The organism is Serpens gallinarum (assembly GCF_014836765.1).
In the GTDB taxonomy this organism is placed as follows: Bacteria; Pseudomonadota; Gammaproteobacteria; order Pseudomonadales; family Pseudomonadaceae; genus Serpens; species Serpens gallinarum.
In genome coordinates, this window is sequence record NZ_JACSQG010000012.1 from 57,672 (window position 1) to 100,930 (window position 43,259).

Below are 43,259 nucleotides of genomic sequence, written 5' to 3' on the forward strand. Positions count from 1 at the left end.
ACGTGCTCGGCTTGGGGCAGGGCTTTCCGGGCGCCCGGCGTTTCCGCCAACTGCTGTCGGTGGACGTGCACAAGGCGCCTGAGCCGCTGGCGGTGCTCGACCAGGCCATTGAGATGCTGGCCGGGCGCTAATGGATTGCGGCTCCGGCGGAAAACAGCGGCGGTAATCTCCGCGTAGCAACTTGCTGATATGCTCCAAGGGCTTGTGCCCTTCGCTACGGCGAAAAAACGGGAGCGATGAGAATCTCTCATCCATTACCGTGTCAGGGAATGACTCTTTCGATCTGCATATCAGGTACCGCCCATGTCTTCCAAGCTGGAACAGCTCAAAGCCATCACTACCGTTGTCGCCGACTCGGGCGATCTGGAGGCGATTGCTCGCCTTAAACCCGTGGATGCCACCACCAATCCGTCGCTGCTGCTCAAGGCCGCCGCCATGCCGGGTTATGCCGCGTTGCTCGATCAATCGATCGCAGCCAGCGGCGGCGACTTGACCCTGGCCTGCGACCGCTTCGCCGTAGCCGTGGGGCAGGAAATCCTCAAGATCATTCCCGGACGGATTTCCACCGAGGTGGATGCCCGACTGTCTTTTGATACCCAGGCGACCCTGCGTCGTGCCGAACGACTCATCGATCTGTATAAGCAGGCGGGCATCGGCCGTGAGCGGGTGCTGATCAAGGTTGCCGCCACCTGGGAAGGCATTCGTGCCGCCGAGCTACTGGAAAAGGCCGGCATCCAGACCAACCTGACACTGCTGTTCTCATTTGCCCAGGCCGTGGCCTGTGCGGACGCCGGTGTATTTCTGATTTCACCTTTCGTGGGGCGCATCTACGACTGGTACAAAAAAGCCGATGGGCGAGATTTTACCGGCGCAGAAGACCCTGGCGTGCGTTCGGTGACGCGTATCTACAACTATTACAAAGCCAACGGCTACGCGACCGTGGTCATGGGCGCGAGCTTTCGCAACCTGGGCCAGATCGAACAACTGGCAGGCTGCGACCGCCTGACCATCAGCCCCGAGTTGCTGCAGCAGCTGTCTGAGGATACACAGACGCTGGAGCGTCGCCTGCAACCAGGTGCCTCCGCCGAGCCGCGCCAGTCTCTGGATGAAGCCGCGTTCCGCTGGGCCTTGAACGAAGACGCCATGGCGACGGAAAAATTGGCTGAAGGGATTCGCCAGTTCGCCCGGGACCAGGAAAAGCTTGAGGCGTTGCTCAAGGCTCGCGCCGAGCGCTGAAAACGGTGCAGGATGGACAACAACGGTTGTCCATCCTGCACGCTGGCTGTTTCGTTGAGAGAAAAGACGGTAGCCGCGACGCCATCGAAAGGGCACACGCGGCGCCGGTTTATTCCAGTGGCATTTGCAAGGTCGGGATCGCACACTAGCGCCCCTTTTCTGGTCGGTGAGGTTTGAAGTGTCCAAAGGCGTAGTGCTTTCGGTCATGGCTTCGGTGCTGTTTGCCGCTCTGTATTACCTGTCGACCCTGTTGGTTCCGCTGAGCGGGACCGAGATTTTCGGCTGGCGGGTCATCCTCACGTTGCCTTGCTTGATGCTGTTCATCAGCCTGACCGGGGGATGGTCCGCGGTGGCCGAGTTGACGCGGCGCGTTCGCGCCGCGCCCTGGTTGGTGCCTGGCATGGTGCTGTGCGCCTTCCTGTTTGGCGTGCAACTCTGGCTGTTCCTCTGGGCTCCCCTGCAGGGGCGCGGCCTGAATGTCTCGCTGGGTTATTTTCTTTTGCCGCTGAGCATGATCCTGGTGGGCCGCTTACTGTTCAACGAGCGACTGAGCCGGCTGCAGCAGCTGGCAACGCTACTGGCGGTATGCGGCGTAGCCAATCAGATACTGGTGGTTGGCGGCCTGGCCTGGGAGACCTGGTTGGTAGCGCTGGGCTATCCCGGCTATTTTGCCTTGCGCCGCAAGATGGGCACCGATGGATTGGGCGGCATGTGGTTCGAAATGATCCTGATGGTGCCGGTGGCGCTCTGGTTTGCCTGGGCGGGTGGCGAAATGGTGGTGCATTTCAGCGAGCAACCCCGTCTGTTCGGCCTGGTGCCCTTGATGGGCATGATCAGCGCCTGGGCCTTGATCAGCTATCTGATGGCCAGTCGCCTATTGCCACTGGGCTTGTTCGGGTTGCTGGGTTATGTCGAGCCAGTGCTGCTGGTGCTGGTTTCGCTGTTGATCGGTGAGCGGATTCAGAGCAACGAATGGCTTACATATATCCCCATCTGGGCGGCCGTGCTGGTGCTGGTGCTGGAAGGCGCGCGGCATGTCTGGCGCCGGCACGGGGCTGCGCCCAGCACGCAAGCACAGCGTGAGCCAAGGCCCACCCGGCATTAGCCGCGGTAATAGCGTTGCGGCACGAACGGCATCTTGGCCACCGTAACCGCCACACGTTTGTCGCGCACCCGTGCCCAGAGCTGAGTTCCCAGCGTTGCCTGGTCGCTGTCCACATACCCCATAGCCACCGGAGCACCCAGGCTGGGCGCAAAACCACCGCTGGTAACCTGGCCGATCACTGTGTCGTTGGCGTCCAGTAGGTCGGCGCCTTCTCGAACCGGGATGCGCTCCTGGGGTAGCAAACCAACGCGTTTGCGGGCCACGCCGTCGCGCTGCTGGGCGAAAATGCGCTCGGCACCGGGAAAGCCACCTGCCCGGTCACCCTCGGCACGGCGTACTTTGGAAATGGCCCAGAGCAGGCCGGCTTCGGCCGGCGTGGTGCTGGGGTTCATGTCGTGGCCGTACAGACACAGCCCGGCTTCCAGGCGCAGCGAGTCGCGGGCGCCAAGGCCGATGGGTTGGACTTCTTTTTCGCTGAGCAGGTGGCGGGCAAGGGCGTCGGCATGGCTGGCGGGCACGGAGATTTCGAACCCGTCCTCGCCGGTATAGCCGGAACGGCTGGCCAGGCACTCGCAACCGAGCAGTTCGACGGGCGCGATCTGCATAAACGTCATTTGTTCCACCTGGGGGGCCAGACGGGCGAGCACGGCGGCGGCCTGCGGCCCCTGCAAGGCAAGCAGTGCGCGCTCTTCGAACAGCGGCTCGATTCCACACTGCGTGCCGAGATGCTGCTGCAGGTGCTTCAGGTCGTGCGTCTTGCAGGCGGCGTTGACCACCAGTAACAGCCGGTCTTCAGCGAGCTTGGCAACCATCAGGTCGTCGAGGATGCCTCCCTGTTCGTCAGTGAACAGGGCATAGCGCTGCTGGCCTACAGGCAAGTCGATAATGTCCACCGGCACCAGGCTTTCCAAGGCGCTCGCCGCCGCCCTGCCATGCAACAGAATCTGGCCCATGTGCGAGACATCAAACAGGCCAGCCTGCTCACGGGTGTGCAGGTGCTCCTTGAGAATGCCCAGCGAGTAGTGCAGCGGCATCTCGTAGCCTGCGAATGGCACCAGGCGGGCACCACGTTCTTGGTGCAGGGCGTGTAACGGGGTTTTTGCCAAGGCTTCGGTGGTCATAGGGTTCTCCTTCGGTAGCTAGAAGCTGCAAGCGCCAAGCCGCAAACAGAGGCAGCGAACAGTGGGTGATTTGGACAAGTGGATTTAGCTGTCGCTGAAGCTTGCCTCTGCTTTCAGCATTCGATGATGTTCACCGCCAGTCCGCCGCGAGAGGTTTCCTTGTATTTGCTTTTCATGTCGGCACCGGTCTGGCGCATGGTGCGAATCACCTTGTCCAGCGAGATGGAATGCTGGCCGTCGCCCCGCAAGGCCATGCGCGCGGCGTTGATCGCCTTGACCGCGCCCATGGCGTTGCGCTCGATGCACGGAATCTGTACCAGCCCACCGACCGGGTCGCAGGTCAGGCCCAGGTTGTGCTCCATGCCGATTTCGGCGGCGTTCTCCACTTGCTGTACGGTGCCACCGAGCACTTCGCAGAGCGCGCCGGCGGCCATCGAGCAGGCCACGCCAACTTCGCCCTGACATCCGACTTCGGCGCCGGATATCGACGCGTTTTCCTTGTAAAGAATGCCGATGGCGGCGGCCGTGAGCAGAAAGCGCACCACGCCGTCTTCATCGGCGCCGGGAATGAAGCGTCGGTAGTAATGCAACACCGCCGGAATGATCCCGGCGGCGCCATTGGTGGGCGCGGTGACCACCCGCCCGCCGCTGGCATTTTCTTCATTGACCGCCAGCGCGTAGAGGTTCACCCAGTCGAGCACATTGAGGCTGTCGCGCAGGTTGGCTTCGGGATTTTCACTCAGCTGGCGATACAGCCCAGCGGCGCGGCGACGCACCTTGAGGCCGCCGGGCATGATGCCTTCATGGCGACAACCGGCGGACACGCAGTCCTGCATGACCTGCCAGATCTCCAGCAGCGCGCGGCGGGTGTCGGCCTCCTCGCGCCAGGCGCCTTCGTTGGCGAGCATCAGCTCGCTGATGGACAGCTCATGCTCAACGCACAGGGCGAGCAGTTCCTGGCCGCTGTGGAAGGGGTAGGGCAAAAGCGTTTGGTCTTCGACGATTCGGTTAGCGCCGGCTGCCTGCTCGTCCACCACGAAACCGCCGCCGACCGAATAATATTCCTGGCTGCACAGTTGCATGCCGAACAGGTCGAAGGCCCGGAAGATCATCCCGTTGGGGTGGTACGGCAGCGGTTTGCGGATAAATGCCAGGTGGTCCTTTTCGACAAAGGGGATGCTTTTCTGGCCCGCCAATCGCAGTTCGCCGCGCTCGCGAATGGTCGCCAGTCGAGCTGGCAGGCTGGCAATGTCCACGTGTTCCGGCTGCTCTCCCTCCAGCCCGAGTAAGACCGCCTTGTCGCTGCCATGCCCCTTGCCCGTTGCACCCAGTGAACCGTACAGCTCGACCTTGATGCTGGCGGTGGCGTCCAGCAGGGCCGTGCGTCTAAGTCCCTCGGCAAAGCGTGCGGCGGCTCGCATCGGCCCCACGGTATGAGAGCTGGAGGGGCCGATACCGATCTTGAACAGATCGAGAACGCTGAGGGACATGTGACACTCCGAAGATAACGTTCAATGTAAATCTCAGCTCAGTACAGTTGGCCAGGCCGGGGAATGCCAGCTTTCCCTGGACGCTTGCCGAGCTCAGAGTTTTAGTCCTCATAAGCCTCCATAGGCGGACAGGCGCACACCAGGTTGCGATCGCCGTAGGCGTTGTCAATGCGCCCGACCGGCGGCCAGTACTTGTTGTTTACGAGGCTGGTTACGGGGTACACGGCCTGTTCTCGGCTGTAGAAGTGCGTCCAGTCACCGACCAGTTCAGCAGCGGTGTGCGGGGCGTTTTTCAGGGGGTTGTCCTCGGGGTCCAGGTCGCCTTTTTCCACCGCCTTGATTTCCTGGCGGATGTGGATCATGGCAGCGCAGAAACGGTCCAGCTCTTCCTTGGATTCGCTTTCGGTGGGTTCGATCATCAGTGTGCCGGCCACGGGGAAGGACATGGTGGGCGCGTGGAAGCCGAAGTCGACCAGCCGCTTGGCTACATCATCGACGCTGATGCCACTGCTGTCCTTGAGAGGGCGCAGGTCGAGAATGCACTCGTGGGCAACCAGTCCGTGGCTGCCGCTGTAGAGAATCGGATAGTGCGCTTCCAGGCGTCGGGCAATGTAGTTGGCATTCAGGATCGCCAACTGCGAGGCCCGCGTGAGGCCAGCGCCGCCCATCATTTTCAGGTACATCCAGGAGATCGGCAGAATGCTGGCGCTGCCGTAGGGCGCCGCGCTGACCGCGCCTTCCTGGCGCTCCAAATGAGCGTGTCCGGGCAGGAACGGCGCCAGGTGCGACTTGACGGCGACCGGCCCGACACCCGGGCCGCCGCCGCCGTGGGGAATACAGAAGGTCTTGTGCAGGTTGAGGTGCGAGACATCGCCGCCGAAGCGCCCCGGCGCGCAGAGGCCGACCATGGCGTTCAGGTTGGCGCCGTCGATATACACCTGGCCGCCATGCTCGTGAATGATCCGGCAGATTTCGCCGATGCCTTCCTCGAATACGCCGTGGGTAGACGGGTAGGTAATCATCAGTGCCGCCAGTTGGTCTGGATGGGCTTCGGCCTTGGCGCGCAGGTCCTCGATGTCCACATTGCCCTGGGCATCGCAGGCCACCACCATCACGCGCATGCCGGCCATGCTGGCGGTGGCCGGGTTGGTGCCGTGGGCCGACGCGGGAATCAGGCACAGGTCGCGCTGTCCTTCGCCGCGGCTGCGATGGTAGGCGCGGATGGCCAGCAGTCCGGCGTATTCGCCTTGCGAGCCGGCGTTGGGCTGCAGAGAGACCGCGTCATAACCGGTGACCGCGCACAGCATGGCTTCCAGTTCGTCGGTGAGCTGCCGGTAACCCTGACTCTGCTCGGACGGCGCGAAGGGGTGCAGCTGGGAAAATTCCGGCCAGCTGATGGGCAGCATTTCGCTGGCGGCATTGAGTTTCATGGTGCAGGAACCGAGCGGGATCATGCTGCGGTCCAGCGCCAGATCCCTATCGGCCAGCCGCCGGAGGTAGCGCATCAGCTCGGTTTCCGAGTGGTAGCGGTTGAATACGGGATGTTCGAGAAAGCGAGAGGTGCGCAGCAATTCGCTCGGCAACGCATCAGGCGTGGCTGTAGCCAGGGAGGCGAAATTGGGCAGCGTTTTCTGGTCTTCGGCAAATATTGCCCATAGGCGCTCGACCAAACTCTGCGTACTGGTTTCATCCAGGGACAGTCCGATCTGGTCGTCATTGATTTCGCGCAAGTTGATACTGGCCGCGCGAGCTCTGGCATGCAGCTCACGGGTGCGAGCGCCGCTGGCCAGGGTCAGGGTGTCGAAGGCGTATTCCTGTTGTACGTCCAGGCCCAGCTGGCGCAAGCCGGCGGCGAGGATGGCTGTCAGGCGATGCACGCGAAGGGCAATGCGGGTCAGGCCTTGGGGGCCGTGGTAGACGGCATACATGCTGGCGATATTGGCCAGCAGCACCTGGGCCGTACAAATGTTGCTGGTGGCCTTCTCGCGGCGGATGTGCTGCTCGCGGGTCTGCATGGCCAGGCGCAAAGCCGGCTGGCCGTGACGATCCACCGAAACGCCGACCAGGCGACCGGGCATATCGCGTTTGAAGGCCTCGCGCGTGGCGAAATAGGCGGCGTGGGGGCCACCGAACCCCAGCGGTACGCCAAAGCGCTGGGCGCTGCCGATGGCCACGTCGGCGCCGAACTCTCCGGGTGGGGTGAGCAAGGTCAGGGCCAGCAGGTCGGCGGCGACCACCACCAACGCCTGGGCGGCGTGCAGGCGCTCTACCAGGGCGCGGTAGTCGAACAGTTCGCCCGTACTGGCCGGGTATTGCAGCAGGGCCCCGAAATAGCGTCCCGGATCGTCGAGTTGCTGCTCATCGCCAATCACCACTTCAATACCCAGGGGCTCGGCGCGGGTGCGCAGCACATCGAGGGTTTGTGGGTGACAGTGTTGTGAGGCGAAGAACGCCTGGCTCGCCTTATTCTTTGAGAGGCGCCGGCAGAAGGCCATGGCTTCGGCGGCGGCGGTGGCTTCGTCGAGCAGTGAGGCGTTGGCGATAGGCAGGGCGGTGAGGTCGATGATCAGCGTCTGGAAATTCAGCAGCGCTTCGAGGCGACCCTGGGAGATCTCCGGCTGGTAGGGCGTGTAGGCGGTGTACCAGGCCGGGTTTTCCAGTAGGTTGCGCAGGATCGGTGTGGGGGTGTGGGTGGCGTAATACCCCTGGCCGATGCAGCTGGTGAAGAGTTGATTGCGCGCGGCGATGGCCTTGAGCTCGCTGAGGGCTTCGGCCTCACCCAGGCCTTCTGGCAGTTCGAGCCCTAGGGTGTCCTTGATGCTGGTGGGAATGACGCGGTCCGTCAGGGCATCCAGGGAGTCGAAACCGAGCGAATCGAGCATGACCGCGATATCGGCTTCGCGCGGGCCGAGGTGGCGATCGATGAATTCGTTACGGGTGTACAAGTCATGCAAGGTGGTCATCGGGCGGTTCCTTTGAGCGGCGGTCTGGCTGCCATGCCGCTCAAGTGTTGACCCCGACGGTGATGCCGTCCAGTAGCCGCGTTGTTCAGCCCACCCGGCGCAGGCTGAGCATGACGATACCGCTGAGAACGATGGCACCACCGACCATTTGTAGCCCACCGAGCATCTGGCCAAGAATCAGCCAGCCCAGCATCAGGCTGGCAATGGGTTCGATGTTCATCACGGGTGTGTTCTGCGCCATGTTCAGGCGGGGGAACAGGATGAACAGCAGCGAAAAGGGCGTGCCATACAGCACCGCCAGCGCGGCCAACCCCAACCAGCCGCTGGTACTGGCTGGCAGGCTCAGCGCGCCGGGCATGAGGTCGCTGACCCCGACTAGCAACATGCTGGTGAACACCACGGACATGGTCAGCATGCTGCGCAGCGCCCCTCGCACGTCGGCCAGCTTGTGATCGGTGACCCAGAGTGCTCCAGCAAACGCACTGGCCGCGCAGAACGCCAGCAGCACCCCAAGCAGCCAGTCACTGCTCGGTGATGCTTCGGCGCTCAAGCGGGCTGGCACATCCAGCGCCAGGACCAGGCCGAACAGAATCAGCGCCATTAGCAGGCTGGTGCGCCGTCCCGGTGCGCTGCCGCCCAGTGCCCAGGTAAGCAGCGCCAGCAGAATGGGGAACACGTTGGCCACCAGCAACGCCAACGCAACCGGGATGCGGGCGACTGCCGAGTACAGGGTCAGGCTCTGGGTCGCAATCAGCAGGCCGAGCAGCAACTGCCAGCCGCGCGTCCCGCCAGGCAGCTGCAGGCGTTGGCGCTGCCAGCACAGAATGCCGATCAGCACCAGCAGGGTCAGTCCTGACCGGCACAGGACAGCTAGCAAGACACCCGCACCATCATCGAAGGCGATGCGTGCGGCGATGTGGTTGGCGGCGAATGAACAGGCCAGGCAGGCCAGTATCAGAACCGCGACGGGACGTGAGAAAGGCGTCGCAACAGCAAGAGAACTACGACTGGACATGAACGGAAGAGCGCCTGGGGCAAGAGGGCTGAAAAGCTTTCGAGCATACTCTTTTCTGCCGCTTGGGTGTGCGGACCGGGCGTGGTAGAGCAGCCGCAAAGTGCTCGTCAGCAAGGATTGCCCGCACAGACGAGGCGCTGTCAATTGCCTGTGAAGCGGCCGTTCGTCTGCTTTTGCCAAGGAGGCTCTGTGGTACACTTCGCGCCTTTCGTATGCCGCGCGCAGACGGCTTTTGGGGCCGATTTTCGACGTGCCCGAGCCTGAGAAAAACACACGCGTCCACCGAAGGAAACCCATGACGTTCAAGGGGTCGAACAATTTTGCCCGGCTAGCGTTACGCGCTCGTACGCTACGCCGTTTCGTAAACCCGCTGGGTACCTGCGGCCGCCCTTGTTCCGCGCGGAGCGTCGGGGTTGTGCCGGTTGGCGGAGTGCGTCCATGCGCCTGAAGAGCATCAAGCTGGCGGGCTTCAAGTCCTTCGTCGACCCCACCACCGTGAGCTTCCCAAGCAACATGGCGGCGGTGGTCGGGCCCAATGGTTGCGGCAAGTCGAACATCATTGATGCGGTGCGCTGGGTGATGGGCGAAAGCTCGGCAAAAAACCTGCGTGGGGAGTCGATGACCGACGTCATCTTCAACGGCTCCAATACCCGCAAGCCGGTGACCCAGGCATCGATCGAACTGATCTTCGACAATTCCGACGGCACCCTGACCGGCGAATACGCGGCGTTCGCGGAAATTTCCATCCGCCGCCGGGTGACCCGCGACAGCCAGAACACCTATTTCCTCAATGGCGTGAAGTGCCGTCGCCGCGATATCACCGATATCTTCCTGGGCACCGGTTTGGGGCCACGCAGCTACTCGATCATCGAGCAGGGCATGATCTCCAAGCTGATCGAGGCCAAGCCTGAGGATCTGCGCAATTTCATCGAGGAAGCCGCCGGCATCTCCAAGTACAAGGAGCGCCGCCGCGAGACCGAGAACCGCATTCGCCGCACCCACGAGAACCTGGAGCGTCTGACCGATCTGCGCGAGGAGCTGGAGCGTCAGCTCGACCGTTTGCACCGCCAGGCCCAGGCGGCCGAGAAGTATCAGGAGTACAAGGCCGAAGAGCGCCAGCTCAAAGCCCAACTGGCCGCCTTGCGTTGGCAGGCGCTCAACGAACAGGCCGGCCAGCGGGAACGAATCATCGGCGACCAGGAAGTCGCCTTCGAGGCGCTGGTGGCCGAACAGCGCAGTGCCGATGCGAGCATCGAACGCCTGCGCGACGGCCATCATGAGCTGTCGGAATCGTTTAACCAGGTGCAGGGGCGTTTCTATTCAGTAGGCGGCGATATCGCCCGCGTCGAGCAGAACATTCAGCACGGCCAGCAGCGGCTGCGCCAAATGCAGGACGACTTGCGTGAAGCGGAGCGCCAGCGCGAGGAAACCGAGTCCCATCTGGGGCACGACCGCACGTTGCTCGCCACCCTGGATGAAGAACTGGCCATGCTCGAACCCGAGCAGGAGGGCAGCATCGCCGCGGCTGAAGAGGCCGCCGCCGCGCTGGAAGAGACCGAAGCCGGCATGCATGCCTGGCAGGAACAGTGGGATGCGTTCAGTCAGCGCAGCGCCGAGCCGCGCCGCGCCGCCGAAGTGCAGCAATCGCGCATTGTGCAGTTGGAACAAAGCCTGGAGCGGTTGGCCGAACGCGAACGGCGCCTGCGCGATGAGCATGCGTTGCTTGCCGCCGATCCCGAGGATGCGGCGATCCTCGAGCTCAACGAGCAACTGGCCGTCAGCGAGCTGCAACTGGAAGAGCTGCAGCTGGAAGAACACAGCCTGGGCGAGCAACTCGATCGACTGCGCAGTGAGTTGCAGCAGGCGACCCAGGCCCAGCAACAGGCCCAGGGCGACCTGCAGCGACTAAATGGCCGGATCGCCTCGCTGGAGGCCTTGCAGCAGGCGGCGCTCGATCCCGGCAAGGGTGCAGTCGAGTGGTTGCGTGGCCAGCAACTGGAGCAGCGTCCGCGCCTGGCCGAAGGCCTGCGTGTCGAGTCCGGTTGGGAGTTGGCGGTAGAAACCGTACTCGGTGCAGATTTGCAGGCGGTGCTGCTGGATGATTTCGCCGGGCTTGATCTGGCGGGCTTTGCCCAGGGCGAGTTGCGGCTATTGACGCCGTCATCGGGCGCAGCGCGTGTGCCGGGCAGCCTGCTGGACAAAATCGAATCGCGCAGCGATCTGGCGCCCTGGTTGGGTCAGGTGCGGCCGGTGGAAACGCTGGAGGAGGCGTTGGCGCGCCGCGGCCAGCTAGGCGACGGAGAAAGCCTGATCAGCCGCGACGGCTATTGGGTTGGTCGACATTTCCTGCGTGTGCGTCGTGCCGGCGAAGCCGAATCCGGAGTATTGGCTCGTGGCCAGGAGCTAGAGCGTTTGCACGCCGAGCGCGAAGAGCGCGAAGCAACGCTTGAAACCCTGGAAGAGCGGCTGCAGCAGCTGCGCGATAGTCAGCTCCAGCAGGAGGAACGGCGCGAACAGCTGCGTCGTCAGCAACAGCATGAAGCCCGCTGCCTGGGCGAGTTGAAGGCTCAGTTGTCCGCTCAGCAGGCCAAGGTGGAGCAGCTGATCCTGCGTCGTCAGCGCCTCGATGAAGAGTTGAGTGAAGCTGCCGAGCAACAAGCTCTGGAGCAGGAGCAATTGGGCGAGGCGCGCTTGCATCTGCATTCGGCGTTGGAGTCGATGGAGCAGGACAACGTCCAGCGCGAAAAACTGTTGAGCGGCCGCGACCAGTTGCGGGAGAGCGTCGAACGCAGTCGCCAGGAGGCTCGTCAGCACAAGGACCAGGCCCATCAGTTGGCGGTGCGTATCGGCTCGCTCAAGGCGCAGCACGACTCCACCCGCCAGGCGCTGGAGCGGCTGGAGCTGCAGTTTGAGCGGGCGCTGGAGCGCCGAGAGCAACTGTCGCTGAACCTGGAAGAGGGTGCCGCGCCGCTCGAAGAACTGCGCATGAAGCTAGAAGAGCTGCTCGAGCTACGCATGGGCGTGGAGGAAGAACTTCAGCGAGCCCGGCTGGCCCTGGAAGACGCCGACCGCGAGCTGCGCGATGCCGAAAAGCGCCGCACCCAGGCCGAGCAGCAGGCGCAACTGCTGCGTGGCCAATTGGAACAGCAGCGTCTCGACTGGCAGACCCTCGACGTGCGCCGCAAGGCGCTGCAGGAGCAGTTGGTGGAGGACGGCTACGACTTGCACGGCGTACTTGCCACCTTGACCGCCGAGGCCTCGGAGGCCGCCTGGGAAGAGGAGCTCGAACGTCTGGCCGGACGTATTCAGCGCCTGGGGGCGATCAACCTGGCGGCCATTGATGAATACCAGCAGCAATCCGAGCGCAAGCGCTACCTGGATGCCCAGGATGCCGATCTGGTGGAAGCGCTGGATACCCTGGAAAACGTGATCCGCAAGATCGACAAGGAAACCCGCAACCGTTTCAAGGAAACCTTCGACCAGATTAACGCCGGTCTGCAGGCCCTGTTTCCTAAGGTATTCGGTGGCGGCACTGCGTACCTGGAACTTACCGGCGAGGATTTACTCGATACAGGGGTGGCGATCATGGCGCGCCCGCCGGGCAAGAAAAACAGCACCATCCATTTGCTCTCCGGCGGTGAGAAGGCGCTGACCGCGCTGGCGTTGGTATTTGCCATCTTCCAGCTCAATCCGGCACCTTTCTGCATGCTTGACGAAGTCGATGCGCCATTGGACGACGCCAACGTTGGCCGCTATGCGCGGTTGGTCAAGGAAATGTCGGAGAAGGTGCAGTTCATCTATATCACCCACAACAAGATTGCCATGGAGATGGCCGACCAACTGATGGGTGTGACCATGCACGAGCCCGGCTGCTCGCGGTTGGTGGCGGTGGACGTCGAAGAGGCGGTAGCGTTGGCGGAGGCGTAGGCACGCCGGCTTTCGCAATTACGGCGAAAGAACGTAAGAGTGGAACGGGGGCGGTACAAAACAGCGGGACAGCGTGTTAATTTATCGGGCCTTTCCAGCTCTCGGAAAGACTTGCAAGAGCTTTCAGCTAACGTCACGACCATTTTTTCGCAGGCCGGATGTGCCTGTTTTTCATCACATTTTCAGGGGTCAAGGATTTCATGGGTATCGGTCTGCGGGAGTGGCTGATCGTCATCGGCATTATTGTGATCGCCGGCATTCTGTTCGATGGCTGGCGCCGTATGCGTGGCGGCAAGGGAACACTTAAATTCAAACTCGACCGGAAGCTTGCCAGCACATTCGCTGATAATCCCGAAGATGAGACGCTCGGTCCCGTGCGCATCGTTGAGCCTGGGACTGCGCGTGGCGATGAAAAGAGCCGGCCCGCCGCGGGCAAGCCTGGCGTTGGGAAGAAGCGGCTCGAGCCGGAGATCCGCCAGCGCAACCTCGACCTTGCGATTGATGAGCCGGTACCGACCTTGCTAAATCCACTGGATGAAGGCGACTCGGAAACTCAGGCGGCGGAAGGGAGCGAAAGCCCCGTCGAAGAAGTGTTGGTGATCAACGTGGAATGCCGCAATCCGGAAGGCTTCAAGGGGCCCGCACTGTTGCAAAGCATCCTGGAAAGCGGTTTGCGGTTCGGCGAGATGGATATCTTTCACCGCCATGAAAGCATGACTGGTCACGGCGAAGTGTTGTTTTCCATGGCCAACGGGGTGAAGCCTGGCACGTTCGATCTGGACGATATCGATCTGTTCACCACCCGTGCGGTGAGCTTTTTCCTCGGGCTGCCGGGGCCGCGTTATCCGAAACAGGCGTTTGACGTGATGATTGCCGCTGCCCGCAAGCTTTCCCAGGAACTTGATGGCGAGCTGAAGGACGATCAGCGCAGCGTGATGACCGCGCAGACCATTGAGCACTATCGTCAACGTATCATGGAGTTTGAGCGTCGGCAGATGACGCAAAAACGCTAAATCCCCATGACAAGGCCTCAAGCTGCAAGCCGCGCGCTTGGCTTGAGGCTTTGTCATGTCTGCAACACACCCGCTTGCTTCAGCTACGAACTGCGCATTGAACCTCGGTTTTTGGTCAAATAGCAGGGACGTCGCCCGGTAAGCGGATAATCATCTGTACGAGAATTTGCAATGACCGATGCTCAATCCGCCGCCGAACGCATAGCCGCGCTGCGCAGTGAAATAGATGCGCATAACTATCGCTATTACGTGCTCGACGAGCCCAGCGTTCCGGATGCCGAATACGACCGGTTATTCAGCGAACTCAAGCGCCTGGAAAACGAGCATCCCGAGCTGGTGACACCGGAGTCGCCGACGCAGCGAGTAGGCGGCGAAGCACTGGCGGCGTTTGGCCAGGTGAAGCATGAAGTGCCGATGCTCAGCCTCGGCAATGCCTTTGAAGAACAGGACCTGGTGGATTTTGATCGCCGCGTGCGCGAGGGGCTGGACCTGCCGGCTGGCGATCTCTTCGGCGGCGGTGCTGAGGTGGAATACAGCTGCGAGCCGAAGCTCGATGGCCTGGCGGTCAGCCTGTTGTATGAGAACGGTCAACTGGTGCGCGGTGCGACCCGCGGTGACGGCAGCACCGGCGAGGACATCAGTGCGAATGTGCGTACGGTGCGCAATATTCCCCTCAAGCTGCAAGGCTCCGGCTGGCCTGTGGTGCTGGAGGTACGCGGGGAGATTTTCATGCCCAAGACGGGGTTTGAAGCCCTCAACGCCCGCCAGTTGGAAAATGGTGGCAAGCCGTTCGCCAATCCGCGTAATGCTGCCGCCGGCAGCCTGCGCCAGCTCGATCCGAAGATTACCGCCGGGCGTCCACTGGAATTGTGCGCTTATGGCGTGGGACGCAGCGACGGAGAGCTGCCGGATACCCATATAGGCATTCTCCAGGCGCTTAAGGGCTGGGGCCTGCCCATTAGCCGGGAATTGAAACGGGCCCATGGGGTGGCGGAGTGCCGTGCCTATTTCGACGATATAGGCACCCGGCGTGATGCCTTGGCCTATGAAATCGATGGCGTGGTATTCAAAGTCAACACGATGGCCCAGCAGCGTGCGCTGGGCTTTCGTGCCCGTGAACCGCGCTGGGCCATTGCCCGTAAATTTCCGGCCCGCGAAGAAATCACCGAGCTGCTCGGCGTGGAGTTCCAAGTCGGGCGCACCGGGGCGATCACACCGGTGGCGCGTCTCAAGCCGGTACAGGTGGCGGGGGTGACGGTATCCAACGCCACCTTGCACAACATGGATGAAGTTGCGCGCCTCGGCGTGATGGTCGGCGACACGGTCATCGTCCGTCGCGCTGGCGATGTGATTCCGCAGATTCTCGGTGTGATTGCCGAGCGCCGCCCGGCCGATGCACGTGCGGTACAGATTCCGCAACAGTGCCCGGTATGCGGCTCGGCGGTGGAGCGCACCCAGTTGATCAAACGCAGCAAGGGCAAGGAGTCGATCAGCGAAGGTGCGGCGTATCGGTGCATCGGGCGCTTGAGCTGCCAGGCGCAACTCAAGCAGGCCATCATCCATTTTGTCTCGCGGCGCGCCATGGACATCGATGGTCTGGGCGACAAGATCGTCGAGCAACTGGTGGACAAGGGGCTGGTCAGTTCGCCGGCGGATCTCTATACCCTGACATTCGAGCAAATTGTCGAGCTGGACGGCTTCGCCGAGCTGTCGACACGTAACCTGCTGGCGGCCATCGAGCACAGCCGCCGGCCGACTCTGGCCCGGTTTATCTATGCCTTGGGCATTCCCGATGTGGGCGAAGAAACTGCCAAGTTGCTGGCACGCGCCCTGGGCACGCTGGCGCGCATCCAGGTGGCCTTGCCAGAGCTGCTGTCCTGGCTGCCCGAAGTGGGGCTGGAGGTCGCCCATGAAATTCACAGTTTTTTCCAGGATACGCACAACCTTGAAGTCATCGAGCAACTGCTTGCGCGCGGAATTGAATTGCAAGAGGAAGGCGAGCTGCATCCCGACTTCGCCGGCTGCGTCAGCCTGGCCGGTTTTATCGACAAGCTGAACATTCCGTTTATCGCCGCCACGGGGGCGCAGCGCCTGGCGGACAGATTCGGCAGCCTGGAAAGCCTGATCGATGCAGACTGGCTGGATTTGCGACAGATCGAACGGCTTACCGAAAAAGCTGCGCGCTCGTTGCGTGATTTCTTCGATCAGCCGGAAAACGCAGAGCGCGCCCGCTCCATTGAAGCGCAGCTGCGTGAGTTCGGCATGCATTGGCACAGCGAAAAGCAGCAGGTTGAGGGGCTGCCGCTGGCCGGGCAGACCTGGGTGCTTACCGGCAGCCTGGAAAGCATGAGTCGCGATGTTGGCAAGGCTCGCCTGGAAGAATTAGGTGCCAAGGTGGCAGGCTCTGTATCGGCCAAGACCAACGCGGTGGTCGCAGGTCCGGGAGCCGGCTCGAAGCTGGCCAAAGCCACTGAGCTGGGCATCAAGGTACTGGACGAGGCGGCATTCGTGGCGCTGCTGGCGGAGCTGAATGGCTGATTGCAGGCTACGCAGGTTACCAGACAGTTGGCTAAGCCTACTGCTCGCTGATCGGCACCAAGGACCGGTGGAAGGTGGATTTTCCCCGTGTTTTTCGTCAGACTCCGCGCCGTTTTCAACGGTCGCGATGGCTGACGGGAGTTCATTATGAATGCGGTAATTGCAGCAGTCGGCATCATGCTGGTGCTCAGCTTGTGCCGGGTACACGTAGTGGTGGCGTTGATTGTCGGCGCGCTGTCCGGTGGCCTGCTGGGCGGCCTGGGTATCGAAGGTTCGCTGACTGCCTTTAATAAAGGGCTGGGGGGCGGCGCCACGGTGGCTTTGTCCTATGCCTTGCTGGGTGCTTTTGCGGTGGCCATCGCCAAGTCCGGTGTGGCGCATGTGCTTGCTGACAAGGCGCTGGCTATGGTGGGCCGGCAGGGCGACCGCGGTAGCGCCCGCACCTTGAAATGGATGATGATCGGCCTGCTGCTGGCAGTGGCGGTTTCTTCGCAAAACATCCTGCCCATTCATATCGCCTTCATTCCCCTGCTGGTGCCGCCACTGCTTTACGTGCTGACCAAGCTGCAGATTGATCGCCGGCTGATCGCCTGCACGCTGACGTTTGGCTTGATCACGCCCTATATGTTTCTGCCGGTCGGCTTCGGCAATATCTTCCTCAACGAGATTCTCCTCGCCAACGTGGCGCGTAGTGGTGTGGATGTAACGGGCATCCATATCACCGAAGCCATGCTGATTCCGGCGCTAGGCATGGTGGTCGGGTTGTTGATCGCGATGTACAGCTACCGCAAGCCGCGAGTCTACGATCTGGAACGCATCGAGCAGGCCGAGCAGGTGGATGTGCGTTATAACGCGCGCAGCCTGCTGGTAGCCCTGGTGGCGATTGCCGCCGCCTTTATCGTCCAGTTGTGGGTGGGCTCGATGATCATTGGCGCACTGGTAGGATTCGTGATCTTCTCGGTATCGGGGATCGTGCGTTGGCGGGAGGCCGACGACCTGTTCACCGAGGGCATGAAGATGATGGCGATGATCGGCTTCATCATGATCGCTGCGTCCGGCTTTGCCGAGGTCATGCGGGAGACAGGCGAGATCAAAGGCCTGGTAGATGCCTCGGTTGCCTGGATCGGCGACAGTAAGGCGGTGGGCGCGCTGATGATGCTGCTGGTTGGCCTGGTAGTCACCATGGGCATTGGTTCGTCCTTCTCTACCGTGCCGATCATCGCCGCGATCTTCGTTCCCCTGTGCATACAGCTGGGCTTCAGCCCGCTGGCCATCGTCAGCATCATCGGCAGCGCCGGCGCCCTCGGCGATGCCGGCTCACCCGCCTCGGACTCGACGCTCGGCCCTACCGCGGGGCTCAACGTCGATGGCCAGCACAACCACATCTGGGACACGGTGGTGCCGACGTTCTTGCATTACAACCTGCCCGTGCTGGTGTTCGGCTGGGTTGCTGCGATGGTCCTGTAATCTCGTTGCCTGATGCAAAAAATCCCCGGTAGAAGAAATCTTCCCGGGGATTTTTTTGTTTGTAGGGGCTGCACGGCTGGCTTCAGACGGTGCGATCCCGCGAACGAACGCAGCAGGTTAGACCGGCATGCTCCAATCATTCAGAGCGAAGCCTTCTGCGCTGAGCTCCTGGCGGGCCTTGTGTAGGACTTTGGCCAGGTGTTCGCTGTCACTGTAATCCTTCATCGAAACCTTGGAGCGGCTGACCACGCTGGAATTGGTACGGTCGATTACGCTCAGGCTCAGTTCGCCTGTGTAATCGGCCGCCCAGGCAATGCATTGAAACGGTTGAAAGGCGCGGTCGGCGATGAGAAGTGCTTCGTTAACACGGAGCGGGGCGGTCATGGGGTAATTCTCCAAAAAAGTGCCCAAGGTGTGAGTGCCGGAGCGTTGGCTACGGCTGGGTTACAAACTGATAGATGGTCGAACATTAGCCAAAAGTCACATGGTGTCGTTCGGTTCATTTTTTTGTCGTGTTTTTATAAGCTCGTTTAAACGAGCAAGGCACGTATGGTTTGCTGAAACTCACACAAGGTTGGGTAGCAGACAGGCGGTAGAAGTTCCCGGAAAAACCTTGCTAACGTTTAGCTGCTACGGGCAACACCCTGTTTTTCTTAATTTTTATAACCAAGGAACGGTTATGCATGACTCTGTTCCAGTCGTCCGCCACCTGTTGATGGTTGATCCCTGCGTGGCCTGTCATGGTTTGTCACCCAGCCTTCAGGCCGCGGGCTGGGAAGTTCGCAGTTGTGTCCTGGAAAACGCCTTGTCTCAATCCTGTCACGTCGGAATGATCCGGCTACAGCATGCCCATTTGACCAACCTGGAACCTCTGCGTCATATGCTGAGCCGTAGCACCAGCGAATGGATTGCGGTGCTGACAGCAGATTTTCTGCAGCAGCAGAATGTGCGGGATTTTATTTGCGAATGGTTTTTCGATTTTCACACCTTGCCGTTTGACGAGGCCCGCGTACAGGTAGCTATTGGACGTGCTTATGGCATGTCGCGTCTGCGCTCCAGAGTGGAGGTGCAACGCTCGGGTAAGCTGGACGAACTGGTAGGTGATAGCCGTCCCATGAATGAAGTGCGCAAGTTGGTCGGCAAGTTTGCTCCCACGGATACGCCCGTCATGATTCGCGGTGAAAGCGGCACCGGTAAGGAAGTGGTTGCGCGGGCCTTACACCGCATGTCGCACCGCGCGGAAAAGCCCTTCATTGCCATTAATTGCGGCGCCATGCCGAAAAATCTTATTCAATCTGAATTATTTGGCCATGAAAAAGGAGCATTCACCGGAGCTCACCAACGTAAGGTCGGCCGTATTGAAGCGGCAGATGGCGGTACTCTGTTTCTGGACGAAATCGGCGATCTGCCCTTGGAGCTGCAAGCCAATCTGCTGCGTTTTTTGCAAGAAAAACATATCGAACGAGTCGGTAGCAGTGTGTCCTTATCGATGGATGTGCGTGTGCTATCAGCCACCCATATCGATCTTGAAAACGCGGTGCGCGAGGGGAGCTTTCGGGAGGACCTGTATTACCGGCTGAATGTGCTGCAAATTCGCATGGCGCCATTGAGGGAGCGGCTCTCTGACGTGCCCCTGCTCGCCACTCGTTTCGCTCGGTTGTACAGCGGAGAGACCGGGCGACGACCGCGTAGCTTCAGCGAAACGGCGATGCAGGCGATGAGTGAGCACCCCTGGCCAGGCAATATTCGCGAGCTTTCCAATCGCGTTCGGCGCGGCTTGGTATTGGCGGAAGGGCGTCAGATCGAGGCGCGGGATTTGGGTCTGGAGATAGTCACGAGTGGGGGCGGAGCAGTGTGCACGCTGGAGCATTACAAGTTGGCTGCGGAGCGGCAAGCACTGAGCGAGGTCATGAAGCGCTATTCCAACAATTTGAGTGAGGCCGCGCGAGTCCTGGGGATCTCGCGTCCCACCTTTTATCGTTTGCTGCACAAGCACGACATCATTTGATCCAGATTTACCTGCAACGGGGTTCAGAAGTAATAGGGGAATTTTAAGCTGAAGGTAAAGTCGGGAGCGTCCGGAGTCAGGCCCAGGGAGAGATTCGGGACAATCGCCAGATTGTTGTTCACCGAATAAGTCATGCCCAAGTTGAGAAAAGCGGAATTGGCATCGCTGCCCACGACCGTGTACCAGCCACTGCCGTCCTGTTTGATGCGGCTTTTCTGACTGATCAATTGTGAATACGACATCGACAAACTCATTTTTTCATTGAGTGCAAACGCCAGCCCCAGGCCATATTGGAACCAGTTGCCCAGCCTTATTGATCCCCCCAGTTTGGTGCCTTGGTTTGCACTGATATCGCTGAAGCTTTCCTCGAAATTATAGGTGTAGGAGAGATTGCCAAAAATCACCGCAGGATCCACGGTTTTCACGAGGGAAATGCCAGGGCTGACGGACCAGACACCGTTACCCGTCGGTATATCTTCGGGCACAGTCAGGCTGTCATTGCCGGCGACCTGTATCAGTTTGATCCCATAGGGGTGAGTACCCGTGGGCGCTTTGACGCGAAGGCTCAATACCGTATCGGGTGTATTGCCATCCTGATCAAGGATTTTGAAGGAAACGCCTGCACTTACATCACCCAGTTCCGGGCCGGTAGTGACATCACTGCCTGACACCTGCACAGATGCATTGCCCGCCCCACCTGATTCATAGGTGACGTTGCGATACAGCATGGGGACGTTCAGATCCACCTGCCAATTGTTGTTCATGTTGTAGCGGCCAGTAACATCCAGGGTGAAGTTATCTGCGCTGATCTGATCAATGTTGATATTGCCCAGAAATATCGAGTCCAGTGCCAGAAATCCGTTAAGGATCAGTTGGCGCGTTTCGTAATGGCTGTAGGTGATCCCGGTTTCGAGGCTGTAGGTACCACCGCCGAAAAAGCCCGACGCTTCGTCATACAGGTTTTCCACGCTGCGTACGGGGGCGGCGTCGTCCTGTAGATCGGCGCCATACCCTTCGCTTTGCGGAACCTTCAGCGTGCGGCTGGGCGGATACTGGCGAGCCACGGTGATTGTGTCTTGGTTCTGCGTCTGTCCAGCTGCGGGCTGTGGCTGTATGGGCGGCGCAGGTGGGGAAGACGGAGGCGCCTGTACAACGGGTGTCGGATGCCTAACAGGTGGAGCGCTGGCTAGCGAAGCGGAGCGGGGTTGCGCCGCAACGGGTGTAACCGGTGCGATTGCGGCTGCGGGAGGTGTCTGCGCAGGCTCGGGCTGGGCTTGGGCAGCGGGTTTGGGTTGAGGGCGGCGCACTGGTGGTGGGTCGCTAGCAGCAGGCGGCTCGACTGATTCCGTCACGAGTTTGATGTCTTGTTCAAGGACCGCCATTTCTTTTTTATAGGAATCGTACTGCTGACGTAATACTTGGATTTCCTTTTCAAGGATGTCGATTTCAGCTTGGGTGCTGGCCTGTAGTATCGAGGCAGGTAGCAAGGCGCTGAGGCAGATTGCGCCACGTAGCGGTAGCGGACGAAACATGTCTGGCATCCATGTCTGACTAAGTGGGATCAAGCGTAGATCAATATCCGATGGGGCGAAGACCGCGCAGTTGATCCAGATTGCAGTTGAGAGCGTCCAAAGACGTGCGGTTTGCCTGTAGCACTACATCAAGATGGGTCAGGTTGTGCACCTTGTTATTAGAGCTGACAATATCGGCGCTCTGCCTCAGACCACCGCCACCCAGTTGTTGCAGACTGGTGCCTTGCCCATTGGCCTGGATGGCAACCTGCAAGCCACCATTAGGCGTGGTTTGTATCGTGGCGTTGCCCAGGTTGGTGTGCGCCGAGAATTCGCCATTCAACGGCGTACCAGATCTATCCAATGCCGGTGCCTGACCATTGCGGTTGATATTGATGCTGAGGTCATTGCGGGCCGTGTTGAGGTCGCCCGCGGTACGTACGCTCTGGCTGATGCCATCTACATTGTTCAAGCCTTGGCCACCGATGATGGTGCCGGAGCCTGCAGCGGGAGCAGGGCCCTGGCCATTACCGTTCGCGGTGACGGTGATTAGAGGGCGAGCCATGCCCTGCTGTGCCTGCAAGCTGACCGAGGCGTCTAGACGCTGGCCGGAGTTTTCCCAGGCGCTGGTCATGGTAATGCCGAAATGTACGACATGCCCCGGCAAGACATAGCGGCCACGCAGCTGCGCCAGCTCATGATCACTGAGCTCCACGGGATTGAAAGCGGGAGCTGCGTGCAAGGTGAAACTGGCCAGTAGGCAGCAGCCAAGCAAGGCACGTGAAATGTTCATCGTGATCTCCAGGTCTTTCTTGTCCGCGGCAGCATCAGAAGAAGTCGCTCTGAATAAAGCCGAACTCCATCAGCTCGGCATCCTGGACGGGGCGAAATTGGTTGATGCGATGTTTGGCGGTAAGCGGTTCTGGGGGATCGAGCAGCGCATTTTCGCGGTCATAGCCTGGTCCGATCACGGCAAAAATAATGCCGTTCCAGCCGGATACGAACTCGTCCATGGTGTAGCGCTTATGGCCTAAAACCGGGTCGCCGATATAGACCCGATCAGCCTCGCTGCGCATCAGCACAACGAAATGTTTGTAGCCACGTACTTCCTGCAGGACCACCACAGGGACTTTCAGCTGCTGTAGGCCCGCTGGGTCAAGACGGTAACCTCGGGCACGCATCCCCAGGTTTTCGGCATAACGTTTCATGTCCAGCATGGAGAAGCCTTGGGAGCGCACCAGCTCCTGGTCGGCTCCTACCAGCATGCCTTCAATCACCGTCTGTTCATCGAGATCAAGGTTGTAAGCCTCGCGCAGTACCGTCGCTAAAGAGGCGGCACCGCAGCTGAAATCGGTTTTCTGTTCAACGATATTGCTGAAACGTTGCTCGCGAATGCTTGTGACGTCCAGGAAGGCTACGCCCCCGCCCGGTAGAACCGGGAAAGGCAAGCGGGTGGCTTGAGCTTCTAGGCAGATGAACAGCAACAGCGATACGACAAGCAGGCGCATAGAAAAATCCTGTCGCGAATAAAGGGGCTCCGAAGACCGGAGCCCTGTTCAGCGGGGATTACATGGCGGTTATTGCGCAGGGCAAGACATGCAGCCCGCGGCAATCGCCAGCGAATTGGCTTGCTGGTTGCCGGCACCCGCTGCAACGTTGAGACCGACGTTGCCCGACGCGCCGTTGAGCGAGCCGCTGACGGTAGCGTTGTTGACGACCGCTTGCTGGAGCGAAACCAGCGGAATGCTGCCAGTGACGGACCCACCAAGAACAAGCTCGCCTACTTCATCGAACAGCAAGGCCCCGCCGTTACCCAGCTCGTCTTCAGCGCCGAGTACTTCATCGTCGAGATCGATGTGACCGAACTGAGGTTCTAGACCGCCATCATGGTTGCCGGGGGTCCAGACTTCAGGATACTGATTGCCACGCTGGTCAGAAATTCCCGTGTAGGTGCCTGTGACGTTGCCGGTGTCGAAGTCGATCGTCGCGGTAGCCTCGGTTTCCAGCACTGCAAAGTTATTGGTTGCATTGCCGATGGAGGTTTGCGTAGTGGTATTGGTGGCCGTCGCGACGAAGCCGCCCGAAACTGCTGTGGCGAGGTCGTTCTTCTGCTGGTTGAACACGCCGGAGGCGACGTTGATGCCGACATTGCCCGAGGCATTGTTAGCCGAGCCGTCAACGGTTGCAGTGTTGCCGGTTGAAAAGTTGTTGACCAGGTTCGGGCCGGGCTGCTCCTGGGTCAGGGTCACTGATGCGGTGGCGGCACCGAAGATGAAGCTTTCATCCGCGGTTGCCAGCGCGGCGGCATTGGCCTGCTGGTTGTGATCGCCAGCCGCGATATTGACCCCTATATTACCGGCAGCGCCGTTGAGAGAACCTTCCGAATCATTGCCGGAGCCTGTCAGGCCGCCGATATTCTGAGTGCCTTCGTTATACACTACGTTGCCGACACTGAGTTGGGTGTCGTCCACAGTGGCTTCAGCAGCGGAGTCCGGATTGAGGGGAGGGGGAACTTCCTGTGCCTGTGCTGAGAACGCCAGCCCTGCCGCAATGGCAAATGCCAGGGGTTTGATTGTCCACGTCGCTTTCATGGTGTCTCTCCTGCGGATGCGTGTTTGATTCATGGCTGCCAAGAATTAATCCACAACGGTAAAGCTGAGGTTGTTAACCGAGCGGTTACCTACCCCAGCGCTCTGATTCAACTGCACGACGCCGCGACTTCCGGTAAACGCGCGGTTGTCGGTAATCACCGCGCGAGTGCCTTTAGCGTCATGAGTTGAGCCGGAGAGGTTTGCAGGTGCCGCCACGTTCTGCTGTGAGAGCACACTGTCATCGAGGGCCTGACCGGGGGCGCCGAGGCGTAGCCGGTAGGCGTTGATCTGTTGGTTGCCGGCGCCGGCAGCTTGATTGACGCCGATCAGCCCATTGCTCTGGCTGAACGAGGCACCGAGGATTTCCGAGTGCGCATCCACTGCAGAGCTCAGTGATTCCATCATGAGTTTTTGCTGCAGTATCAGTTGCGCCGTGGCGTGCTCGCCTATGGCGATGGCCCGCGCATTGATCTGCTGGTGGTCCTGGCCGGCGGCGGTATTGATGGATATCAGGCCGGCGCTCCCCACTCCACTGTCCTGGATTTGCGCCGTTGTCTGAACATTTGCCGGCTCAACGGCCCAGGCCAACGAGGGGAACAGAACAAGAACGATGCGCAAGAGCCGCATTTCAGCGATCTCCCGTGAGAATGCGCAAAGGTGCCAAGCCTTGTTGGACGCCTCGGTTTACTTGATTGGAAATGCTGTTGCCGCCACCGCCAGAATGTCCGGCACTCAGTCCAGGAACTCCTTGGCTGCCCGGATTAGAACCGCTTGTGCTGAAGCCCGGCAAATTCCCATTGGGCACAAGTATGCGGGTCATACGGTTGCCGGTGTGGATTCGAGCGAAATCTCCATCGCTCAGCTCGGCTGTGTCGAGCATTGACTTCACTTGAGACGAGACATTGGGGTTTGCCGTAATCGGATGTGGGTCGGGAACCATGGTCGGGCGAAAGGCCACGCGAGGCTGTACCTCACGCTGAATCACGATGACTCCATCACCAGCGGCATAGGCTTGGGTATTGAGGATAAGGACTGCCAGAAGGGACAGGGTCAGCACGGGAATGATCCGCGAGCCAGTTGCATGCATGTGAAGGGTTCCTTGGCATTACCTTCGAGACATACCACCACTGGCAGAAAGCGTGCCTACCTTAAATTTCTTTGTAAAATCAAGTGGTTGAGGCAATGGAGTCGGGGCTCTTGTGAGCGCGTGTTAAGTTGATGAAACACATGTACCCATACTTAGCTGTTTCATTAAAGAAACAGGTGTTCATTGCGATAGCAAAATCGTGGGATAGAGCAAATGGGAGAGGTTCGTAGTGTTACGTAAATGAAACAGTGCCGGCCCGCTGGGCACTCTGACGCGTCCACGAACGGTGCTGTGCTTGTTTAGGGGGGTAGCCTGGGGCAAGGCAGGGTAGGTAAGTCGAGACAGCCGCTGGGTGTCGTGGCAAGGGAGTATCTAGTGGGTTGGAGAGCGGAGCGTGGCGGGCCTGCTTTAACTGCATCACTTGCTTTGCAGGCGGCGCACAAAGTTGTCAGCCTCGTCTATGGCGCGCTGCATGTCGCGCAGCAGTTGATCGACGTTGCCTTGCAGGCTCTGGTATTCGCCTTTCAGTGCGTTAATGGCGCGGGCATTGAGGTTGTGCTTGAGGAACAGTACCTGATCGCGCAACACGCTGAGGACGGGTTCGATACGCCGTTCGGCTGACTGCATGTGCTGCAGAAGTACTCTGTACTCGGCACGGGTGCGTTTCAGCTCCGCAGCACTGCTGGCGCGCAGGCTGGCGTTGCTGTACAGCTTAAGTTCGCTTTCCCATTCGGCGAACAACGCTTCAGCAACATCCTCGATAGCTTCGATGCGTGCGCGTACCTCCTTGGCGCTGGCTTCGCTGGCCAGGTATTCCTTGTTCAACGCCTGGTAGCGTTCTTCCAGTTCGCCCCCTTGCACCTGCACCACACTGCGGTAGCGTTCAAGCGCATCCTTGAACTGCTCTTTGGCTTCCTGCTGGCTGTCGCGGGCTGCTTCCACGCGGTCGACCAGAATATCCCGCTTGTGCACGCCGGCTTTTTCCATGGCGGCATAATAGGCACTTTGGCAGCCAGCAAGAGCCAAGAGGGCGGTCAGGGTAAGCATCAATAATGGGCGCATGGCATTTCCTCGAAACGCCCTCACTGTAGCGCAGATCAAAAAAAAGCGTTTAGGCGGAGCGGCGAGTTGGCTTTTGCGGATGAATGAAAAAATCCCTGGGGAAGAGACTTCCGCCAGGGATTTTTTTGTCGAGGGTTCTGATCAGCGCAGGCGGCGCAGCGCCTCGATGCGATCTTCCAGTGGAGGGTGAGTCATCAGCAGGCCGGCCAAGCCGTTCTTGAGGCCGCCATTGATGCCGAACGCAGTCAGGCTGTCAGGCATTTGCACCGGAACTTGAGATTCGGCGCGCAGGCGCTGCAGGGCGCCGATCATGGCGCTGGTACCGGCAAGGCGTGCGCCCGCTTCGTCGGCTTTGAATTCACGCTTACGCGAGAACCACATGACGATGATGCTGGCCAGGATGCCCAGAACCAGTTCAGCGAAGATGGTCGCGATGAAGTAACCGATGCCGTGGCCTTCTTCGTTCTTGAGTATGACTTTGTCGACGAAGTTGCCGAAGATGCGCGCGAAAAACATCACGAAGGTGTTCACCACACCCTGGATCAGCGCCAGGGTGACCATGTCGCCATTGGCCACGTGGCCGATCTCATGCGCAAGTACGGCGCGAACCTCATCCGGGGAAAAACGCTCTAGCAAGCCCTGGCTGACGGCGACCAGCGCATCGTTCCTGTTCCAGCCAGTGGCGAAGGCGTTGGCCTCGTAGGCCGGAAAAATACCGACTTCCGGCATTTTGATACCGGCGTCGCGGGACAGTTGCTCGACGGTTTGCAGCAACCATTGTTCATGGCGGGTTTGCGGCTGGCTGATGATTTGCGTGCCGGTGCTCATCTTCGCCATCCATTTGGAAATGAACAGCGAAATCAGCGAGCCGGCAAAGCCGAACACGGCGCAGAAAACCAGCAGGCTGCCGTAATTTTGCCCCGTGAAACGATCAACCCCGAGTAGTTTTAGGGTGATGCTGGCAATCACCAGGACAGCAAGGTTGGTGGCCAGGAACAGGAAAATGCGCATCATGTGCGGCGGACTCCAAAACGGGAAATAAGACGAAAGCCTCGGTTATATAAGGGGCGCTTCGTTGGTATTCAACCGAGGGACTATTGCAAACTGTGTCCCTTGCGTTCGGTGTGTGGAACAAACAGCCATGGTTAGTGCTGACCCAGTAGTTCGCCCAACAGCAACGCCAGGCGCTCGCCGTCGCGTTCGCTGAAGGCTTCACGCAGTTGGTTGGCCAGGCTCGCCCGGCTGCGACGAATGCTGGCGGGCAGGTCGGTGAGGGATGAGTCCAACGGGGATAGGACACGGCTCAGGCGCACGAAGGCTTTTTCGGTCAGCACGGCCTGGTCCAGGGCCTCGAAGCGTATCAAGGCGTCGTAGCGAATGTAGCCTTCATCAGCCAGCCACAGCAGCGCACTCAGACAACTCTGATGGCGGGTGCTGGGTAGCCCGAACTCATCCGGTTCCTCGCGACCGATCAAGTCCTCGATATAGAGGGCCACTTTGCGTGGGAAAGCCTGGTACAGCCGTGCCAGGCCTGCCGCCGCGTCGTGGTGGAAATCGTCGATCTGCAGATCCATTACTGACGGTAAGTCTTCATGAAATTGCCGATGCGCCGAATCGCCATGTCCAGATCATCCACGCGAGGCAGGGTGACCACGCGGAAGTGGTCCGGCCATGGCCAATTGAAGGCGGTTCCTTGAACCACGAGGAGCTTTTCCGACAGCAACAGATCGAGCACGAACTTCTCGTCGTTGTGAATCGGGCAGATCTTGGGGTCGATACGCGGGAAGGCATAGAGCGCGCCCATCGGTTTCACGCAGCTAATACCGGGAATATCGTTGAGCAGCTCCCAGGCACGGTTGCGCTGTTCCAGCAGTCGGCCTTGCGGCAGCACCAGGTCGTTGATGCTCTGATAGCCGCCCAGAGCGGTCTGGATGGCGTGCTGGGCGGGTACGTTGGCGCACAGGCGCATGTTGGCCAGCATGTCCAGGCCTTCGATATAGCCCTTGGCCAGGTGCTTTGGACCGCTGATGGCGATCCAGCCGGAGCGGAAACCGGCGACCCGGTAAGATTTGGAGAGGCCGTTGAAGGTCAGGCACAGCACATCCGGGGCCAGCGAGCCGGTGGCGATATGCTGCGCCTCGTCATACAGGATCTTGTCGTAGATTTCGTCGGAGAACAGGATCAGCTTGTGCTGTCGCGCCAGCTCGACGATGGCTTCCAGGCACTCCTTGGAATACACGGCGCCGGTCGGGTTGTTTGGGTTGATCAGCACCAGGGCTTTGGTATTGGGCGTGATCTTGGCCTTCATGTCCGCCAGGTCGGGGAACCAGCCGGCCTTTTCATCGCACAGATAATGCACTGGCTTGCCGCCGGCCAGGCTTACGGCGGCGGTCCAGAGAGGATAGTCGGGCGCTGGCAGCAGCACTTCATCGCCGTTGTTGAGCAGCGCCTGCATGGACATCATGATCAACTCGGAGACACCGTTGCCGAGGTAGATGTCCTCAATGCCCACGCCTTCGACCTGCTTCTGCTGGTAATACTGCATCACCGCCTTGCGGGCGCTGAACAGGCCTTTGGAGTCGCTGTAGCCCTGAGCGGTGGGCAAGTTGCGAATGACGTCCTGGAGAATTTCCTCCGGGGCTTCGAAACCGAACGGTGCCGGGTTGCCGATGTTCAGCTTGAGGATGCGCTGACCTTCGTCCTCCAGGCGCTTGGCGTGCTTGAGCACCGGTCCGCGAATGTCGTAGCACACGTTGGCGAGCTTGTTCGATTTACTAACCTGCATGATCCTGGTTGTCCCGAATAGAAGTGCCGCGAGGATACGCCTTGGCAGCGCCGGGGGCGGCTGCCAGACTGGCAGTTGAAAGCCACGCATGATACGTCCGGCCCGTGACCGGGGAAAGGCACCGGGCCGGCTTTTCCGCAGGAGTAGTTCATGGACAAGCTTGAAAAACCCCTTGAAGAATGGCGCGAAGCGCTTTCTGCCGAGCAATTCGAGATTTGCCGGCTGGGCGGCACAGAACGCGCCTTCACCGGTGAGTACTATGCGACCAAGACGCCAGGTGTTTATCTGTGCGCCTGTTGCGCTACACCATTATTCGACTCGGAGGCCAAATATGACTCAGGCTGTGGCTGGCCCAGTTACTTTCAGCCCGTCGATGAGCAAGTGATCGCTGAGAAGGAAGACTTCAGCCATGGCATGCAGCGCATCGAGGTGCGTTGTGCCCGCTGCGATGCGCACCTGGGTCACGTGTTTCCGGACGGCCCACGCCCGACCGGGCTGCGCTATTGCATCAACTCCGCTTCACTGAAGCTGGTACCCAGGACGGAATGAATAAGCAGCGGCGCGGTGAGCAGGACTTGCGTGCTGTCGCCGCTGCGTGCATGACCTGCTGTACCATCTACCACAGGAATACCGGGCCTTGGGGTCCGAGAAGACAAGGGATTATTCATGAGCAATGCGCTTTTCCAGGTTCCCCTGATCACGCTGGACGGCCAGCAGAAAACTCTGGCTGACTTCGAAGCCAAGGCAGTCCTGGTGGTCAATACCGCTAGCCAATGCGGTTTTACGCCGCAATATCAAGGGCTGGAACGGCTCTGGCAGCGTTACAAGGACCGCGGTCTGGTGGTGCTGGGGTTTCCCTGCAACCAGTTCGGCAAGCAGGAGCCGGGTAGCGAAAGCGAAATCGCGACGTTCTGCGAGCTGAATTTCGGAGTCAGTTTTCCGTTGTTTCGCAAGATCGAGGTCAATGGTGCTGGTACGCACCCGCTTTATGCGCATTTGAAGCGCCAAGCGCCAGGCCTGCTTGGCAGTCAGCGCATCAAATGGAATTTCACCAAGTTTCTGCTTAGCGCCGATGGCCAATCCATCAAGCGTTTTGCGCCAACCACCAAACCGGAAGCATTGCAGGGCGAGATCGAAGCGCTGTTGGAGTGACGCATCGAATGAAACTGCCACTGGAGCGGTGGTTACTCACGGTCTGGGTAACCACCGGTTGATCAGCTCCGTCAGCTCTTCGCGATGGAAAGGTTTGGCCAAGTAGTCATCCATGCCCGCTTCCAGGCATCGATCACGTTCTTCAGGCAAGGCATTGGCGGTCAGCGCAATAATTGGCAGGTTCGGCCAGCGTCCGCTGCGGCGTATTCGCTGGCAGGCTTCATAGCCGTTCATGACCGGCATGTTGCAATCCATCAGCACCAGGTCCATTGCCTGTCCTCCCAGGCAGTCCAACGCCTCGCGGCCATGGGCTGCTGTGATCACCTCACAGCCCAGTTTACTCAGCATGCCTTTGGCAACCAACTGATTGACTGCATTGTCCTCCACCAGAAGTACGCGAGCCTTGCGTTGGCTGACTTGCGGCTGGGGCGACGCCTCGCCCACGTTCTTTTTCTGCGAGCCCAGCAGGTGCGAAATAGCCTGATAGAGCGCAGTACGCGAGAGCGGGCGAGCGAGTTGCTCCAGAGGCATCAATGCATCGGCCTGCTCTGCTGGCAAGAAGCTGCCGTATGCGGCGACCAGCAGAATCGGCGTGGTGATCTGCGGACGCAGGCTGAACAGGCATTCGGGGCTGTCGGTAATCAGCAAGGCGGCTGAATGCTGGGCAAGACCCTCGTCACGGTCCAGACGTCGATAGTCGAGACCCCAACGAGGTAGCCAGGTGGCCAGGAGTTCGCTCAAGCCACTGCTTGCGGGGGTCCAGGCGATGATCTTGCCGTGCAACGGGGGACGCTCGAGGATGTGCCCCGCATGGGGTAACGGCAGCCAGGCGGTGAATTCGCTGCCGTAATCTTCCCGCGAGTGAAGTTCAAGCCGTCCCTGCATCGCTTCACACAGGCGACGGGTCAGCGCCAGTCCCAGGCCGGTCCCCCCATACTGACGTGAGATGGCGGCATTGCCTTGTGTAAAGGGCTGGAAAACCCGTGCCTGAGCTTCGGCTGGAATGCCGATGCCGGTGTCGCGAACCCGAATGGAAAGCCCATTGGAGTGGGTTTCGACGCGCACATCGACACGGCCAAAACGAGTGAATTTCAGTGCGTTGGACAGCAGGTTAGAGATTATCTGCCGGACTCGCATGGGGTCGCCCATGACCTGCGCAGGTAGATTCGGACTGATCAGGCACGTCAGCTCCACACCGGGCGCGGAGTTCTGCGAGAGCAGGCTGGCGGTATCCTCGATCAGCGTGCCGATGTCGAAGGGGATCTGTTCCAGCTCCAGTTGTCCGGCATCGAATTTGGACAGGTCGAGTATGTCGTTGAGCAACTCGACCAATACCTTGCCTGAGTCGTGGGCGATGGACAGTTGCTGGTGCTGCTCGACGCTCAGTTGGCCGTCCAGAGACAAAGAAAGCATGCCCAGCAAGCCATTGAGCGGCGTGCGGATTTCATGGCTCATGTTGGCAAGAAAGGCGGAGCGGGACTGGGCCATTTCCAAAGCAGTGCGCCGGGCGTTTTCCAATTCCCGGTTGGACTGCAGGAGGCGGGTATTGGCAGCCTCCAACTCGGCGGTGCGTGTGGAAACGATCTTCTCCAGCTCGCTCAGATACTGGGTTAGGCGATCTTCGGCGTTGCAGCGCTGCTGGATTTCCAATGCGGTGAGTTGCAGTTGCTGATTCGTGACATCGACAAGTACGCCAATTTCGTCGCGCTCGTGGTTGGCCGGGTAGTTGAGCTTGTGCTGATCAATCAGCGGGTCGCGTTCGCTGAGCGCGCGAATCAGCGATATCAGCGGTTTGGTCAGCATGATGTAAAAGCCCACCAGCAAAAACATTGCTATCAACAAGTTGCGGGCAAATCCTGAAATCAGGGTGACCAGGCTGCGCTGCAAAAAGTCGCTGCCGAAGGCGAAGGTATCAACCTCAAGGTGCAGGGTGCCGATGTTTTCCTGGGGGGCGTGCTCGACGAACAGGGCGGTTTCGAATTGCCGGCGGGCGCCGAACAGATAATCGCTGAGCCAGCGATAGTCATCCGTGACCGCCGCACGGCTGGCTTGTGCCAACGGACGACCATGGTTGTCGATCAGGCTGGCGCGGACCACCGCCGCCGACTGGATCAATCCTTGAGTCAGCTCGCGGGCCAGTTCGGCATCGATGTTGTACGCCACGCGTGCCGCCGGGTTGCGACTGATCTCCAGCAGCGCGGTGATTTCACGATTGATACGCGGCTCTTGTTCGGCATAATCGAAGGCGATTTGCCATAAGCTGAGCAGTGTCCCGAGCACAATCGCCACGAGCAGTGTGAAATGTGCCTGTTTGAATGACAGGCGATTGGTTAGCGGTATTTCCATCGTGGCATAACGGCCTTGTTCCATGCGCGGGCAAGCATATCTCATTGCCCAGGCAGCCCGCGTGCCTGGTTGACTTTCGGAGAGCATTTTGGATTCTCGATTGACTGGCATGCTTGAGCGTGTCGATGACTTCATGCAACGCCTCGAACCCTTGTTGCCGGCAATACGTTCGGCGATCGACTGGCAGACCACTCTGGCGGCGCGCTGGCAGCGCGAAGGCCGGACTGGCTATCTGCTGCCCCTGAACGTGAGTCTGGATTTAAGTCTCAGTGATCTGATCGGGGTCGATACCCAGCGCGAACAGCTGGCGCGCAATACCCGCCAATTTGTCGCCGGCCTGCCCGCCAACCACGCCTTGTTGTGGGGTGCGCGCGGCACCGGCAAGTCGTCGCTGGTGCGAGCACTGCTGGCCGAACAGGCCGGCGCTGGCCTGCGCCTGATCGAAATCGAACGGGATCACCTGGCCGATCTGCCGCGCATCGTCGAGCAACTGGCCGAACTCGAGCAGCGCTTCGTGTTGTTCTGCGACGATCTGTCGTTCGAGGCTGGGGAGGGTGATTATCGCGTGCTGAAGAGCGTGCTGGACGGCTCGCTGGAGCGAGCGCCGGACAATGTGCTGCTGTACGCCACGTCTAATCGCCGTCATCTGGTGCCGGAGCGCCAAAGCGATAACGAGCACTGGCAGATGATCGATGGCGAGCTACACCCCAATGAGGCCGTGGAGGACAAGATTGCGCTGTCCGATCGTTTCGGCCTCTGGCTTTCGTTTTATCCCTTTAGCCAGGAGCATTACCTTGCGGTGGTCCGTCATTGGGTGACGGCTGTCGCGCGGCAGGCCGGTCTGGAGTGGGAATGGAACGATGAGCTGGAAAAAGCTGCGATCCGCTGGGCGTTGGCGCGCGGCAATCGTAACGGCCGTTGCGCATATCAATTCGCCCGGCAATGGGTAGGTTTGCGATTGTTGGAGACCTGAACGATGGGAAACCTGCGGAGCATCTGCTCCGCAGGAAAGTCAGAAGCTGCCTGGGCGGACTAGTGCTTGATCGGCTTGAAGCCCGGGTCGGCGAAGTACGTACCGTAGTTGTCGATCGCACCGAGCAGTTTGACCGCACCGGCCCTACGGGTTTCGGAAGGCACCTTGCCGGCCATGCTCTCGGCGCCGTCGAGCATGGCGGCGATGATCACGTGCAGTTGCGCATCGGCTTCGGGCGGCAGCGCGCAGTTCTCCACCATGTAGGCGACCTGGGCGTTGACCTGTTCAGACAGCTTGACGTAGCCCGCGTCGGCGAGGGTATTTTCATGGATCGCCGGCAGAGCGTCGCGCAGGGTGTCGCTCAGCTCGCCCATGGCTTTGCGCAGCGGCGCATCGGTGGCCCATTTCTGCCCGGCGTTGAGCTGCAGTTCATGTTGGGCGTGGCCATGGTCATGGTCTTGCGCGGTGGCGGCCAGGGCGCTGCCGGCAATGCCCAGTGACAGGGAGCCGAGGGCCAGGGTGAGAAGCAAACCGCGAGACGTAAAGGACATGTCAAAACTCCAGTGAGAGGGTAGGAGCCGCCGTTACGGCGGGTTCTACTGCATGAAACGACGCCGGTTGGAATATGTTCCATCCGGCGTCGTTTTATTTATGTCATTCGCGGTGCATGCGTTCGAAACCGGACGGGCCAATGGGGTCTTGCATCAGCAATTGAGCGAGTTTCTCGCGTTGCTGGGCATCGAGGATGTCCCGTTCGCGCAGCAATTGTTCAATGACCAGCTGTTGCTGGCGGTTTTGCAGGTCGGCAATGCTGGCTTGCGCGCGGTCGATGCGGGCGCGGTCGACGTCGCCGCTGAAGATGGCCTGGATCAGTTCGTCGCGGTGTTTTTGAATGTCGGCGCCGGAGGCGTGCAGCAGCGCCAGAAACGGTGCCTCGGCATCATGCCAGCGCTGCAGCTGTCCCGGGCTCAGTTGCAGCTCGCGGGACAGGGTGGTCTGCGCACCGGAAGGCATCGGCAGACCGTCCGAGGCGAGTTTCTGCCAGCCAAGGGCGGCGAGTACGCCAAGGTTGATCAGTACGGAAAACGCCAGGGCGCTGCGGAGTGTGGAGGGGCTCATTACCGATTTTCCTTCAGATAACACAGTTCGGGGCGCGTGCAGAGTGCGCCCGGTGGAGCACTGCCCAGCACGGCGAGGATACTGGCCTCGGCCGGGGTGGCGGTGGAGGGTGCAGGGTGCAGGGCCGTGCCGAGAAACAGGCCTAGCATGATCGACGCCGCGGCGCCGAAGGCTGCCGGCAGGCGCTGGCGCCAGTCGGGACGAATCCTGCGCGGTGGCTGGCTGGCCAGCAGGCTGTCGAGGCGCGCGCTGATATCGACTGGCGGTGCGTCGATGGCCAGGGCCTGCAGGCTGAGGCTCAGGGTGTGCAGTTCGTTCAGCAGCGCCCGGCATTGCGGACAGTCGGCCAGGTGCAGGGCAGTACGCGCGGTGTGCGCGGCATCCAGTTCACCGTCCAGATAGACCGAAAGCGTTGTCATGTCTGGGTGATCAGTCATGCGGGAGTCCCCCCGTTGCGTGACGGTAACGCGCCAGCAGGGCTTCGCGGGCCCTGGCCAGACGTGATTTGACCGTGCCCTCGCTGACGCCCAGGGTTTCGGCCAGTTCGATGTAGGACAGCCCCTCGACCTCGCGCAGCAGCAGTATTTCGCGGTGCTCCAGCGCCAGGTGAGCCAGGTGCTGTTCCAGATGCGTGAGGCGCTGGGTGTTTTCCAGGTGGCGCAGGGGCGAGGCGCCGGGATCGATCAGCAGGTCGTCGCTCTCCAGGGGTTTCAGCGGCTGGCGTTGACGACGGCGCAGCGTGTCTATCGTGGTGTTGCGGGCGATCTGCAGCAGCCAGGTGTGAAAGCGGGCCTCGGGGCGCCAGCGCTCCAGCGCCAGCCAGGCCTTGAGAAAGGTTTCCTGACTGATGTCCAGGGCCTCGTCGCCGCCGCCCTGCAGACGCCGGACGAAGTGAAATACTCGCGCCTGGTGGCGCCGTACCAGGGTGCCGAAAGCCTGTCGATCGCCGGATTGCGCCTGGCGGACAAGTTCGTCGTCGGGGTTGTTCATGCATGCTCGCTGGCCGGAATACGGGAGACTGTGCATTGAACGTCCCGCGCTCGGAAAATGTTCCCTTGTTTATGTCACCGGGGGATTTTTACCCGGTCGTCGTCAAAGTCGCCGCGTTCTGCATCGCGGTGGCAGGCGACGCAGTTGGCTGGGCCGCCGACCGACTCTCGCTGGAATTTTTCCGTGCTGACCTCGTCGTGTTTGTCCTCGAACCAACGGGTTTCGGTGACGCGCGGCGGCTCGCCCGGGCGGCCGCGGCTTTCCACCGGCAGGCGATTGCGAGTCGAGTTGCGCAGCAGAAAATCCAGAATCTCCTGGTATTCCGCCGTTTCCAGTGAGGCATTGCTGCCGTAATGCTCGGCCAGTGTGTCCATCTGCAGTTGCCAGGCGGCCGGCGGCAACAATCCGGGCAGGTAGAGCATGTGGCAACTGCCGCATTCATCTTTCCAGATCTGCGGGGCATCGGCGGGCATGCCCAGGCCCTTGGGGCGCCGGTAGCGGTCCTTACCCTCATGATCATCGTCATCGGCCAGTGTGTAGCCACCGGCGAAGACGGCCAGCACGGACGCCAGCAGCAGAGGAGTGCGCAGGTTCATGGCTGTGCTCCGACGGTCAGGATCCATGTCATGAAATCGCCCTTTTCCTGGGCGGTGCATTCGCGGGCGAACACATCGTCACAGTTGCGGCGAAACCATTTTTCGACTTTTTTCGCATCGGTGAAACGCTCGGGGTTGGCGGCTGGCGCCAGCGGCTGGACCTTGCGAAACGCCAGTGTCTTGCCAGTGGTCATCGGGTCGGCGGTGTGGCAGGTGGTGCAGCTCATGGTCTTGCCGTTGCGCTGCTCCTCCTGGAAATACAGCGTCTTGCCGGCCTCGGCCGAAAAGCCGGCAAATGCCGGATCCTCCTGGCGGGCCTGTTCGGCATAGCGTTGCAACAAAGGGTGCTCCGGCGCGGCGAATCCGACTGCGGGCAGGCCAATCAGTAGGGCGATCCATAAGGTTTTCACGGCAACCTCCGGTGAGTGGTGGCTGAAGGCTAGAGCCCTTCGCTTAAGCGAAGCTGAAGGCGCGCGGCAGCGCCATCAGCTTCATTTAAGCCCCGTGGCATACAAAGGCACCTGTATTCACAGGAGAGCTGCCATCATGGTTGCCGCGTTCAATCGATTCCGACTATTCCACTGGCTGTTGGCCGCGTTCTTTCTGCTCGCCTACCTGACCGGTGATGGCGGTGAATTGCTGCATGTCTGGCTGGGCTACGGCCTGATCGTGCTGCTGGCGCTGCGCGTGCTGCTGGCACCGACCAAGCCGCGAGGCTTTCCGAGTCTTGCACCCGCGCGCCGGGAATGGCGCAAACCCACCTGGGCCGGCGTGGGCAAATGGCTGACCTTTTCCACACTGGTGAGCGTCACGCTGGCCAGCGTGCTGGGCCTGGGCATGGTCGACAATGGCGAGGTGGTTGCCGCCGCGCTGCCCAGCGTTTCGATCGACGTGTTTGGTACGCGCAACTGGCTGGGCGGGCTGGGTGATCTGGAAAACGTGCACGAGTTCTTCGCCAATCTGGCGCTGTGGATGGTCGGTCTGCATATCGCCTACATCCTGCTGTTTCGCAGCAAGTCGGTCATGCCGATGTTGCGCGGCCTGTCGCCGCAAGGCCCGGGCTCGGCGCCCAAGGGGCGCAATCATCGTCAGGCACCCGCCTGGCCGGCGTTGCAGGTGAGCAGTAAAGTGCAGGAAACGCCTGACAGCTGTTCGTTCGAACTGACGCCGCCCGCGGGTGAAGCCGCGCGGTTCGCCGGCAAGCCCGGCCAGTTCCTGACCCTGCAGGTGCCCTGCGCGGAACAGCCCATGGCGCGCTGTTATTCCCTGTCGCGCCTGCCGCAGCCGGGTCAGCCGCTGCGCATTACGGTCAAGCGGGTTGCCGGCGGGCGGGTGTCGAATTGGCTGGTGGATAATCTGCAAGTAGGCGACAGCATCCAGGCCATGCCGCCTGCCGGCGCCTTCACGCTCGAGCGCACGGACGCCGATCTGCTGTTGCTCGGTGCGGGCAGCGGCATCACCCCCTTGCTGGCGATTCTGCAGGCTGCGCTGCTGCACGGTGAGGGACAGATTTGCCTGGTCTACGCCAATCGCGATGAGGTGTCGGTGATCTTTGCCGGGGAGCTGGCGACCCTGCAGCAGCGTTATCCGCAGCGCCTGCAGGTGGTGCACTGGCTGGACCGGCGCGACGGCCAGCTGAACGTGCCGGCGCTGGTCCAGGCTGTGCAGGATTGGCAGCAGGCCGAGTGCTACATCTGCGGTCCGCAGCCCTTCAGCGAGCTGGCTGGTCAGGCGTTGGCCGACGTGGCCGTGCCAGAGCAGCGGATTCATCGGGAGCGCTACAGCGGCGTGGAGCCGGCTGTCGCACCTCCGTCACCGGGACGACCGAGCCGGGTTCAGGTCGCCCTGAATGGCCAGCGCCACACGCTGGACGTGCAACCTGGCGAAGTGCTGCAGGATGCGCTGGACAAAGCCGGGCTGGAAACCCCCAGCGCTTGCCGCAGCGGCGTCTGCGCCGTCTGCAAGTGCCGAGTGACCGTGGGCAGCGCGACGATGCGCAGCAATCAGGCGTTGAGTGATCGGCAGGTGGCCCAGGGGTGGGTGTTGGCCTGCCAGGCGGAGCCGGACAGCGCGCAGTTGCAGGTTGAGTATTGAGCAGTGGAGGTATTGACGCGGTTTCACGCCAAGGAGTAAAGATAGTAAGTAATTACTTACTATGGTGTGTCCCGTGGAACATCCCAGACATCTCCCCGCCGACGCGCGTCGCGCGGTTACCGTTGAGGCGGTCATCGCGCTTGCCGCCGAGCAAAACCCCAGCGAGATCACCACCGCCGCCATTGCGCAGCGCATGAAGTTGACCCAGGGCGCCCTGTTTCGACATTTCGCCAACAAGGAGGCGATCTGGCTGGCGGTAATGGACTGGGTCGCCGAACAGCTGCTGACGCGCATCGAGCAGGCCGCCCGGGACGCTGCTTCGCCGTTGCAGGCGCTGGAGGCGATGTTTTTTACCCATGTCGATTTCGTGGCTCGCAATCCCGGTATTCCACGCATCCTCTTTGGCGAGCTGCAGCGCTGTGGCGAGACGCCCGCCAAGCGTATGGTGCAGGCTTTGCTTGGCCGCTACAGCGAACGTCTTCGTGTGTGTATCGAGGCCGGCAAGCGGGCCGGCCAGTTGGCCGCCGAGGTGGACAGTCTGGCCGCCGCGACCTTGTTTATCGGCGTGATTCAGGGCCTGGTCATGCAGTCGCTGCTGGCTGGCGACGTACAGCTGATGCGTCGCCAGGCGCCGGGTGCCTTCGCCCTTTATCGCCGCGGCATCGGGAGGAGCGATGAATCTGCCCGTCATGAATAAGCGCAGCCTCGGGCTGGCAGTGGTGCTGATCGGCTTGTTGGCATTGTTCGGCAATGCGGCGCTGCGTAGCGGCCCGTTGGCACCCGTGGAGGTGACCGAGGTCATCGTGCAGAACCGCGCGCTCAGTCCGGCGCTGTTTGGGGTCGGTACCATCGAAGCACGCTATAGCCAGCGGGTCGGGCCGATCAGCACCGGGCGCTTGCTGGGGCTGGATGTCGATGTCGGGGACTTCGTGCAAGCCGGGCAAGTGCTAGGGCGGATGGATCCGGTCGATCTGGATGAGCGCATTGCCAGCGTGCGCGCCAGCCAGCGCCGCATGCAGGCCAATCAGCGAGTCGCCACGGCGCTGATCGAAGAGAGCACGGCCCGGCACGACTATGCCCAGGCCCAGGGGCAACGCTACGAGCTACTGTCCACCTCGGGCAGCATCAGTCGCGAAGCCGTCGAGGCCAAGCGCCAGGAGTTGCGGATCGCCGTCGCGGGACTGCAGAGCGCGCAGGCCAATGCCGAAGCCGCCGTGCAGGCCGTCGAAGAGGCGCAGGCCGGCTTGGCAGCTCTGCATCAGCAACGTCAGCAGTTGGAATTGCGCGCTCCGGTGGACGGGCTGGTGGTGGCGCGCAAGGTCGAGCCGGGGACCACCATCATGGCCGGACAGACGATATTGGAGATCATCGATAGTCGACAGGTGTGGGTGAACGTACGCTTCGACCAGCGCCGCGCCGGCGGCCTGCGCAGTGGTCTGCCGGCACGCATCGAATTGCGTTCGCGCACGGCCCAAGCCCTGTCAGGCCAGGTGTTGCGTATCGAGCCACTGGCCGATGCGGTAACCGAGGAAATCCTCGCCAAGGTGATCTTTGACGTCATGCCGCAGCCATTGCCGCCGCTGGGCGAGTTGGGCGAGGTGACCGTAGGCTTGCCTGGCACTGAGGCTCTTCCGGTCATTCCCAGTGCCAGTGTGCAGCGCCGCGAGGGCGTGCTGGGGGTCTGGCTGATCGTCGACGGGACGCTGCGTTACGCTCCGGTCACCCTCGGCGCCAGCGATCTGGACGGCGATGTCCAGGTGCTCGCCGGGCTGCGCCAAGGCGACCGTGTGGTGCGCTACAGCCAGCAGGCGTTGACACCGCGTAGCCGCATTCGCATCGTGGAGCGTTTGACGGCGGACGCGTCGTGATCAGCCTGGCCGGGCGGGACATCCTTCATGCCTGGGGCAAGTTCGTGTTTACCGGCATCGGTCTGGGCCTGCTGATCGGCGTCACTCTGACCATGGCCGGTGTCTATCGCGGCATGGTGGACGATGCCAGGGTACTACTCGACTACAGCGGCGCCGATCTGTGGGTCGTGCAGCGCGATACCCAAGGGCCCTACGCCGAGCCATCGAGCATTTACGACGATCTTTACCGCGGCATCCTCGGCATGCCGGGCGTGGCGCAGGCGGCGAATATCACCTACCTGACGATGCAGGTACGGCATAGCCAAGGCGACGTGCGTGCAATGGTGGTCGGCGTGGTGCCGGGCAGCCTCGGCGAGCCGGGGCAACCTAAGCAGTTGGTTGCCGGACGGCACATCACTCGCAGCCATTACGAAGCGATCGCCGACGTCGCCAGCGGTCTGCGTCTGGGTGAGCGCGTGCAGATCCGTCGCCAGCAGTACCGGGTGGTCGGGCTGACCCGGCGCATGGTGTCCTCCAGCGGTGACCCGATGATTTTCATCCCGCTGCGCGATGCTCAGCAGGCCCAGTTCCTCAAGGATAATGATGCCATCCATCAGCAGCGCCGACGTACCGCCGCCGATCCGGTGCTTGTGCGTAACGAGGTGCCCGGATTGCTCGATGCGCTGCTTGCCGCACAAAGCTATCCCTATGTGAATGCCGTGCTGGTCCAGTTGCGACCTGGCGCCGAGGCGGACGAAACTGCCGCACACATCCGCCGTTGGAACCGCCAGCAGGTGTACACCCGCGAGCAGATGGAGGGCATTCTGGTCGGTAAGCTGATTTCCACGTCGGCCCGGCAGATCGGCATGTTCCTGGTCATCCTGGCCATTGTCAGCGCCGCGATCGTGGCGTTCATCATCTACACCCTGACCTTGGGCAAGATCCGCGAAATCGCCGTACTCAAGCTGATCGGCACGCGCAATCGGACGATTGCCGGAATGATCCTGCAGCAGGCGCTGGGCCTGGGCTTGATCGGGTTTCTGGTGGGCAAGGTGGCGGCGACCTTCTGGGCACCGTTCTTTCCCAAGTATGTGCTGTTGATCACCTCGGACACGCTGGCGGGGCTGGCGATTGTCCTGGCAATCTGCACGCTGGCCAGCGTGCTGGCGATTCAGGCGGCACTCAAGGTCGATCCGGCGGAGGCAATCGGTGGCTGACCAGCGCAAGGGCATACACATTGAAGGGTTGCGCAAGCAGTTCGGCACGGGCGAGACGGCGGTCGATGCACTCAAGGACGTCAATCTGCGGGTGGTCCCCGGCGAGGTAGTGGGGCTGATCGGTCCGTCCGGTTCGGGCAAGAGTACCTTGCTTAAATGCCTGGGAGCGGTGATTGAACCCAGTGGCGGCAAGATGACGCTGGGTGGGCAGACGATCTTCGAAAACGGCTGGAGAATTGCCGATCTGCGAGCTCTGCGGCGCGATCGCATCGGCTTCGTCTTTCAGGCTCCGCACCTGGTTTCTTTTCTTGATGTCGTTGATAACGTGGCGCTACTGCCGATGCTGGCCGGCCAGTCAAATACCGAGGCAAGGCGCAGGGCCCTGGAATTGCTGGGCGCATTGGATGTGGCTCATCGGGCCAGGGCCATGCCGTCGCAGCTGTCTGGGGGCGAGCAACAGCGTGTGTCGATTGCCCGCGCGCTGATCAACCGTCCACCGGTGATTCTGGCTGACGAGCCGACCGCGCCACTTGATAGTGAGCGGGCGATGGCGGTGATGCGTATCCTTCAGCAGATGGCACGGCAGTATGAAACGGCGGTGATCGTGGTAACTCACGATGAGAAGATCATTCCGACCTTCAAGCGCTTGTACCGCATCCGTGATGGACGCACCGAGGAAGAGGCAGCGGAAGGGCGCACCATTCCTTAATGGATGCGAGCTGCAGTACTGGCCCGGCAACGTGGTGCAGCGAAACGGGAGCAATGGCCTATTTAGTCGTAGACTTGCTTCTTCTTCCACGGGTCGTCGATTTCTTCCTGACTCAGGCCGACGGTCAATTCATCCGGCTTCTCAACGGTTGGCTCGCGCTCCAGTGCGAGGTCATTGGCGTGTGCCAAGTGCTGGGCCAGGGTGCGCAGTTCGGTGCGGTAACGATCCTGGTCGGTCTGCTTGCGCAGGAACTGCACGGCGCGCTCGAAGGCCAGGCGGGCTTGGCGGGGCTTGTCGTGCTGCAGCAGTTGCACGCCGATGTTGGTGAAAAAATCGATGTGCAATTGCACCAACATATGGCGAACCTCACCCACCCAATGGCGCGCCTCACTGATGCTCAGTAGATTTTCCTTAGCCGCGCGGGAGATCATTCCGTGTAGGCCCTCAAGCAAAAACCGCACTTCCTTGGCCTTGTTTTCATTGAGGATCTGCTGCGGGGGATTACGTACCGTGATGCTGTCCCCCTGGCCAATCAGTATTTCCAATTCTTCTATGCGCTCGCTCAGCGCCTGGTTGTCAGGGTCCATGGGCTGCAGGCGAAGGCTGAGCTTCAGCTCTACCAGACTCATCATCAACTTGAGCGCGGGCGTCATCATCTGGCCGGGCAGAATTTCACTCAGGTCAGCGCAGCGGCGTATACGCTCGGTGAGCTCGGCTTTACGGCGTGCCTTCTCAAGCTTCCGATACTCGACCTGCTGGCTGACGTAGACCAGGATGATAATGATAAACAGGGCGCCGAGAACCAGAGCTGTGATCATGAGAGTGGACAACGCGGACTCCTCAATTGATGGCTAATTGCCTTAGGTTAATGTATCTGGCTTACGGGGCGCATTTTTTTGCTACTACATAAGCGGTAGTGGAGGGTGCGACCCATTTGTGGGCTCGAGGCTTGCCGTCTTGCTATCAGGCTATCGGCTATCGATGAGGCGGCTTGAGTGAGGCGTTTGGGTTGAGTCGTCCATCTTTCTGCCTTGGGCGCGGGATAGCTGTGATCGCAAAAATATGCGGCTGGTGTTTTTTTAACCAGAAGTCATTGATTTAAAAAAAGTTTTATTCGGGTGTTGACGACTTTCGAAAGCGCCAATAGAATGCGCACCACTTCCGGAGCAGACCTCACGCGACGCACCGGAAGCCGGACAAAAGATGTAGGTTCCGGGCTGCGTCCCCTTCGTCTAGTGGCCTAGGACACCGCCCTTTCACGGCGGTAACAGGGGTTCGAGTCCCCTAGGGGACGCCA

General features: G+C 60.8%; 39 protein-coding genes and 1 tRNA gene (1 of these 40 only partly in view). 17 read left to right on the forward strand and 23 right to left on the reverse strand.

Annotated elements, in window-relative coordinates; genetic code table 11:
• The 3 genes from dusA to rarD form a co-directional block, all read left to right on the forward strand.
• Positions 1–131, forward strand: partial view of a tRNA dihydrouridine(20/20a) synthase DusA gene (gene dusA / locus H9642_RS16420; protein ID WP_251837547.1) — the end only. 883 nt of this gene lie to the left of the window's left edge; the window shows 131 of its 1,014 coding nt (coding positions 884–1,014); its start codon lies off the left edge, out of view; the stop codon is at positions 129–131.
• A 172-nt stretch (positions 132–303) separates the two neighbouring features.
• A complete protein-coding gene (gene tal, locus H9642_RS16425) occupies positions 304–1,236 on the forward strand; it encodes a transaldolase (RefSeq protein WP_251837548.1) in 933 nt (310 codons plus the stop codon).
• A gap of 178 nt (positions 1,237–1,414) precedes the next feature.
• Positions 1,415–2,341, forward strand: coding sequence for an EamA family transporter RarD (gene rarD / locus H9642_RS16430; protein WP_251837549.1), 927 nt, complete (start codon positions 1,415–1,417; stop codon positions 2,339–2,341).
• Here rarD and gcvT read toward each other — a convergent pair.
• From gcvT to H9642_RS16450, 4 genes are all read right to left on the reverse strand, one after another.
• On the reverse strand, positions 2,338–3,462 hold the full coding sequence (gene gcvT / locus H9642_RS16435; protein WP_251837550.1) for a glycine cleavage system aminomethyltransferase GcvT: 1,125 nt from the start codon (positions 3,460–3,462) through the stop codon (positions 2,338–2,340). The genes rarD and gcvT overlap by 4 nt on opposite strands.
• Positions 3,463–3,575: 113 nt before the next feature.
• On the reverse strand, positions 3,576–4,952 hold the full coding sequence (locus tag H9642_RS16440) for an L-serine ammonia-lyase (RefSeq protein ID WP_251837551.1): 1,377 nt from the start codon (positions 4,950–4,952) through the stop codon (positions 3,576–3,578).
• Positions 4,953–5,053: 101 nt separating this feature from the next.
• On the reverse strand, positions 5,054–7,915 hold the full coding sequence (gcvP, locus tag H9642_RS16445) for an aminomethyl-transferring glycine dehydrogenase (protein WP_251837552.1): 2,862 nt from the start codon (positions 7,913–7,915) through the stop codon (positions 5,054–5,056).
• Positions 7,916–8,000: 85 nt separating this feature from the next.
• The gene (locus tag H9642_RS16450) at positions 8,001–8,930 is read right to left on the reverse strand and encodes an EamA family transporter (RefSeq protein ID WP_251837553.1); all 930 of its coding nucleotides are present in this window, start codon (positions 8,928–8,930) and stop codon (positions 8,001–8,003) included.
• 438 nt (positions 8,931–9,368) lie between these two features.
• On the opposite strand from H9642_RS16450, the gene smc reads away from it, so the two are divergent.
• The 4 genes from smc to H9642_RS16470 all read left to right on the forward strand — a co-directional run bounded on the left by smc (position 9,369) and on the right by H9642_RS16470 (position 17,875).
• Entirely contained in the window at positions 9,369–12,857 is a 3,489-nt protein-coding gene (gene smc, locus H9642_RS16455; RefSeq protein WP_251837554.1) for a chromosome segregation protein SMC, read from the forward strand.
• Between the two features lie 200 nt (positions 12,858–13,057).
• A complete protein-coding gene (zipA, locus tag H9642_RS16460; protein WP_251837555.1) occupies positions 13,058–13,870 on the forward strand; it encodes a cell division protein ZipA in 813 nt (270 codons plus the stop codon).
• Between the two features lie 171 nt (positions 13,871–14,041).
• Complete coding sequence (gene ligA / locus H9642_RS16465) at positions 14,042–16,408, forward strand: NAD-dependent DNA ligase LigA (RefSeq protein ID WP_251837556.1); 2,367 nt, start codon at positions 14,042–14,044, stop codon at positions 16,406–16,408.
• 147 nt (positions 16,409–16,555) lie between these two features.
• Positions 16,556–17,875, forward strand: coding sequence for a Na+/H+ antiporter family protein (locus H9642_RS16470; RefSeq protein ID WP_251837557.1), 1,320 nt, complete (start codon positions 16,556–16,558; stop codon positions 17,873–17,875).
• A 117-nt stretch (positions 17,876–17,992) separates the two neighbouring features.
• Here H9642_RS16470 and H9642_RS16475 read toward each other — a convergent pair whose 3' ends face one another.
• Entirely contained in the window at positions 17,993–18,259 is a 267-nt protein-coding gene (locus tag H9642_RS16475; protein ID WP_251837558.1) for a hypothetical protein, read from the reverse strand.
• 295 nt (positions 18,260–18,554) lie between these two features.
• Here H9642_RS16475 and H9642_RS16480 point away from each other — a divergent pair, with 295 nt between their 5' ends.
• Positions 18,555–19,883 (forward strand): sigma-54 dependent transcriptional regulator, encoded by a 1,329-nt coding sequence (locus tag H9642_RS16480; protein ID WP_251837559.1) that lies wholly within the window; start codon positions 18,555–18,557, stop codon positions 19,881–19,883.
• 23 nt (positions 19,884–19,906) lie between these two features.
• Here the strand turns inward: H9642_RS16480 and H9642_RS16485 are convergent, their stop codons facing one another.
• The 10 genes from H9642_RS16485 to H9642_RS16530 form a co-directional block, all read right to left on the reverse strand.
• Complete coding sequence (locus H9642_RS16485) at positions 19,907–21,415, reverse strand: transporter (RefSeq protein WP_251837560.1); 1,509 nt, start codon at positions 21,413–21,415, stop codon at positions 19,907–19,909.
• Positions 21,416–21,455: 40 nt separating this feature from the next.
• Entirely contained in the window at positions 21,456–22,187 is a 732-nt protein-coding gene (gene fapE, locus H9642_RS16490) for a fibril amyloid subunit FapE (protein ID WP_251837561.1), read from the reverse strand.
• A gap of 34 nt (positions 22,188–22,221) precedes the next feature.
• Positions 22,222–22,902: a fibril amyloid maturation endopeptidase FapD gene (gene fapD / locus H9642_RS16495; RefSeq protein ID WP_251837562.1), complete on the reverse strand. Its 681-nt coding sequence runs from the start codon at positions 22,900–22,902 to the stop codon at positions 22,222–22,224.
• A gap of 69 nt (positions 22,903–22,971) precedes the next feature.
• On the reverse strand, positions 22,972–23,985 hold the full coding sequence (gene fapC, locus H9642_RS16500; RefSeq protein ID WP_251837563.1) for an amyloid-like fimbrin subunit FapC: 1,014 nt from the start codon (positions 23,983–23,985) through the stop codon (positions 22,972–22,974).
• A gap of 45 nt (positions 23,986–24,030) precedes the next feature.
• Positions 24,031–24,612 (reverse strand): fibril amyloid subunit FapB, encoded by a 582-nt coding sequence (gene fapB / locus H9642_RS16505; protein WP_251837564.1) that lies wholly within the window; start codon positions 24,610–24,612, stop codon positions 24,031–24,033.
• A gap of 1 nt (position 24,613) precedes the next feature.
• A complete protein-coding gene (gene fapA / locus H9642_RS16510) occupies positions 24,614–25,072 on the reverse strand; it encodes a functional amyloid chaperone FapA (RefSeq protein WP_251837565.1) in 459 nt (152 codons plus the stop codon).
• 417 nt (positions 25,073–25,489) lie between these two features.
• Positions 25,490–26,134: a DUF2959 domain-containing protein gene (locus tag H9642_RS16515; RefSeq protein WP_251837566.1), complete on the reverse strand. Its 645-nt coding sequence runs from the start codon at positions 26,132–26,134 to the stop codon at positions 25,490–25,492.
• Positions 26,135–26,275: 141 nt separating this feature from the next.
• Entirely contained in the window at positions 26,276–27,148 is an 873-nt protein-coding gene (gene htpX / locus H9642_RS16520; RefSeq protein ID WP_251837567.1) for a protease HtpX, read from the reverse strand.
• Between the two features lie 131 nt (positions 27,149–27,279).
• Positions 27,280–27,708 carry a hypothetical protein gene (locus H9642_RS16525; RefSeq protein WP_251837568.1) on the reverse strand — a complete coding sequence of 143 codons (429 nt, stop codon included), beginning with the start codon at positions 27,706–27,708 and terminating at the stop codon, positions 27,280–27,282.
• The gene (locus H9642_RS16530) at positions 27,708–28,919 is read right to left on the reverse strand and encodes a pyridoxal phosphate-dependent aminotransferase (protein ID WP_251837569.1); all 1,212 of its coding nucleotides are present in this window, start codon (positions 28,917–28,919) and stop codon (positions 27,708–27,710) included. Before H9642_RS16530 ends, H9642_RS16525 begins: the two co-directional genes overlap by 1 nt.
• A 150-nt stretch (positions 28,920–29,069) precedes the next feature.
• On the opposite strand from H9642_RS16530, the gene msrB reads away from it, so the two are divergent.
• A complete protein-coding gene (gene msrB / locus H9642_RS16535) occupies positions 29,070–29,468 on the forward strand; it encodes a peptide-methionine (R)-S-oxide reductase MsrB (protein WP_251837570.1) in 399 nt (132 codons plus the stop codon).
• Positions 29,469–29,585: 117 nt separating this feature from the next.
• The gene (locus tag H9642_RS16540; RefSeq protein WP_251837571.1) at positions 29,586–30,071 is read left to right on the forward strand and encodes a glutathione peroxidase; all 486 of its coding nucleotides are present in this window, start codon (positions 29,586–29,588) and stop codon (positions 30,069–30,071) included.
• Positions 30,072–30,107: 36 nt separating this feature from the next.
• Here the strand turns inward: H9642_RS16540 and H9642_RS16545 are convergent, their stop codons facing one another.
• Positions 30,108–32,417, reverse strand: coding sequence for a hybrid sensor histidine kinase/response regulator (locus tag H9642_RS16545; RefSeq protein WP_251837572.1), 2,310 nt, complete (start codon positions 32,415–32,417; stop codon positions 30,108–30,110).
• 88 nt (positions 32,418–32,505) lie between these two features.
• On the opposite strand from H9642_RS16545, the gene H9642_RS16550 reads away from it, so the two are divergent.
• Positions 32,506–33,390 (forward strand): ATP-binding protein, encoded by an 885-nt coding sequence (locus H9642_RS16550; protein ID WP_251837573.1) that lies wholly within the window; start codon positions 32,506–32,508, stop codon positions 33,388–33,390.
• Positions 33,391–33,449: 59 nt separating this feature from the next.
• On the opposite strand, the gene H9642_RS16555 is transcribed toward H9642_RS16550, so the two are convergent.
• The 6 genes from H9642_RS16555 to H9642_RS16580 all read right to left on the reverse strand — a co-directional run bounded on the left by H9642_RS16555 (position 33,450) and on the right by H9642_RS16580 (position 36,505).
• On the reverse strand, positions 33,450–33,941 hold the full coding sequence (locus H9642_RS16555; RefSeq protein WP_251837574.1) for a hypothetical protein: 492 nt from the start codon (positions 33,939–33,941) through the stop codon (positions 33,450–33,452).
• Between the two features lie 103 nt (positions 33,942–34,044).
• Entirely contained in the window at positions 34,045–34,509 is a 465-nt protein-coding gene (locus H9642_RS16560) for a periplasmic heavy metal sensor (protein WP_251837575.1), read from the reverse strand.
• Positions 34,509–34,946: an anti-sigma factor family protein gene (locus H9642_RS16565; protein WP_251837576.1), complete on the reverse strand. Its 438-nt coding sequence runs from the start codon at positions 34,944–34,946 to the stop codon at positions 34,509–34,511. Before H9642_RS16565 ends, H9642_RS16560 begins: the two co-directional genes overlap by 1 nt.
• On the reverse strand, positions 34,939–35,499 hold the full coding sequence (locus H9642_RS16570) for an RNA polymerase sigma factor (protein WP_251837577.1): 561 nt from the start codon (positions 35,497–35,499) through the stop codon (positions 34,939–34,941). Before H9642_RS16570 ends, H9642_RS16565 begins: the two co-directional genes overlap by 8 nt.
• Before the next feature lie 74 nt (positions 35,500–35,573).
• Positions 35,574–36,095, reverse strand: coding sequence for a diheme cytochrome c (locus H9642_RS16575; RefSeq protein WP_251837578.1), 522 nt, complete (start codon positions 36,093–36,095; stop codon positions 35,574–35,576).
• On the reverse strand, positions 36,092–36,505 hold the full coding sequence (locus H9642_RS16580; RefSeq protein WP_251837579.1) for a DUF1924 domain-containing protein: 414 nt from the start codon (positions 36,503–36,505) through the stop codon (positions 36,092–36,094). The genes H9642_RS16575 and H9642_RS16580 overlap by 4 nt, the downstream gene beginning before the upstream one ends.
• A gap of 136 nt (positions 36,506–36,641) precedes the next feature.
• Here H9642_RS16580 and H9642_RS16585 point away from each other — a divergent pair, with 136 nt between their 5' ends.
• The 5 genes from H9642_RS16585 (at position 36,642) to H9642_RS16605 (ending at position 41,962) form a co-directional block, all read left to right on the forward strand.
• Complete coding sequence (locus H9642_RS16585; RefSeq protein ID WP_251837580.1) at positions 36,642–38,189, forward strand: 2Fe-2S iron-sulfur cluster-binding protein; 1,548 nt, start codon at positions 36,642–36,644, stop codon at positions 38,187–38,189.
• A gap of 73 nt (positions 38,190–38,262) precedes the next feature.
• A complete protein-coding gene (locus H9642_RS16590) occupies positions 38,263–38,886 on the forward strand; it encodes a TetR/AcrR family transcriptional regulator (RefSeq protein WP_251837581.1) in 624 nt (207 codons plus the stop codon).
• Positions 38,864–40,057: an efflux RND transporter periplasmic adaptor subunit gene (locus H9642_RS16595; protein WP_251837582.1), complete on the forward strand. Its 1,194-nt coding sequence runs from the start codon at positions 38,864–38,866 to the stop codon at positions 40,055–40,057. The genes H9642_RS16590 and H9642_RS16595 overlap by 23 nt, the downstream gene beginning before the upstream one ends.
• Positions 40,054–41,253 (forward strand): ABC transporter permease, encoded by a 1,200-nt coding sequence (locus tag H9642_RS16600; protein WP_251837583.1) that lies wholly within the window; start codon positions 40,054–40,056, stop codon positions 41,251–41,253. Before H9642_RS16595 ends, H9642_RS16600 begins: the two co-directional genes overlap by 4 nt.
• On the forward strand, positions 41,246–41,962 hold the full coding sequence (locus tag H9642_RS16605; RefSeq protein WP_251837584.1) for an ABC transporter ATP-binding protein: 717 nt from the start codon (positions 41,246–41,248) through the stop codon (positions 41,960–41,962). Before H9642_RS16600 ends, H9642_RS16605 begins: the two co-directional genes overlap by 8 nt.
• Positions 41,963–42,024: 62 nt before the next feature.
• Here the strand turns inward: H9642_RS16605 and H9642_RS16610 are convergent, their stop codons facing one another.
• On the reverse strand, positions 42,025–42,792 hold the full coding sequence (locus H9642_RS16610) for a hypothetical protein (RefSeq protein ID WP_251837585.1): 768 nt from the start codon (positions 42,790–42,792) through the stop codon (positions 42,025–42,027).
• A gap of 391 nt (positions 42,793–43,183) precedes the next feature.
• On the opposite strand from H9642_RS16610, the gene H9642_RS16615 reads away from it, so the two are divergent.
• A tRNA-Glu gene (locus tag H9642_RS16615) sits at positions 43,184–43,259 on the forward strand.

Coding starts and splice junctions, on each gene's coding strand:
- zipA (WP_251837555.1), top strand. CDS start 13,058: ATGGGTATCGGTCTGCGGGAGTGGCTGATCGTCATCGGCATTATTGTG.
- H9642_RS16485 (WP_251837560.1), bottom strand. CDS start 21,415: ATGTTTCGTCCGCTACCGCTACGTGGCGCAATCTGCCTCAGCGCCTTG.
- fapE (WP_251837561.1), bottom strand. CDS start 22,187: ATGAACATTTCACGTGCCTTGCTTGGCTGCTGCCTACTGGCCAGTTTC.
- tal (WP_251837548.1), top strand. CDS start 304: ATGTCTTCCAAGCTGGAACAGCTCAAAGCCATCACTACCGTTGTCGCC.
- H9642_RS16595 (WP_251837582.1), top strand. CDS start 38,864: ATGAATCTGCCCGTCATGAATAAGCGCAGCCTCGGGCTGGCAGTGGTG.
- H9642_RS16555 (WP_251837574.1), bottom strand. CDS start 33,941: ATGTCCTTTACGTCTCGCGGTTTGCTTCTCACCCTGGCCCTCGGCTCC.
- fapA (WP_251837565.1), bottom strand. CDS start 25,072: ATGCATGCAACTGGCTCGCGGATCATTCCCGTGCTGACCCTGTCCCTT.
- H9642_RS16545 (WP_251837572.1), bottom strand. CDS start 32,417: ATGGAAATACCGCTAACCAATCGCCTGTCATTCAAACAGGCACATTTC.
- H9642_RS16570 (WP_251837577.1), bottom strand. CDS start 35,499: ATGAACAACCCCGACGACGAACTTGTCCGCCAGGCGCAATCCGGCGAT.
- H9642_RS16480 (WP_251837559.1), top strand. CDS start 18,555: ATGCATGACTCTGTTCCAGTCGTCCGCCACCTGTTGATGGTTGATCCC.
- gcvT (WP_251837550.1), bottom strand. CDS start 3,462: ATGACCACCGAAGCCTTGGCAAAAACCCCGTTACACGCCCTGCACCAA.
- H9642_RS16470 (WP_251837557.1), top strand. CDS start 16,556: ATGAATGCGGTAATTGCAGCAGTCGGCATCATGCTGGTGCTCAGCTTG.
- H9642_RS16560 (WP_251837575.1), bottom strand. CDS start 34,509: ATGAGCCCCTCCACACTCCGCAGCGCCCTGGCGTTTTCCGTACTGATC.
- msrB (WP_251837570.1), top strand. CDS start 29,070: ATGGACAAGCTTGAAAAACCCCTTGAAGAATGGCGCGAAGCGCTTTCT.
- H9642_RS16475 (WP_251837558.1), bottom strand. CDS start 18,259: ATGACCGCCCCGCTCCGTGTTAACGAAGCACTTCTCATCGCCGACCGC.
- fapB (WP_251837564.1), bottom strand. CDS start 24,612: ATGCGGCTCTTGCGCATCGTTCTTGTTCTGTTCCCCTCGTTGGCCTGG.
- htpX (WP_251837567.1), bottom strand. CDS start 27,148: ATGATGCGCATTTTCCTGTTCCTGGCCACCAACCTTGCTGTCCTGGTG.
- H9642_RS16440 (WP_251837551.1), bottom strand. CDS start 4,952: ATGTCCCTCAGCGTTCTCGATCTGTTCAAGATCGGTATCGGCCCCTCC.
- H9642_RS16575 (WP_251837578.1), bottom strand. CDS start 36,095: ATGAACCTGCGCACTCCTCTGCTGCTGGCGTCCGTGCTGGCCGTCTTC.
- gcvP (WP_251837552.1), bottom strand. CDS start 7,915: ATGACCACCTTGCATGACTTGTACACCCGTAACGAATTCATCGATCGC.
- H9642_RS16450 (WP_251837553.1), bottom strand. CDS start 8,930: ATGTCCAGTCGTAGTTCTCTTGCTGTTGCGACGCCTTTCTCACGTCCC.
- fapC (WP_251837563.1), bottom strand. CDS start 23,985: ATGAAAGCGACGTGGACAATCAAACCCCTGGCATTTGCCATTGCGGCA.
- H9642_RS16565 (WP_251837576.1), bottom strand. CDS start 34,946: ATGACTGATCACCCAGACATGACAACGCTTTCGGTCTATCTGGACGGT.
- H9642_RS16525 (WP_251837568.1), bottom strand. CDS start 27,708: ATGGATCTGCAGATCGACGATTTCCACCACGACGCGGCGGCAGGCCTG.
- ligA (WP_251837556.1), top strand. CDS start 14,042: ATGACCGATGCTCAATCCGCCGCCGAACGCATAGCCGCGCTGCGCAGT.
- H9642_RS16540 (WP_251837571.1), top strand. CDS start 29,586: ATGAGCAATGCGCTTTTCCAGGTTCCCCTGATCACGCTGGACGGCCAG.
- H9642_RS16585 (WP_251837580.1), top strand. CDS start 36,642: ATGGTTGCCGCGTTCAATCGATTCCGACTATTCCACTGGCTGTTGGCC.
- fapD (WP_251837562.1), bottom strand. CDS start 22,902: ATGCGCCTGCTTGTCGTATCGCTGTTGCTGTTCATCTGCCTAGAAGCT.
- H9642_RS16530 (WP_251837569.1), bottom strand. CDS start 28,919: ATGCAGGTTAGTAAATCGAACAAGCTCGCCAACGTGTGCTACGACATT.
- smc (WP_251837554.1), top strand. CDS start 9,369: ATGCGCCTGAAGAGCATCAAGCTGGCGGGCTTCAAGTCCTTCGTCGAC.
- H9642_RS16515 (WP_251837566.1), bottom strand. CDS start 26,134: ATGCGCCCATTATTGATGCTTACCCTGACCGCCCTCTTGGCTCTTGCT.